Below are 57,671 nucleotides of genomic sequence, written 5' to 3'. Positions count from 1 at the left end.
GGTTTCAAGGCCATTGTTTTCCATCATCTCATTGTGCAAAACTGCAAACTGAGCCGCATTTAACATCTCCAGGGGATTGGCCACCTGCTGAACCCCGCTATAAACGTCAAAGTTAAGGGAACCTTCCCCATTGGCTCCTTTTTTGGTAGTGATGATGACTACGCCATTGGCTCCCCTTGAACCATAAATGGCTGCAGCTGAAGCATCCTTCAAGACCTGTATGGATTCCACATCATTCATATTGATTTGGTTGAGTCCTGAAGTGGTAGGCACTCCATCTATTACCAATAGTGGATTACTATTATTGATGGTTCCTGTACCCCGGATTCTAAAAGTGGCATCCGCACCTGGCTGGCCGGAAACAACCACCTGTACACCAGCCGTCCTTCCCTGGATGGCATTACTTACAGTAGGCACGGGCATGGATTTGATATCTTCTGTATCCACACTTCCAATAGCCCCGGTAATGTCCTTTTTCTTTTGGCTGCCATAACCTACTACAACCACTTCATCCAGGGATTGCATATCTGCTTGAAGCGTTATATTGATGGTTGATCTACCATTGATAACTACTTCTTGCTTTTTATAGCCCACAAAAGAAAAGACCAAAGTGCCATTTTCGTTTTCTTCAGGAATTTTCAGTTCATACCTTCCCTCCAAATCCGTAATGGTCCCAATATTGGAACTTCCTTTAAGTCTAACGGTAGCTCCGGGAATGGATTCCCCACTCGGATCATTAACTGTTCCTTTTACCAGCTGTGTATTTTGGGCCTTTGCCGAAGAAACGATAAACAGAGCAATGGCCATCCATAAAAAGATGATCAACATCTTTTTTGGAAGAGACCAGGACTGGTGTTGGTAAGACCAGCCCAAATGATTTCCCCGTTTTGGGTTAAGTAAAATTCGATTCATAAATTTTGGGTTTGATTTAATTGAAATTGATTCCAATGCTTTTTCAAGCACCATGATTCAAAATTGCCCTTAAACAAACCCGAATTCAATTTTATGATAAAAGAGGTAAAAAATAACCAACTTAATAAACTTTTAAAACTTTATAAACCAGCTACTTACAGTATTTTCAAGCTTGTAAAAAAGTAAATAAAAAGTAACCTCAATTGATATGAATAAATGGGGAATTGGGCTTAGCTCCCCTATTTTCGAATGAAGAATTGGATTATTTATTAACTGGTTTCAGTTAAAAAGGCCGGGACTATAATCATTAACTTATTTTTCAATTTATCGATGGCAAATTATTTTAGGCTGAATTAAAAAAGGGTTCCCGACTCGGGAGGCTCTGAAGAGCAAAGGTCCAAGTCACTGCTTCCTTACCTTCGGCAGGTCAGCTGAAGAGTTGGACCATTCAGGAGAAGTAATACCTTTGTTTTTGTCCTCACCTAGGTGAAGAATAAACCGTCTATGGTGACTGGGTGTAATTTGCAATTACACCCTAATATCCTAGCCAATTTCCAATTGCAAAAAAACCAAAAATCACCAATAATCTACCTCAATTAACCCTTTGAGTCCTGAGTAGTTTCTGGCGCTTGAACACAAATAATCTTCAGGTTTCTCCACTAATCCTGCTCTAACTGGATTTTCATGGATGTATTTGACTCTGCTTTCGGTCATTTCATGTCGGTAAAGTTCTATAGCATGGTTCTCATGAGTCCAGAACTGCATGCCTCCAGACCTTTTGTTGAATTTTGCATGGTAAATAAAGATCATCTTCAACCATTCTTTCCTACTTTCTTGTTGATTCTCCAGAATCATGGCAAGTAGTTTCTTGCTTGTAAACTTTTTGAAATCACGTACCCATGCTGAAAATTTCCCGTCTTTTTGCTGAACCACCAAATGAATATGGTTTGTCATGATGACATATCCAAAAAGGTAAAGTCCTTTTTCTTTTCTGAAATAGGTCAGGTTTTCCAAGACGAAGTCCCTATAGACTTTTCTTGAAAAAACATCAGCCCAACCTACCACTTGGAAGGTTAAAAAACAAGGCATTTCCTGATCTCTTGCCTGATAGGCTTCACCCATATCTAAAAGTAATTCTTGTAAACCCGAATTGCAAATTCTAATAATAGGAAGGTGTATATGCAATCTACACCTAGTCCTCCGCCAATCTTCACCCAGTGGGGGGCGAATAGCCCTATCCAAAAAAGAATATTATTAAAAATCTTTCCAAAGATCTAATAAAGGGGCGATAAAAAGGCGTAGCACAGTCTGGAGGCTCTGAAGAGCAAAGGTCCAAGTCACCGCTTCCTTTCCTTCGGCAGGTCAGTTAAAGACTTAGACCATTTGGTGCTTCCCCTAAAGGGAATAAAGGGATCCGGGTGGGGAAATTCAAATTTTCATTTTATCGATGGCATATTTCTTAAGTAAATAAAAAAGTGTTCCACAGTCTGAAGACTGTGAAGAGAAAAGGTCCAAGTCACCGATTCCCTTTCCTTCTGCAGGGTTGCTGAAAAATTAGGTTATTTCACCCGTTTTTTCCATTTTTTCGGGTGTTGGTTTGTATGGAATACCTATATGACATCAATATCATTTCCATTTACAACATACAAAACAAGGTAGGGAAACCGATCTATTACAAAAGCCCTGACTTTCTTTTTGAAACGAACCCGGTAAGTTGTAGGATTGCTTGCTATGGCCTTTCCTGCTGCATCAATTGCATCCAAAAATTCTTCCCCTAAACCTTTCTTTTGCTTTTCATACCAAAGATAGGACTCGAAAACATCCGATTCCGCCTCTTCGGACAGTTGGTAATTATAGGGCATCCTTAGCACGTTTTCTTATCCTGTCTTTCACAGTATCCCATGGGGAAAACTCCATTTCCCCATTTTCATACTTCTCAAACCTAGCCTCCAGTTCTTTTTTTTGTTCTGGACTTAATTCAATAGTACTTTCCTGTTGCTCTTTTAGCCCTTGAAGCTTTTTCAGGACAGTCTTGTCCTGAAGCTCAGTAAGCCAGTGGATAAGATCGATTTTAACAGATTTTATATCCATTTGTTCCCTTTGTAGTTCTTTCCTAAAGGTAACGATTTTTTTGAACGTTGAGATTCATTACTCTCCAACATGGAAAGTATTAACTGGAGTGGTGGGAATTAAAAAAAGGATACCACAGTCTGGAGACTGTGAAGAGTAATGGTCCAAGTCCCCGCCTCCCTTGCCTTCGGCAGGTCAGCTAAAGACTTGGACCATTCAGAAAGATTTGAGCGGGCAGGACTTCCCCTAAAGGAGATCGAGGGGCGGGTGGGGAAATCCTTCACTTTAACTATGTTATAGGGAATTGCAGAGGAAAAAAGTCAGCAGAATGACAAAAAACCCCAAGAAAAAATCCCTGGGGTTTGTTGGAAAAATTAACTTAAAAGAGGCCTTAAAGTTTCTTCAATCCTTTCAATTCCGATTTTTCCGCTGGAATTATACTTATAGCATAACCACCTCCTGGTGCGGACATTTGTTTGAGTTTGGATTTATAATCCACTGCAAACTTTTGTATGGTATAGGATTGTGGATTGGTTTTATAATGGGCATCTTTTCCATCTGCATAAATAGTGGCTATATAGGTTTTACCTTCATCCAAGAAATCAAATTCAACCTCGGAAGTCCGCTCTTCCAATCCATTGACATTTCCTACAAACCAGTTTTCACTTCCTTTTTCTTTCCTGGCTACTGTGATATAATCCCCTGGTTCTGCTTCCAGATAAATGCTTTCATCCCAATCAATGGCCACATCTTTGATAAACTGAAAGGCATCCATGAACCGGTTATAATTTTCCGGTAAATCCGCTGCCATCTGTAAAGGACTATACATGGTCACATATAGCGCCAATTGGTTGGCCAAAGTGCTGTTGACATGGGAGTCATTTTCAGGATTCACCTTGCTGAGGTCCATTTCAAAAATCCCGGGTGTATAATCCATTGGACCACCCAACAAGCGGGTAAAAGGCAAAATGGTCACATGGTTGGCTTTGGATCCACCAAAGGCCTGGTATTCCGTGCCCCTTGCAGATTCATTACCGATCAGATTGGGATAGGTTCTGCAGATTCCAGTAGGCCTTACTGCTTCGTGAGCATTCACCATAATCTGGTAGTCGGCTGCTTTCTCCAAAGCATATTGATAATGATTTACCAACCATTGGCTGTAGTGGTTTTCACCTCTGGGAAGTATATCCCCTACATAACCACTTTTTACTGCATTGTAGCCATTGTCCTTCATTAATTGATAGGCTTCATCCATATGCCTTTCATAATTCCGAACAGAACCGGAAGTCTCGTGGTGCATGATCATTTCCACCCCTTTGCTTTTGGCATAATCCCTGACTTCTTCCAAATCAAAATCGGGATAAGGAGTTACAAAATCAAATACATAATCCTTGGAATGGCCAAACCAATCTTCCCAACCAATATTCCATCCTTCTACCAAAACCCCATCAAATCCATGCTTGGCAGCAAAATCAATATACTTTTTCACATTGGAGGTAGTGGCGCCATGCTTTCCATTGGGTTCGGCTTCCTCATAATCGGTAACTCCCAATTTGACAGCAGAATAATCATCGGTATAAGCCCAGCTGCTTTTTCCGGTGATCATTTCCCACCAAACGCCCACATATTTCATAGGTTTGATCCAGGAAGTATCTTCGATTTTGTTGGGTTCATTGAGGTTAAGGGTGATTTTGGAAGCCAAAATTTCCCTGGCATCATCGCTTACCATTACCGTTCTCCAGGGAGTTTCGGCAGGTGCCAGCATAAAGGCCTTGTCACCATTTACATTTGGGGTTAGCCAGGATTCAAAAACCATGGATTTATCATCCAAATTCAAATGCATTGCTGGGAAATTGATCAAAGCTGCTTCATGAAGGTTGATATAAAGACCATCCTCAGTTTTCATCATCAAAGAAGTCTGCACTCCTGTGGGTGAAAAAGAAGTTTGGGAAACATTATCTGTAATGGCCACCTCCATATGTTTCCTTATTTCAGAAAGCTTGGATTCGGTAAAATCATATTCCTGGGTATCATAATCCCCCGGAACCCAAAAAGCGGTATGATCACCGGTCAGCGCAAACTGGGTTTTTTCATCAGAGATTACGAAATGCCCCAGATTATCTTGTTGGGGGAATTCATAGCGAAATCCAAGTCCATCATCAAATAGCCTGAATCGAAGCAGCATTTCCCTTCCGGTCTCTTCCTGAATCAGGTTAACTTCCAATTCATTATAATGGTTTTGGATTTCTTTCTCCTCTCCCCAAACAGGCACCCAGGTATTATTAAAAGTGGATGTTTGGGTATCAGCAATGGTAAATCCATCCATCAAATCCACTTCATCATTTTTCAAATCAAAACCTAATTGGCTTGATTTGATCACTTCAGCATCTTTAAAGTTTAATTGATAAGTTGGGGTTCCGTTATCTTGTAATGAAAAGGTCATCAAAAGATCACCATCAGGAGAGCTTAGGGTCTGTCCTAATCCTCTTTCAAAAATGGCGAGAAATAAAACGCCAATAAATAATATTTTCTTCATGGTTAATTTAATTTTCATTTCCAATAGGTTTAATCTTTATAGAATCGCCAATTTTTAAACTCCAAATCATGGTTTGAGATGATGATTTTGGAAGTGTGATTAAAAAAAACGGCTTATTAAATCTAATCCTCAGCCAAAATAAATTTGGCCCAGAATCAATATTCTACTCTTTGTAAAAGAGCCACTATAAAGGTTGGAAATTGATAAGTCAGCCTGCATACTTTTAGGGTTTTGTTAATTTGAATAAATATTAAAATGCTGTAGGAAGCATCTTGCCCCAAAATTGCCCTATAAAGTCAGTTGTATCAATTTATTGAATAATGAGGTAAAAAACAATTTAATTAACTCAGGACAAATCACTGATATTAAAACATATACGACATTTTTAACTTCACTAAAAAGTAAATGAAAAGTAAACAGATTAAAGACTTTTAACCTTCTTTTAACGATAATTAAAAACCATTAACTAGTGTTTTTCAATAATTAATTAAGTTTTTTTAAAGGTGGAAATATTTCTTACAGAAAGCAATTCACCCAAATATAGTTCAACTCCTACGGAGTTGGGTATAGGAGTTTACTCCATATTTTCCCCGGGATTTGTCCCGGGGTTAATTTTATTCAAGCCTTACAGGCTTGAGGAAATTTCTATTTTTCTGTCAATCTATTATTTACTCGAGAAATTGGGAAAAAATATGAGGCTGTATCATAATTCCATTTGCTCCATTAATCTCCAAATAATATTTTGAAGGTAATTTCCTTTGTCACTTTTTTTCTTCAGGTAAAAAAAAGTGACCAAAAAAACCCGCCGCTACGCCCCGGCGCACAAGTGTGCATCTTTTGGCTAAAATTTAAGGCTCCCCACACACAGCCAAACTCCTTCTTTATAAACATCATCAAAAGTTATTTGCAGCATTCCCGTCAGACATGCCTGTGCCTTTTGTTGCCCACTTCTTAAATTTCTTTACGCCAAAACCTGCAAGGCGGAAAAACAATTTCTTCGAATTAGATTAATCTTTTTTGCCCCCAATAAGTTGGTAACACCAACAATATAAAATTTTGTAACCAAATTCAGAATATGACTTATGAGACAAGCTCAACTTTAGGAAGTGCTGGGGAGGAGACCCGGCACAACGGTTCCCGTTTATTAAAAGGTTCTATCAATCTAGTTAAATTAAACAAATTTCACATTCCTCATTCTTCATTTCCAATTTATTAAACCGTCCTTATCTCCATTACCTTTTGCTCAAACTCCTCATTGGAAAGTATGGACTTACTTTTGACCTTAGTTTTATAATTGTAAATGGTGCGGACAGAATAGCCCAAAATGCTGGCAATCTGTTCATGATCAGTAATGCCTATTCGTATCAATGCAAAAATCCGGAGTTCAATTGGAAGTGACTGATTGTTTCTTATTTCAAATTGGTCTTCTTCTTTAAAGTAGGAATTGAAGGTATTAATGAAATTGGGAAATAAGCGGAGAAAAATTTCATCAAATTTAACAAATAAGGCCTCTCTTTCCTGCTTTAGGTTTATGGATTTTAGTACATGATGGAGATCATCAAATTTTTTGGACATCAGCTTTCGGTCAATATCCTTTTTGAACCTATCCAGTTTATCCAGGTATTCAGAATCTTTGGTAAAAGAATGACCAATATATTCTTCTTTAATCTTATTGGCTTCTTTTAATTTTTCATTGACTTCCAGCAGCTTGGAATTACTTTGAGTAAGGTCTTTTTTGGCTAGCTTTAATAGTCTGTATTGCCTGAAGATGATAAAAGCAAAACCTATCACCATAAGAGAAAGCAAGGTCACCGTGATCAAAAAGGTCATCAACCTTTTCCTTTGGTATTCCACACTGGCCAGTTTGGCACTTTCTATTTCCGGAAGGATCGCCGAAACCTGCAAAATACGATGCCTTGCCCCATAAAATTTAGCATCTTCGGCGGCTTGATTGATAAAATCATAAGCTAGGGATAATTCACCCAGGTCATAAAGCCTATTGGCCAAATCCATCAAAGCCACCGTTTCCTTGGTTACTGATTGGACATCCGCAATGGCAGATCGGGTAATGTATTCCAGTGACTTTTCTTCATCCCCCAAAGCCAAATGGATCCTTCCCAAGGAATAATAAGCCATGGCTGATTCATGTAAAGAGATATCAAAATTTTCAACTATTTGCTGAAATATTTCCAGAGCAGTTAAATAATCCCCAATCGCTTCCGCTTTAAGACCTCTTAATTGATAATAAACCAAACCATTTGAATCGGCCAGTGAAATCGCAGCATCCACAAACTGATTGCCCTTTTGTCCATTCAGGGTTGAATAATAGTCATCACTGTTATATGCGGCCAAATCATAGTGGGCCAGGGCTTTTTGCCGGTAAAACTCAATTTTAAGGCTATCTGTCACACCTTTTAATTGGATAGCATTCAAGGAATCGAAAGCTTCCTTATACATCCCTGAGGATCGCAGAATTGTACTTAAGGCAAGTTTAGCCTGGGTTGCTTTATCCGCGAATCCCATTTTCCTTGCTGCCTCCTGCAATTTTCGGGCATAGGTAAATGCAGAATCAAATTGGTAAGATTGATAGGCTTTGTAAAGTTTAAGGTTTATCTCAAAAACTTTCTGGTGGTTCTGATTATCAGTTGAATTTAATTGACCCTTTAAATTTTCTATATGATCCTCTTTCTCCTGGATATATTTTTCCTGAAATTCTATGGATTCACTCAAAACATGAAGAAGGCTATCTTTGGTATTTGCCCAGGCCTGAAAAAAGGAACTTGAAATCAGAATAATTAATGTAATTAGGGTTTTATTGATCATAGCTTTGAATCCAAAATCTGGGTAAACTTAAACAAATGATCGGAAAATCATCAAAAGAAAATTAAAGGAAATACGGACTGATAGGGAAATTTTGGATCAAAATTAAATGTCCGGTTATTCGGAATTTACATTTTCGGATCCCCTTTTTAAGGATTTAAAATCCTAATAAGTAATCCAGAAATTTGGAATCCTTTTTTCCTGAAATTTAGTCCTTTAGGTTTTAGGGGAAAAGAAACAGGAATAGTAAAAGTTTTGCCGCTCCAACCAAAAAACTAGGAGCTAGTTTCTCCAAGGTCCAAATCCTTGGTTGACTTATTTCGCCCTATTCAGGGCTTAGTTTGATGATAATGAATAAATTAAAAATAGACCGACTTTTAACCTTTTTACATTCTACCGGTATTTATTTTTAACGTTAAAAATTTAAAACCCTAGTTATTATTTTTCCCAAAGATTCAAGCTCCAGGCAAATTGACAGGGTCTTAATAGATATAAATCTTGGTACCAGGCTTCAGTTCTTAAATGACATTCCAACTTTTAATTCATCACCTCCAACCCATCATCCCCTTTACTTGCTGTACTGAAAGCGGAGAAATTAAATGGCTCTCCTTCTTCCTTCCCTGTAAATATTCTATAGTCGGCAATATCCAAGGCTCATTTTCCTGAACCATTGCTTTTTTTAATAATGCAATTTGATATAAGCGCGTCAAATCTTCAAATATCCCTTTAGCACTTGCTTCCAAAGAATCCTGATCCATTTCTTTGAAGTTTTCAATGGCACCCATAAGGTTCTCCAACTTATTCAATTCATCTTCAAATTTACCCGATTCATTGAATATTTTATACATTTCAGAATACAAAATAGAGAGCCCATCTGATTTTCTAATTGCTCTTAACATATCCAACACCATGATATTCCCAGCCCCTTCCCAAATTGGTAAAACCAAAGTGTCTCTCATAAATTTGGGAATCACGGTGTCTTCAATGTACCCAAGTCCACCCATCAATTCCATACTTTCCCTGATTCCATACACAGCTGTTTCTGCCGTTTTCTTTTTGACCATGGGGGTCAGTATTCGAACCAGTTCTCGACTTTTTTCATTTCCGTTGTCACCCTCATCAAGGGTCCGGATGGTTTTCCAGGTAAGATAAAAATCTGCCAAATAATTGGCTATAAGTTCTTCCAGCTTGGTTCTTACCAAAGCATGTTCCAATGCTTTTTTTCCAAAAGTTTGACGGTGGGATAAAAACTGATAAGCTTCCACCAGGCATCGTCTATAACTGGAAATAGCAATGACTGCATTCCAAAGCCTGGATAGGTTAATCATATCGGTCATGATCTTAAATCCTTCCCCCTCTTTCCCCAGCCTTTTCCCCAAGGTATCGGTCAAAAGGATTTCTGCACTGGCCATAGATCTTACCCCTAACTTTTCTTTTAGGCGGATGACATCCATCTCATTTGTTGTTCCATCAGGTTTCTGCCTTTCAACCAAAAAAATAGAAAGACCTTTTGTCCCCTCTATTTCAGGTTTGGTCCTTGCCAAAACCAAAATCAGGTCTGCATTGGCATTACTACAAAACCATTTTTCTCCATTCAGCAAATAATAATCCCCTTCTTGATGATTTGCTTCCACCAGATTAGCCCCTACATCTGACCCTCCAATTTTTTCGGTCAAAAACATGGCTCCGGTATAAAGTTCCTCAACCAAATCTGCATAAATATGAGGCAAGAGTCTTCCTTTATCCTCATCCCTGCCATACCGGTCAATCAACCTGGCTGCCCCATCTGTCATGCACAATGGACAGGGCACACTGGCATCCCCCATTCCATACAGAAAAGCCAATCCAAATCCCATTCGATGGAGATAATCACCATGGTTTTTTCTCGCTTCAATAGACCATTTAACCTTAAATAAACCTGATTCAACAGCTATTTTCAACAATTCATTGTAATAAGGATGAAAGACGATTTCATTTACCGTTTCCCCTAAGTGGTTTCTCTTTTTCAACACCGGCCCATGTTTATCTGCTGTCAGGGATAATTCATCCATGATAGTGGCTGCTGTTTTTCCAAGTTGAGAAAGGAAAGGTTGAAGGTAATTCCAAGTCTCTTCCGGAAACTCTTTTTTCAAAAAAAAGGACAATATCAGATCACTTTCCCAAAAATCCTTGCTGGGCTGATACTGATTGTCCAACACCCGATTGGACCGTTCTGTTTTTGAAGAATGGCTTGAGGCTGTATTTTTCATTGAAAGAATATCTTTGTCCTGATGAATTATAAGTTAACAATTTTTTCAGGCACATGGAATAACTAATTAAAAGGTCAGCAGCTAACAGTCCATCGTCCACTGAAAGTAAAAGAATATTACTATGCTCCTTGATAAAAAGTAAAGGCAGATGGACCTTTTGAGAAAATGATAAATTTTAGTTCCCCGCTAAATAGTTTCCAATTTGGATAGTTAGTGTGATTGTAAATCCCCCTTATTTAGGGTCGGGATTGCAAATTCCGACCAGTTTCGGACTTTTATTTTTTTAATCGACATAAAAAAACATTAACCGATATGGTAACCTACGGATTTATCCCAGGGAAACTTGTTTCCCTCCTTCCCAAAAGTGCCATCGGCACGGTTTATATTATTGCAAACTCTGGTGAATATATACCACTTCTATTTAAAGTTTGAATTGCAAATCCAAACTAGCCAAAAAACGATCAGATCCGATTCACCAAGTTTTAAAAGAAACAGCCAATTCATTAAAAAAATTTGTGCTAATTAGTGTAACAAGTCCGCAGAGGCGGATTCGTGGACACTTTATTCTATGTGAAAATCCTTAGGCATAAAAAAAGGCCCCTGAAATCCAGGGACCTTTTTAATAATATTGTTTTCACTTTTTCTCCTACAATCCAAAGAACTGAGGCAGCCAAAGGACTAATTGAGGGAACAAAGTGATAAGGATCAATCCTATGATCATGGCAAAGAAGAAAGGCATCAAGGGCCTGACGACTTTGGAAATGGAGGTCTTGGCCACCCCTACCCCAATAAAGAGCACGGAACCCACTGGAGGGGTACAAAGCCCGATACAAAGGTTCAATACCATGATAATTCCAAAGTGTACCGGATCAATTCCCAATTCGGTTACTACAGGAAGGAAAATTGGAGTAAAGATCAATACCGCTGGAGTCATATCCATAAATACCCCTACAAATAATAGGATAAGGTTGATAATGATTAGAATGACGTATTTATTTTCACTCAAGCTTAACAAAATCCTACTGATGGATTGGGGAATATCTTCACTGGACATTACCCAAGACATACTCATGGAGGTTGCAATCAACATGGCTACCACGGCGGTAGTGGCGGAAGATTTTAACAGGATAGCTGGAAGCTCCTTCAATTTTAATTCCCTATTCAAAAAGGAAAGGATCAAAGTATATATTACCGCAATGGCAGAAGCTTCAGTAGCTGTAAAGATCCCGGCAATGATACCTCCAATTACAATTACCAATAAAGTCAAACTTGGAAGTGCTTGTAAAAACACTTTCCCCAATTCGACCCAAGAGGTAGCTTCACCGGCAGGCAATTTTTTCTTTCTTACAAAATAGGCTCCCATTCCCATCAACAATAGACCTACCAGAAGTCCAGGAATATAACCCGCTACGAACAAGGCCGCAATAGACACCCCGCCACTGGCCAGGGAGTAAACGATGAGAATATTGGAAGGAGGAATGATCAAACCGGTAGTTGAAGAGGTAACATTAAGGGCTACACCCAACTCCTTTGGATAACCATCTTCTTCCATTCTTTTACCCAAAATACTTCCAATGGCTGATGCAGCTGCCACGGCAGAACCTGCAATGGCACCAAAAAGCATGGCAGCAATAACGTTTACATAAATCAACCCACCGGGAAGCCTTCCTGTCATGGCCTTGGCCAGGTTGATCAGGCGATTGGCAATTCCACCTTTGTTCATGATTTCCCCGGCAAGGATGAAGAAAGGAATGGCCAGCAAAGAGAAACTATTTAACCCCGCCCCCATCCTTTGAGCAATGGTAGTTGCCGCAGGAACCCCTGCAACGGTCACAATTAAGGTCAAAAAACTGGAAAAGCCCAAACTCCAGGCCACCGGCACCCCAACTCCCATCAGGGTCACAAAACTTAAGACTAATATTAAAATACTTAAATATTCCATTGTTGACTATTTCGGGTTTTTATGATGATGAAGAATTGATTTGATATCCAAAATCTGATATAAAAGGATCAATAATCCACTGATGGGAATAATGGTGTAGATATAAGCCAATGGAACCTGCAAAGTGGTAGATTTTTGGCCTAGAATATAAGTGATATACACCAGGTTACTTCCTCCAAAAATCATTACGGGTATGGCAAAGCAAATAATGATAAAATGAATAAAGATCATCAATTTATCCTTGGCTTTCCCTGTTAATTTTTGCGGTAAAATATCAATGGCCAAATGCTCATTATGACCAGCTACATAAGCGGCTCCCAACAAGCCTAACCAAATCAAAAGGAACCTGGCCAATTCATCTGTAAAGGAACTGGGGGACATCACCACATATCGGGACAATACCTGCCAGGTCACATTAATCACCATCAAAGCCATGATAATTATCAGCAAAACGCCTACCTTTTGGTTGATTCTAAGTTTCAGAGATGTGCTACTATTCATGGTTTCTTATTTTTTCAATGATTTCATACATTTCTGGTTTATCCTCTTCAAATTGCTCATACATACCTTCAACTGCTTTGCGGAATGGTTCTTTGTCTGGGCGGGTAACCGTTACACCCGCTTTCTTTAACTCTTCCATAGCTTCCTCCTCAGCTTCTGCCCAAATCTTATATTGGTAGGTAGCGGATTCATCAGCAGCTTCCTGCAGCCATTGCTTCTCTTGTTCGGAAAGCCTTTCCCAAACTTTAGTACTCACAATTAACATGTCAGGAACAGCGGTATGCTCATTTAAGGAATAGTACTTACAAACCTCATAATGCCTGGAACTAAGTAAACTTGGTGGGTTATTTTCCGCACCATCCACAATACCTTGCTGCAAGGCGGTATATAGTTCACCCCAGGAAACTGGGGTTGGGGAACCGCCAAAGCTATTGACCATATTGATGGCTGTATTGCTTTCCATTACCCGGATTTTCTTTCCCACCAAATCTTCAGGGGTTTCTACTGGGGCATCCTTGGTGTAAAAACTTCTGGATCCTGCATCATAATAGCACAGGCCTTTTAACCAAAATTGGGTTCCCTCATTAAGCAATGATTTTCCTATAGGACCATTCAGTACCCTTTCCCGGTGTTCATCATTTCTAAATAAATAAGGCTGACTAAGCACTTGGATTTTGGGTGCAAAACTCTCCATTACCGCAGAGGAAACTTTGGTCATCCCAAGGCTTCCGATTTGTAACAATTCTACAAGTTCCCTTTCACTACCCAGCTGGGCATTAGGATAAACCTGTACAATCATTTTTCCATTTGATTTTTCCTCTATCCGCTCGGCCATATATACCATTGCATCATGGACAGGGTGGTTAATATCTAGTCCATGTCCTAACTTAATATAACGGACACCACCGGGACCATCACATGAAACAGCTGCTGTTAAAAAACATATAATCAGCAACTTAAACAACGCAATAAAGCGGAAGGGTTTATTGAAATTTGAAAATATCATTCCATTAAGAATTTTTCTTTTTGATCGATTGAATTAGCTCCAATGTCTGGCCAATTTGTTTTTCCAATGGGGCAAAATCTTTATTTCTAATCCATTCTTTTTTGAACAACTGAGAGCCCATACCTACACAGACCACACCTGCCCCAAACCATTTAGAAAGGTTATCTTCGGTGGGTTCTACACCGCCTGTAGGCATGATTTTAAGATCGGGCATTACCGCTTTGACAGCTGATACAAAAGATGCCCCCAACACATTGCCAGGGAAAGCTTTTACTACTTCCGCTCCCATTTCTTTGGCATTATAAATTTCGGTCACAGTACCGCAACCAGGAATCCAAAGGATGCCCTTGTTGTTACAGAAAGCACCGATATTAGGAATCAAAGCTGGAGAAACAATAAAATCCGCTCCCGCTTCCAAAAATTCCTCCGCTTCGGCAGGAGTGAAAATGGTTCCAATCCCTAAAATCAAATCCTCATATTGCTTGGCGTATTCTTTTAAAGCTTTAAATACTTCCAGAGAGTTTGCCCCTCTGTTGGTAAATTCAAAAACACGGACACCTCCTTGATAAGAGCTGTCCACAACACTTTTGGCTACTTCAATGTCACTGTGGTTAAAAACCGGGATCATCCCGGTAGCTTCCATTGCGGCAGTAATTTCGCTTTTAGAAAATCTCATTTTTATGGTTTTATCTTAACAGTTTTCCTACGTTTTCTCCTTTTACTAATTGCATGACTTCATCCACGGTCACAAAATTGGCATCACCTGGGATGGAGTGCTTCAAAACAGAGGCAGCCACAGCAAATTCAAGGGCTTCCTGGTCATCCGCACCCAACAAGCCATAAATCAAACCGGCCATATAGGCATCTCCTCCGCCAACTCGATCCACAATATGGGTCATATCATAAGATTTGGACTCCAACAACTCCTTGCCATTCCAAAGCACGCCCATTAATTTATTATGGGAAGCACTGATGGATTCGCGGTAAGTTGTGGATACATATTTAATAGAGGGATATTGCTCTTGAGCTTTTTTGCAGGCAGTAACAAAGTCAGATTCATAAATGCCCATGCAATTTTCAAAATCTGTCAATCCTGCAATGATCAGATCAGTTTGCTCAATCAGCTCCGGCATAATGTCCAATGGCTGTTTTCCATATTGCCAAAGGTTCCTTCTATAATTAATGTCTCCACTGATTTTAACCCCTTGTTTTTTGGCAGCCTTTACAGCATCCTGGCACAACTTGGCAGCAGACGCAGAAATGGCCGGGGTAATTCCCGTCCAATGGAACCAATCAGCCCCTTCAAATATGGCTTTCCAATCTACCTTATCAGCATCAAAATTGGCAAAAACAGAATCAAAACGGTCATAAATAATTTTAGAAGAACGCTGCATCGCACCGTTTTCCAAAAAATAAAGACCCATTCGGCCTTCTTCAAAAAAGATATGTGAGGTATCTACTCCGGCAAAACGCAAATATTGAGTCGCTGCTTTTCCCAAATCATTACTTGGAAATGCAGTTACATGGGCAGCTGAAACGCCCCAGTTGGCCAAAGACACGGCCACATTGGCCTCAGCCCCGCCATAAACAGCATTAAAATTACTTGCATTGACAAATCGCTCATACCCCGGTGTGGAGAGCCTCATCATGATTTCTCCTAAAGTTATTACTCGTTTATTCATCTATAGCTTTGATTTTAATTCCCGAATTAAGGCCAAAATATGTTTGTTTTGAAAAAAAACCGGAAATTTATTCGGTTTAATTTTTTTTTAGCTAACTTGTGCAATCGATTGCGCAATATAAACAATTTATCCTTATGTTACATAAAATTTTAAAGATTCATCCAAAAGATAATGTCCTGGTAGCCTTGACTGATTTGAAAAAGGGAGAAAAGGTTACTTATGAAGGAAAGGACATCACCCTCACCCATGATGTTCAGGCCAAACATAAGTTTTCCGAGTCTGGCTTTGAAAAAGACCAGGATATATATATGTATGGAATCATCGTTGGAAGGGCCCTATTCCCAATTGCGGAAGGTGAAGTGTTGACAACAGAAAATGTAGCGCACAAAACTGCTGAGTTTACCGGGGTAAGGGATTTCAAGTCCTGGACCGCACCTGATGTCAGTAAATGGGCGGATAGAACCTTTATGGGTTACCACCGTGAAGATGGACAGGTGGGTACAACTAATAACTGGTTGGTGATCCCTTTGGTATTCTGTGAAAACAGAAATATCGAAATCATGAAAAACGCATTTGTGGAGGAATTGGGCTTTGCAAAACCCAACCGTTACAAATCAATGGTACAGCAAATGGGGGATCTATACACCAAGGGTCAAAAGGAAAAAATTGCCAACTTGACGGCGGAAACGATCGAATCCGATGAAGACACTCGCATTTTTAAGAATATAGATGGTGTCAAATTCTTAACCCACCAAGCAGGTTGTGGTGGAATTCGTCAGGATTCCGAAATGCTTTGCGCCCTGATTGCAGGATATATTAATAATCCTAATGTAGCAGGAGCAACCATCTTGAGCTTGGGTTGTCAAAATGCCCAGCCAGCCATTTTGCAGGAAAAACTGGATAAAATTAATCCAAATCTTAAAAAGCCGGTCATCCTATTGGAACAACAGAAAGAAGGGACAGAGGAGACCATGTTGACCAATGCCATCCAAAAAACCTTCCTTGCCCTGACCGAAGCGGATCAGATTGAAAGGAAGCCTGCTCCCTTGAGCAAATTGACCGTTGGATTGGAATGCGGTGGTTCTGATGGATTCTCTGGTATTTCTGCCAACCCATCTGTGGGACATGCTTCGGATCTTATTGTTGCTCTTGGTGGCAAAACCATCCTTTCTGAATTCCCTGAACTTTGTGGGGTTGAGCAAGAATTGATTAACAGATGTACTTCTGATGAATCTGCTGATAAATTCGTAAAAATTATGCGGGCTTATGCAGCTTCAGCAGAAGCTGTGGGATCAGGATTTGATATGAACCCAAGTCCTGGAAATATCAAAGACGGATTGATTACAGATGCCATGAAATCTGCTGGGGCAGCCAAGAAAGGCGGAACCTCCCCTATCGTGGATGTTTTAGATTATGCTGAATACGTTACCAAGCCCGGTTTAAATCTGGTTTGTACTCCAGGTAATGATGTGGAAAGTACTACGGCCATGGCGGGTTCAGGTGCCAACATCATCTTATTTACCACTGGATTGGGAACCCCAACTGGTAATCCTGTTACTCCGGTATTGAAAGTTTCTTCCAACCATAAATTGGCAGAAAAGATGTCAGATATCATCGACATCAACACTGGTGATGTAATCTCTGGTGATAGAAGCATTCCAGAAATGGGTGAAGAAATCCTTGAACATATCATTAGAGTGGCCAGCGGTGAAGAAAAAGCCAAAGCTATGACCCTTAACCAGGATGACTTCATCCCTTGGAAAAGGGGCGTATCTTTGTAAAATAGGAGATCATAGATTTTAGACTATAGATTGAAAAAGCGCCTTCGGGCGCTTTTTTTGTTAATAAGCTGGAAATGTATCCTTTTAAATATATTCCTTAATCTCCTCCTATTATTAGAAAGGCATTGAAAATGCCCATCCCCTAAAGCCCTCATTGAAAATGAAGGCTATTTTTGGATACCCACAAATCCATTTCTTTCATGTAATTTAACTTAATCTAGATGATACCTTGAAAAATAGACTCCAACCAAAATAAAATCTAGATAATAAGTGCAATTAGTGGGCCCAAACATTCCAACCTTCAACATAAAAATATAATACCCTCCTCCCTTTTTCACGGAATCGATTTCGTAATTAATCCCAGGTCTTTATTTGAATAAGCGGAATTTAATATTCATTTTAGACTTCGATTAACTCAAAAAAACCAGAATAAAACATGTTTAAGAAAATTTCTTTTCCCCTTACCCTATTGATATCAGGGATGCTTTGTTTCGCTTGTGGATCCAAGCAAGCAGAAAATAATTCAACGGAGGGACAAAATGGATGGACTTCCCTTTTTGATGGAGAATCCCTAATAGGTTGGAAACCTTTGGGGGGCGAAGCTGAATTTAAGATTGAAGATGGCGCCATTGTTGGCATTGCCACTGCCAATACCCCCAACACATTTTTATCCACTGAAAAGGAATATGGCGATTATATCCTGGAGTTGGACCTGAAAATTGAAGATGAAACGAGTAATTCAGGCATCATCATCCGTGGACAATATGATCCTGAAGGAAATGATGGACAAGGTTTGGTTTATGGTTATCAGGTAGAAGCAGATCCCACTGACAGGGCTTGGTCTGGAGGGATTTATGATGAGGCAAGAAGAGGTTGGCTGTATCCCTTGACCCTTAACCCGGAAGCAAAAGATGCCTTCAAAATGGGTGAATACAACCATTACCGCATAGAAGCTATTGGCAATGAAATCAAAACCTGGATCAATGGGCAGGAAGTGGCCTATGTGGTGGACGATATGGATGCCAAGGGAATCATTGGTCTTCAGGTACATAGCATTGGTAATCCCGAACATGCAGGAAGAAAAACCTACTTTAAAAATATCCGCATCAAAACAGAAAACCTGGAGCCAAAACCTTTTGAAAAAGATGTTTTTGTAGTGACCAATGTCGATAACCACCTCACCGATTATGAAAAAGAAAATGGCTGGAAGCTACTTTTCAATGGACAAAATTCTGAAGGCTGGGTAGGTGCATACAAGGAAACTTTCCCGGACGGAGGTTGGACCATCAATGAGGGTGTTTTGACCATAGAAGCTGCGGGAGGCGGGGAATCCACAAATGTAGGCGATATTGTCACCGAAGAAGAATACAGTGCATTTGACCTGGCTTTTCAATTTAAATTGACCGAAGGTGCCAATAGTGGTGTGAAATATTTTGTCACTTTATCAGAGGGTAATGAAGGTTCGGCCATCGGCTTGGAATACCAGATTTTGGATGATGAAAGGCATCCTGATGCAAAAAAAGGCAGAGATGGCAACCGTACCCTGGCTTCCCTATATGACCTGATTAAAGCTGATAAACCTTCGAGATTTGTAAAACCCATCGGAGAATGGAACCATGGCCGAGTGGTGGTTTATCCCAACAACCATGTGGAGCATTACTTGAATGGTGTAAAAGTTTTGGAATATGAAAGGGGATCTGAAGCTTACAAGGACTTGGTAGCAAAAAGCAAATACAAGGTTTGGGACAATTTTGGCCAAGCTGAAAAAGGTCATATTCTCCTCCAGGACCATGGAAACAAAGTAAGCTTCAAAACCATCAAACTTAAAGAACTGCAATAAAAAAACGAATCCGTGCTTACTTGTCTGCCGATGGCAGAATCGTGATAATTAGTGGAAACTTGACCGCTGAAGCGGATTCGTGGACCTCATCTCAAATTTTCAAATTGCTGATATACAGACAACCCAAAATCAACCATGAAAAAAACCAATAATAGACGGGAATTTATAAAAAAATCCGCCATGGCAACCGCGGGCTTATCCAGCCTGGGAGCCCTGAGCTTTTCTGCCAAAAGTTATGGAAATATCATAGGTGCCAATGATCGTTTAAACTTGGCCATTTGTGGGCTTGGAAGAAGATTAGGAGCATACTTTGATCCTATTGCCCGAAAAGAAAGTAATGTCAATTTGCTTTACCTCTGTGACGTGATGAAATCGCAAAGGGAAAATGCTGCTAAACAGTTTTCCAAACATATGGACCATAATGCCATCCTGGAAAACAGCATTTTTAAAGTCATTGAAGATCCCAAGGTGGATGCTATTATCAATGCCACCCCGGATCACTGGCATGCACCTGGAACCTGGATGGCCGTTGAAAAAGGAAAACATGTCTATGTAGAAAAACCCTGTAGCCATAACCCCAGAGAAGGGGAATTATTGGTGGCCTACCAGAAGAAATACCAAAAGGTCATCCAAATGGGTAACCAACAGCGGTCTTCCATGCAAAGTATTGAGATTATCAATGATATTCATAATGGAGCCATAGGCAAACCTTATAAAGCAACTGCTTTTTATTCGAATGCCCGCGGAAGAGTGGTCAATCCTACCCAGGCTCCTGTTCCTGATGGATTGGATTGGGATTTATTCCAGGGACCTTCCCCAAGGAAGGAATACATGCATGACACCTGGGATTACAATTGGCATTGGTACGGATGGGATTTTGGCACAGCAGAAACAGGCAATAATGCCACCCATGAACTGGACATTGCCCGTTGGGCATTGCAGGTGGATTTTCCTGAGGAAGTCATGGTGGATTCCGGCAAATACCATTGGGTAGATGATGGCTGGACCATGTATGACACCATGATGGCTACCTTTAAGTTCAAAGATAACAAAACCATAGAATGGGATGGCAAAAGCCGCAATAGCTATAATACTTATGGAGGTGGTAGAGGCACCATTATCTATGGAACAGAGGGTTCGGCTTTCATTGACAGGGATGGTTATAAACTGTATAACCGCAATGGCAAAATGATCAAGAAAAACATGGGATCCGGCAGTGAAGGAGGCGTCCAATTAGGTGGTGGCGGGGACATGTCCACAGCACATATGGTCAATTTCTTTCAGGCCATCCGTGGCAAGGAAGCCCAGCGGTCCCCAATCGATGAAGGAGCAAAAAGCACCCTGCTTTGCCATTATGCCAATATCTCCTCCAGAACAGGGGAAGTCCTGAAAATAGACGATAGTAATGGCCATATCACCAACAGCCGGGCTGCCCAAAAACTCTGGTCAAGAAGGTACGAAAAAGGATATGAACCAAAATTATAAACTTTTACATTTAAAATACCTTTGGAAAGGCCCTGGGAAATTCGATTTTTTTCAGGGCTTTTTTTAGAATTAAGAGAAAAGAGCAAAGAATAAAGACAGCTTCTAGGTTGAAGTCCTTTCCGGGGGGTTTGTGTCCCCTCCAACCACTTTTTAATATCAAAACAGCTCTGAATCTGGAGCTGTTTGGAATTTGCAATCCTTATTACATCTGGGTTGTCCCATCGGCTGTTCCGCGGGACCAGAAAAATTGAGTCTCAAACTCTTGTTTTACTGATGGATTATTAATCAATTTTTAACCAAAACGGTTTACCCATATTGAGCATCGACAACTTTGGGCTAATTTACTATAACTAGCTGCTAATTCCCCCCGAAGATCCTCTCACCTCCAATACTGAGGGAATCGTAATGGTCTGGTCAGCAAAGTCCGGGGTGTTTTTCTTGGTCAATTTCGTCATCAAAAGTTTGGCGGCTTCCTGACCAATTTCTAAAGCTGGTTGGGCGATGGTGGTCAAACCTGGGTTGAGAAGGTCTGCAATTTTCAGGTTCGAAAAACTGGCCAATTTGATGTCCTCAGGAATGCCTAAACAAAGGTCCCTGGAAATATAATAAGTGCTGATAGCCAATTTCTCCACACTGGACAAAATGCCTTGAGGCCTATCAGGGGCATTTAATAGTTGCCGGATGGCATCTGCATTTTCACTGTCAGTGCTGCCACATTTTAGGATCAATTTTTCTTCCACTTCCAAACCATGAAAACCCAGTGAATCTTTATACCCCCTCAACCTTTGCTTTCCAATAGATATTTCATTTGAAAGCAACAAAAAGGCAATCCGCTTACAACCTTGCTCAATAAGGTGTTCAGTAGCCTTAAACCCACTTTCGTAATCATTGGTAATGAATTTGGTTGTGGGTATATGTCTGCAAACCCTATCGAAAAAGATAAGGGGGATTCCCTGATCATAAATCTTTTGAATATGCTCATAATAACTTGTTTGATGGCTTAAGGACATCATAATTCCATCCACCCTACCATTTAATAGATGGGAAACGATTTCCCTTTCTTTTTGACAGCTTTCATGGGTATTGTACACCAGAAGGTGGTAACCATATTCTTGTACAATCTCTTCCACTCCTTCAATTACCTGTGAAAAAAAATTATTCACCAGAGCAGGAATGATCATGGCAATTGTTTTACTTCTATGCTCCCGCAAACTTCTGGCGAATGGATTGGGGCGGTAGCTCATCTTTTCAGCCATCGCCAAGACCCGTTTCTTGGTTTTCTCGCTGATCTCATAACTGTCATTCAAAGCCCGTGAGACAGTACTGGGAGCCAGCTTTAAGGCTTCTGCCAATTGTTTGATATTAACTCCACTCATGTTGAATTCAGGGAATTTTTTTCCAAATGTACATTTTTCAACCCAACCAACTGTACTGTTTCACCCTATTGCTTTCATAGGCTAATCCATAAACGAAGAAAATAATAGATCAGAAGGAGCAAATCGACTTAATAATTTCCCAAATTGTAAGCGTTGTGATTTAATGATAAAACTCGCCTACTTCATGCCAATTCATGTAATTTGCGGATCTATTTTAATCCCGAAATCGATTCCGTAATTAAAATGGCTATTTTCCTTACAAAGGAAGCTAACATTACTTAATATTACTTTTAATAGAAAAGTTAAGTCCCTTTGAACCCTGGTCAATCCGAAATCTAAACCACCATTTAGCAATCTTTATTTTCCTAAATGAAAACTCTTTGACTTTAAGTTAATAATAGATTGAAAAACCAGGAATGTGGGATGGTTTTTAATTAAGCCATAAACAAAAAATCAATTTCAATCATGACCAATACTACAACAAACCCAACAGCCTCCTTTATTACGGATGATTTTTTATTGCATTCAGGAATGGCCCAGCGCCTTTATCACGATTATGCCAGACACTTGCCCATCATTGATTACCATTGCCACCTTTCCCCTAAAGACCTGGCAGAAAATCGGCAATTTGAAAATATCAGCCAGGTATGGTTAGCCGGAGACCATTATAAGTGGCGGGCCATGCGGACATTGGGCATTGATGAAAAATTTATCACAGGTGGTGCGAGTGATCAAGAAAAATTTGAAAAATGGGCTTATACCGTTCCCTATACTTTAAGGAACCCTCTTTACCATTGGACTCACCTTGAACTTAAGCGGTATTTTGACATACATGATTTGCTATCTTCGGATAATGCAAAAGAAATTTACCAGGAAACCACCCGTCAACTTCAGCAGGAAAGCCACAGTACTCAAGGTCTCCTCAAAAGAATGAATGTGGAAACTGTTTGTACCACCGATGATCCCATAGATGACCTTGCCTACCACCAAAAAGCCCATAAGGATGGTATGGAAATCAAGCTCTTCCCCACCTTCCGGCCCGATAAGGCTTATGCGGTAGAAGACCCTAAAGCTTATTCCGAATACCTGAATAAATTAGAGCAAGCGAGTGGAGTGAGCATCAATAGCCATGAAACTTTGATAGCTGCCCTGGAAAATAGAATCGCCTACTTCCATGAAAATGGAGGGCGCCTGGCTGACCATGGATTGGAACAGCTGTATTATTTTTCAATTGGCACCTACGAAATTGAATCCTTATTTTCCAAGCTCCTAAAAGGTCAGGAATTAGACCAAAAAGAAACCCAGTATTTCAAATTCATCACGCTAATGGAATTGAGCAGGCTATACCATGCCAAAGGTTGGACCCAGCAGTTCCACTTAGGAGCTTTGAGGAATACCAATGAGCGGATGTTGAGCATTCTGGGTCCGGACACCGGTTTTGACTCCATAGGGGATTTTTCCCAGGCTAAAGCATTGGCCCAATTCCTCAATGAACTGGACAAAACAGACCAATTGAGCAAAACAATTTTATATAACCTCAACCCAAGGGACAATGAAGTATTGGCCACAATGATTGGCAACTTCAATGACGGTTCCATCCGTGGAAAAATTCAATTTGGTTCCGGCTGGTGGTTTTTGGACCAAAAGGATGGCATGGAAAAACAAATGAATGCCTTGTCTAATATGGGTTTGTTGAGCTGTTTTGTGGGGATGTTAACCGATTCCAGGAGCTTTTTATCCTTTCCTAGGCATGAATACTTCAGAAGAACCCTTTGCAACCTGATTGGACAGGATGTGGTCAATGGAGAATTGCCGGCTGATGAAAAATGGTTGGGAAAAATAGTCAAGGATATTTGTTATTACAATGCCAAGCAGCATTTTAATTTTGAACAATAATATACACTAAATCACAAAAGATAAGATTTAACTTATGTCTGAAACATTTTCAATCAAGGACAAAATTATTTTAATAAGTGGCGCCACAGGAGTTTTGGGCAGCCATATTACAGAACATTTGGCCCAAAGGGGTGCTCAAGTGATTGTTTTGGGTAGAAATCCTGAAAAAGTGGACAATTTGGTTAAGGAAATCCAAAAGGAGGGTGGAAAAGCTTTCCCTTTATTGTCCGATGTAACCAGCGAAAAAGAACTTGGTGAAGCCAAAGCCCAGGTAGAAAAAGAATTTGGCCATATTGATGTGTTGATCAATGCGGCAGGGGGTAATATGCCCGGTGCCATCGTGACTCCTGACCAAAAAATCACGGACATGCAGATTGAGGAAGTCCGAAAAGTAATGGACCTGAATTATATGGGTACGCTCTTACCTACCCAAATTTTCACACCGCTTTTATTGGCCAGCAAAAAGGCCAGTATTATCAATATTTCCTCCATGGCTGCATCCAGGCCAATGACCCGTGTAGTGGGTTATGCATCTGCCAAAGCCGCCATCGACAACCTTACCAAATGGTTGGCTACCGAATTCTGCCAAAAATATGGTCCAGAATACAGGGTAAATGCCATAGCTCCGGGATTCTTTTTGACCGACCAAAACCGGGCATTGCTCACCAAAGAAGATGGCAGCCTGACCGACCGGGGTAACCAGATCATCACCCATACCCCAATGGCCAGATTTGGAAAGCCGGAGGACTTGTTTGGCTCCGTTGATTTCCTTTGCAGTGATGCCTCCAACTTTGTCACTGGCACCATCATTCCTATTGATGGTGGATTCAGTGCTTATACTGGAGTTTAAAAAAGTTTTAAAGTTGGAATGTTGAAAGGTTAAATGCCTCAGGTTAATATAATAAAAGCTCATTCCGAGGTTTAGCGTTGGGATAAGTGAAGGAAACCGTGGGAATCTCACATTAATAGGAGATTGCCACACCCTTTCCATCCCGCTTACCCAAACCCAAAAGGGTTCGCAATGACGTTTGGAACCAACATTCGACCCTTTTTATTCGAATTCAAAGTTAAAGGTTATTATACTTCTTATTCATTTCATCTGTTGATAATGGGGATTTATCTTTCACATTGATAGGGAAAAATCCCCGAGAAGCACATTTAACCTGCTAATTCATTAACTTTATTCTAGGAAGAATTAATCATTATGAAAGCAATAAAGAAAATGGAGCAGACCATGCGTTGGTATGGTCCAAAGGATCCGGTAAGCTTGGCTGATATCCGTCAGGCCGGGGCTACGGGGGTCGTTTCTGCACTCCACCATATTCCCAATGGGGAAGTATGGACGCGGGAGGAAATCAAAAAAAGAAAAACCATCATTGAAGAAGCCGGATTAACCTGGTCGGTGGTGGAAAGTATTCCTGTCCATGAAAACATCAAAACCAGATCAGGGAATTTTCAGCAGTATATAGAAAATTACAAAACCTCCATCGAGAACTTGGCAGCAGAGGGCATCCATACTGTTTGCTATAATTTTATGCCGGTTTTGGATTGGACCCGTACTGATTTGGCTTATGAGTTACCCAATGGAGCAAAAGCACTCAGGTTTGAACTACAGGCCTTAGCAGCTTTTGACCTTTTTATCCTCAAAAGACCAGGGGCTTCCTCCTCTTATCCAGAGGAAGTGATTCAAAAGGCCAAAAAATATTTTGAGGAAGCCAGTGAGGAAACCAAACAGACCTTAGTTAATAATATTATTGCAGGCTTGCCCGGTGCGGAGGAAGGATATTCATTGGAAGATTTCCAAAAAGCGTTGGACACCTACAAAAATATTGACGAAAAGGTGCTGGCTGAAAATCTTCGGTTATTCCTGGAAGAAATCATTCCTGTAGCCGAAAAAAACAGGGTATTTATGGCCATTCACCCGGATGATCCTCCTTTTCCCTTATTGGGATTACCCAGGGTGGTCAGCACAGCCAGCGATGTCGAAAGAATCCTAACGGACAATATCAGTGAGTATAATGGACTAACTTTTTGTACTGGTTCCTATGGTGTCAGGGAGGATAATGATTTACCGCAGATCATTAGAGACTGGGGCAAACACATCCATTTTATCCATCTGCGCAGCACTCAGAGAGACAGTGAAGGCAACTTCCATGAAGCCAACCATCTGGAGGGTGATGTTCCCATTATCGATGTAATTAAGGAATTGATCCTGCTTCAGGCCAGGAGACAAAAATCCCTGCCCATGCGTCCAGACCATGGTCACCAGATGCTGGATGATCTCAATAAAACCACAAATCCAGGCTATACCGGCATCGGTAGGCTCAAAGGCCTTGCCGAGCTTCGGGGATTGGAGATGGGATTGATTTACAGTATGGAGGAAAAATAAAAAAAAAACGGGGCTTAGGCCCTGTTTTTTTTTATTTTTTGGGTTATTGAGTTAATGGGTAAATGAGGTTTGGACCAGCTTTTCAGGTAATAATATTGGATTTCAATTAAGTACTTTTTTACTATTTATTACTTGATTCTAATCAGACTACCCCCTTTTTTACACGTAATTAGCGAATAGTAATTTTTTTGGAAAGATTGTTTGGACGGCCCTTGAAGCATCCGTTTTTGGGACAATTGAGGAAGGCGTTAAAAAAATGAGTTAGCTTGCGAAGTGGGCGAGCAAGATCCACTCATTTTTAGCTTGAAACAATTGGGACAAAATCAAATTGAGAAAAAAAAATTGAAATCATAAACGAAAATGGCTCAATTTGAAGAGCTTGTACGCCTTTTGAACATTCTTAAAGACAGATTAACCCTTCTACTTTCACTCCCTTAGTTCATATCTCCAAAAAAAATTGATTACTCTCTTTCTTGTTTGAAATTACCAATATGTAATTTATTAGAAAAGACCGTTGGAGCGGCCCTTGAAGCATCTGGTTTTTGGACGATTGCGGAGGGCGTTAAAAAAATGAATTAGCTCGCGAAGTGGACGAGCGAGATCCATTCATTTTTAGGCCGTAGCAATTGGACAAAAATCAAATTGGGTAAAACTGAAGTGAAATCGAAAACAAAAATGCCCAATTTGAAAGGCGCTTCACAGGCCTTGCCCCGAAAGCTTTCGGGGTTGGACACTTTTTCATCAAGGAAAAAGTATCAAATAATAATAAAGAAAAACAATAAATTACTACATGACGTGCAAAAGCTCGTATACTCACAATAATAATCTTATTTATCTCACTCCCTTACCCACCGCTTCATTTTAGGAAACTTACTTTCTTCACATAGTCCCATCCAGGCCAAAAGGGAAAGTCCGGGATATTTGCCGGATTGGAATAATTCCATCAACCATTGGGATTCTCCATGGTAGCCCGCATCGTGAAAAACCACTTCCGGAGGCAAATCAAGATGCAGCACCGCAGCAAAGGTCCAGGCTTGCACGCCAATTTCATCATCCTGTCCTGGAGGCCTGAAATCAGCCACATTCCCTTCGATAAGCACCGCCTCCTTAGGAGTCATCAAAGCCATATGGCCCGCCTCATGCAGCAAATCTCCGGGATGCTCCAGTTTATCCGGATCATACAAAAGCCTTCCCTTGTCTATTTTAATCCCGGGGAGAAAAGTATCTTCTTTCAGGGCTGTTTCTATTACTTTTATGTCAATTTGGTTTAAAAAGGATAGGATATTGATAGTATATAAAGAATTAGACATTTTGTATAAACAAAGTTTTTCGTGGATAATAGATCACTGGAAATGGAAAATTTCAATATTTCTTATTTACATCAATTTTTTTAACAAAATTAAAAAAAACCATTGCCCCCTCCCAGCATTTGCGATTAATCCAACCATATATTAACACTTAACATATTAACCCTTAACACAGCCTCTCCTACTCCACTGCCTCTCCAAACAACCTAACCATCAGAACATTCAGATATTCCACCTCATATTCACCAATGGAAGGCTCTAGGTGATCGTTACCGATTCCGCTATGATTGGTGATAAATACATAGGTACCATTAGTAGCATTGCCCATAAAACGCATCAGGAATTCGGTTTCTTTGTCGATACCGCTGGCGGTAATGGGGATGATTTTGATGCCTTTGGCGGCTGCCAGTTGAGTAAGGTCATGCATTTCATCTACAATTTGAGTTTCATAATGAGGTGGGGCATCCAACAACAAAAAAAGTAATCTGGCCCTAGTCTGGGAGGACCATTGTAGTTCCCGGATGGCCTTGGATAGAGCGGTATGGACGGCTTCCGGAAAATCGCCTCCTCCGTTGGCTTCCTGATCTTCAATAAAGCTCAAGGTAGTCTGGATATCGGATGAAAATGGGGATTCGCGTGTCAGGTATTCATCTTCTGTATCCCGATAAAAAACGGAACCTGTTAAGAATGAAGTGCCGGGATTTTCAGATTTTGCCCTTTGGATCACATCCAGCAATTCGGTTTTCAGGTATTCCAATTCATCACTCATAGAACCTGTAGCATCCACCACAAAAGCCAATTCAGCCCGATTTTCCACTTGCCTGTTTGGGGTATAGGTCACTTGCTGGACTTCTCCTTGATAGGGCGTTGGATCCTGGATCGTCATATTTCCACCATCAATGGAAATCGTCCAGTCCTCCGATTGTAACCTTCCCATGGCAGGGGCAAAGATATTTCCCCAAAGTTCTGCCCGGCCTTTATTGTCTGTTTTGGCTTGCCAGATGGTTTCATTTCCGGCTTTCAGAGTCACCGGAACATCAATGGCAGGTTGACCATTGCTTTGTTTGATTTCCAGAGCAAAACGGTTTTGAAGGTCAAAACCCCAATATTCGGGCATTTTCTCATAATCCTTTTCATTAAAAAGGTTTTGCCAAAAATCCCAGTGGTCCAGGTCTTTCCATTCCCCAGCAGTAATCACCCCGGGCTCCGGTTCTTGGCCTTGCCCATTTCCACCCCCAGAGGAAGATCCACCTCCCCCTGCTTCACTATATAAAGTTCCATCTGTTCGGCCAACATCAACCGCACTTGGATCCGTATCCTCCAAACTGCTTTCACAGCTCCATAAGAATAAAACAGCAGCCCAAAATAAAATGAATGGTAGTAATGACTTTTTCATTGGAAAATGGGTTTTGGTCTTTTTTTGCCTAGACGAGTTGAAGGTGGATTTTGTCCCAGGCGTGGTGAAAAAATATGGGATTTTTGGGATGGTGGTAGGCAGGTTCTTGGATCTACTTGAGGGAGGTAAAAGTCTGGAGACTTTAATTATTACGGTCCAAGTCTCCCGACTTGGACCGTAATGTTTTTTAAGATTGGACTTTTACTTGTTGCCCTTCCCCGGAGGATTGATAAATCCCTAATACCACGGCCAATGCCTTTTTGGCGGTTGTTCCATCCACCAAAGGTGATCGGTCATTTCGAATAGCTTCAACCATATCCTTAAATTGGGCCAAATGCAGTTGATGGCCAATGGCCATGGGATCTGCTGAACCACTCTTTTGTTGATCTTTTTGAACTTTCTGACCGGGTTCCTGGCCTCTGATATTCCATTCTACGATTTTTCCAGCTTCCAAAATCACACTGCCTTCGGTGCCAAAAATTTCAAGCCTTTCGGGATAACCTGGATACAAGGCCGTTCCACCGGTAATATTACCCAGGGCTCCATTTTTAAAATTCACTACCGAAGTACCCAAATCCTCCCCTTCAATATCATAAAGGGTAGTTTTAACCTGACCGTACACAGCCTCAACATCTCCCATAATATCCAATAATAAATCAATGGTATGGATGCCCTGGTTGATCAGTGCACCTCCCCCGTCACCTTTAAAGGTTCCTTTCCACTGGCTGCTGGCATAATAATCCTTGTCCCGGAACCATTTGATATAGGCATTGCCCATCAATAATTTCCCCAGCTCTCCCTGTGAAACAGCTTCCTTCAAGCGAATAAAATCCTTATTAAAACGGTTTTGAAATACCACACCCAACTTTACCCCATTATCCTCACAAGCTTTTATCATCATTTCAGCCCTTTCCAAATTGATTTCAACGGGTTTTTCCACTAATATATGCTTACCCGCATGAGCAGCTTTAATGGCCGGTTCCATATGATGGCCACTGGCCGTACAGATAGAAACGGCTTCCATTCCCGGATGGGCCAAAAAGTCCTCCCAATTGGAATAGGCTTTCACCCCTAATTTTTCTTCGGCCTGGTTGGCCCTTTCAGGACTGGAACTACAAACGGCAACCAGTTCTGCTTCGGGTAATTCTTTGATTGCTGCTGCATGTTGTCCAGCGATGGCTCCAGTGCCAATGATTCCAAATTTTACGGGTTGGGTCATGATGATTTTTTTTTATGTGGAACGGGGAATTGATTTAATAAAGATGGTTAGAATTAATTAAATGGTGAAATTCAAAATATATCTATTGGGCCTCAGGCTCAATTTTATTTATCCTGCTTCTAAGCAGAAAGGACAACAAGGGTCTTTCATTAAACAAAATAAAGCCCAACCAACCTTTCCAAAGACAATAATACAGCAGCCAGTAATGCAATACCAAAGCTTAACATGGTACCTATCAGGACATATTCAGTCTTTAAAGTGTCATCATTTTTATACCTCAAGATTGATTTGGCAGCAATCAAAAAACCAACTGCTTGAAACTGGCCCAGCAAAATAAATGTCAACACCAATACCCGCTCCAAAACACCAATCAATTTCCCGGCATTGGGCAAATCATCATTATCGGGAACTGGGATTTCAAAAGCCCTAAATACTTCCTTGATAAATATATTGGCAGGCTTAAGACAAATTAAAAAGGCTAAAATAATCAATAGCCCCTTGATAGGAAGCCTTAGCGGTAAAATAGATTGGATTTCAAAATACCGTCCGAAAAAGAAAACCACCAGAATAATGACCAGAAAATGAAAACCCTGATCAATAAAGAAGGCATATTTTCCAAACAATTTACTTTGGTTAAGGTATTTTTTGAACCCATCCATCAGAAAATGGGTAATGGCAATGATCAGTGCCCCTCCTGCAAATGTCAACTGAAAGGATAAAATCCAGGATAGGAGAAAAACAATCAGGGCATGCCATTTTAAAAATGGACATTGAAAACCCAATTGGTTCTTTTCTTTGGCTAACCGGTCAGTTTGAAAGAAAAAGTCAGCCATTAAATGTGCTATTAATTGTAAAGTCAGTAAGCCTGATAGATGCATTTATTTTTCTTGAATGGTTTTATTAAAATAATCCACTGCTTTTTCTATGCCGTTCCAGCCCAGACTGGTGGAATGCTGATTGACCACGGATTGGCTAATATCCAGCCTTTCGGCAATTTCTGATTCATTTTCTCCCATCAATTTCCAGAAAAGCACTTCCGATTGCCTTGCTGTTGCTTTACTGATCAGTTCATCCAATAGGGCAAACATGGCCTGAAACTGCTCATTCAGTGCCTCAGACGAGGAAGCAAAAAATAGGGTGCTTTTGATTACCACTCTTTCTTTGTTGTGGGAATGGGCCACATTGATCAATCGACCGGAAAGATAAACGGCCTCCCCATCAATGATACCTTTGTCCGGGTCAAACCTGGACAATTCCCCCAAGCCAACTGCCAGGCGGATTCCATGGGTTTTAAACAGTTTAATTCGATTATTTATTTTGCTGTTTTTGGAAGATTGTACCTCAAAAGCCTTTACAAAACTTTTGATGGCCAAAGCCACCCTAAGGGCATTTGCTGGATTTCCTACCACGCATTCCAGGTAATCGCCTTTGATGATACGGCCAAAAACCCCAAATTTATCCTCCAAAAAACCCAATAGCCAAGCCATTCTCTTTTCAAGTTCCACTCTATCCTCTTCTACTAAACTCGTTGAAGAAATGACATCCCCTGATATTACCGCTTTTATCTCCTGGAATTGTTTTGCCATGGGATAAATATAGGCATTTAAACCAATAAATAAAATTTATAGGCTTATTTACATATAAAACAACTTTATAGGTATTTTTACCTATAAAATGATCGGGCTAAAAAAACAAAAGACAATTAAAGCCCTAACATAATTTACCGCTTAGCAAAAATTTCCTCCATCACCCAATTGGTCCTTGCGGCTGAAACTCCTGTAGAAGGACTTAAACCTTTACCCAAAATATCATCTACAACCGCCTGAATTAGTTTATGTTGTATATGCTTAGGTAAATCAAATTCTAGCACTTGTCTTCCCTCATCCTCGGTCTCCAACACCAACTTTCCATCTCCAAAAGTTTCGAAACTGATCTGTCCTTTACTTCCAAAAATAGTGGTGCAATCTTTGGTAGAAATTTCATCAATTGTAAAGCACCAGCTCCCTGAGCCCAAAGCCCCTGCTCCAAATTCCCAAGATGCAGTGACAATATCTTCAGCAGGATAAAGGCCGGCTTGATTGGCTTTTATTCCATGGGCTTTTTTGATCGGCCCTAATGCAAAATCCAAAAAATCCAATTGATGGGAAGCAAGATCATAAAAATAACCTCCTCCTGCAATATCGGGACTGACACGCCAATTATCTTTCACCTGGCTTACCACTTCGGGAGTCTTAGCTTGATTCATTTGAATGTTGACATACCGGATTTCACCAATTACCCCTTTTTCAATCAATTCTTTAACCTTAACAAAATGTGGCAGCGTTCTCCGGTAATAAGCAACATATAGAGGAACTCCGGCTTGCTCACAGGCTTTGATCATTTCCTGACATTCTTGATAGGTTTTGGCCATGGGTTTTTCCACATATACCGGCTTTCCGGCCGCAGCAACCATCAGCGCCAAATCCTTATGCGCATAGGGAGGAGTTGCAATATAAACGGCATTGACTTCAGGATCATTAATCAACTCTTCTGTTTTAGTGTACCATTTGGGCACCTGATGCCTCCGGGCGTAATCTTTGACCATTTCCTCATTTCTGCGCATCACCGCCACCAACTTACTGTTAGGGACCAAATCCATTGCTGGCGCACTTTTCACCTCACATACATCACCAACTCCTATCACTCCCCAGCGGACTTCATCCTCCTTAATTTTTTTCATGGCAATAACTTTAAAATTTCATTCCATTTTTCCTCATTTACCGGAACCCCTTTCTCCATATTTTCCTTGCGGATTTTCAGGGTATTTTCTCCAGGATAACGGACGCTCTCATAATCCCGGAATGCTTTGGACTGCACCAAATCATCAATAATTTCATCGGATTTTTCCTCCATCCAATCTTCCATACCCAATTTTTCAGGATCGAATACCAAAAATACTTGGGAAACACCAAATTCCGCTCCATTATTGCCAATCTGCCAAGTCCCATGGCCTCCTGACAATAAAGTGGCTAATAAATCCAGCATCAATGCCAAACCTGCCCCTTTCCAAAGGCCAATGGGCAGAGCAAGTTCTTCCCTGATAATTTCTGAAGGAGACCTGGACAATTTCCCTTCATTGTCAAATCCCGCATCATAGGGCATTTCTTTTCCTTCCCTTCTAAAAATATCCATTTTCCCATAGGAATATTGGGAAACTGCCATATCCAAAACCACCGGGCCTTTTTCCCGGGGAATAGCAATTACAATGGGATTATTACCCAATTTGGGTTCTTTTCCTCCCCAAGCAGGCATATTGGGTTTGGTATTGGTAAAACAAACCCCAATGCACCCGGCCTCCACTGCTTGCCAACCGTAATTACCGGCCCGCATCCAGTGATTGGTATTTTGCAATGCCACACAACCTATTCCATGGGTTTTGGCCAAATAAATGGCACGTTCCATACATTGATGGGCGTTAAGGTTTCCAGGGCCCAATTGACCATCCCATCGTTCTAAAGCACCAAAATTGCCCAGAAGCTCAGGCAGATTTTCAGGAAACACATACCCTTTTTGAATAAAGGTCAAAAAACTTAAAAACCGGTTAACTCCATGGGAAGGTACTCCATCCAGGTTGGCTTGGGCAAAGAGTTGGGCACCAAGGCCGGCCCTTTCCGGATCAAAATCGTATCGGGTAAGGACTTTTTTCAGGATGTCTTTAATTTCTGAAAAAGGAATTCTAATATCTGTCATAGATGCAAATTAAAAATCCAAAAGGCAAAAATCTAATGTTTGACCAACTTTAGGCAGGGCATATTGTTAGAAGGATAAAAGGAACCGCTATTTGCGATTTACTATCCCTTTTTTTGGCGTTTTTAAAGAAAAATTCCCCAGATAGCCCCACTATTAAGAGCTATCCGGGGAAGAGAAATGAAGTCTTTTCAAACCCCGTCTAATTTTATATGGGTTTTTGGCTATGCCCTACAAAGGCTAATCCAACAAACCATTTAAATACACTTCAACATTGGTGTATTGTTTTTCCAAATCATATCTTGAGGAATCGTCTGGATCATTTGGATTCAAATTTTGCTTTTTTTCCCATTTGTCTGGCATACCGTCTAAATCGGTATCCTTAGGGGCCTTTCCTTTTTCCAACTGAGGCCAACCACCTACATCGGATTGACTATCGATGATGCCGTTTTTATTTTTTCCGAAATAACTTTTTCCAGCATTCACTTCCCCAATAAGACGTTCATCCACCAAATCCCTGACAAAACTCGCTCCAGCACTGGCCAAAACCTTTTCAAAAGCCATATTAGCTTCTTCAGTATGGCTGATTATAAATGGGAAAGGTTCTGAAACCAACACTTTCTTTTTATCGTCCACACCTTCCATGCCTTTGGTATTATCCTGGGTCACCTCTTCATTTCCTTCCATGATATTCCCCATTAAGAAAAACTTACCGAAGGGATCATAGGGTTCAATCAATCTGTCTTTATCTTCGGTAGAAGGACCCGGCTTATAATAATTCGCAACCATATTGTGTTTTCCCTCTTCCCCACCATAAGAACTGTTGTTTTTCCAATTGTAAACCACATTGTTTCTAAAATCAACTATTTCAGTTTCAGGTTGCTTATGGTACCTTGCTCCATTAAATCTGGGCAGCCTGCTTGTATGGCTTGCCAACAGATTATGGTGAAAGGAAGCCTTTTTGCCTCCCCAAATTCCCCCATAGCCATGTGCTCCTTTTTCATGAACGGAAGCATTCAAACTTTCAGAAATAATAGACCATTGAAGGGTAAAATTTTCGTTGTCATAAAAACTTCCACATTCGTCAGTTGCCCAGCTGAGGGAACAATGGTCAATAATGATATTTTTATTGCGAATGCAGGACATGGCATCATCCTGCACCTTTTCCAAATCCCCAAGTCTACTCCGGATATACCGGACAATTATATTGTCTCCCTTGATTTTCATAGGATAGTTTTGAAGCGTAATGCCTCCGCCGGGAGCACTTTGGCCTGCGATTGTAAGATCACCATGGTTGATATCCAATGGGGATTTCAATATAATATTTCCGGAAACCCCAAATACAATGATTCTGGGTTCTTTTTTACGGACAGCTTCTCTTAAACTACCCGGCCCTTCATCATTTAAATTAGTCACCACATAAACTTTACCTCCCCGGCCTCCTGTGGTGAATTTACCAAAGCCGTCTGCTCCGGGAAAAGCCAATGCTTTATCTTCTCCTGAATTAGAAGTACCCATTTGCTGGGCATCTGCATTCAAATTTGAAAAACCCAGGATTGTACTTAGAATTAATATTTTATAGCGTTTTTTCATGGTTGCTCAAGGTCAATTTTCGAACCATTAATTTCAACATTTTCAAATTGAATGTTTTTAACATTGGAAAAACTGTAATTTTCCTTTACTTCCTCAATTTTGACATTTTTGAGCAACAAATTTTCAACCGGGCTATTTTCATAACCTTCCAGCAAAATGCCAACCTCACCCCCATTTTTTACGTCCATATTTTCCACCTGAATATTCCTTACCGTAGGCACATAGGCACCTGAATCTTCATAGAACATGTTGACCCGCACAACCTGCTGGGCCACTTGTCCAACCTGAATATTTTTTAAATAAATATTTTCGATCACACCACCACGCATGGAACTGGTTTTTATTCTTAATGCCCTGTCAAGATGTGGACTGTTCATTTCGCAATTTTCCGCAAAAACATTTTTGACCCCTCCGGATATTTCACTTCCTATTACCACTCCTCCATGGCCATCAGCCATTTTACAGTTTTGGATGATGATATTTTCACTGGGAACGTCAATTCGCCTTCCATCTGCGTTCCTTCCAGATTTGATGGCAATACAATCATCACCGGTATTGAAAAAGCAATCTTTGATCAATACGTTTTTGCAGGATTCAGGATCACAACCATCAGAATTTGGACCATGGCTCTCTACTGTAACTCCTTCGATAGTTACATTCTCACATAATACCGGGTTCAATATCCACATCGGGGAATTGACAATAGTTACCCCTTTAATAAGTACATTTTTACAACGGTATGGTTGAACAAATTGAGGCCTTAGGTAATAGCCCTCTCCAAATTTCCTTTCTTCTACAGGCACTCCATTTTCAGCCATTTCAAACAACGCAGGTCTTTTGTCAACATCTTCCTGCATCGGCATCCCTTCTTCCCAACCATATTGGCTTTTGCCTTTCCAAGGCCACCAATTGGTTGCATTGGCTTGGCCATCCAGTACACCTTCTCCTGTGACAGCAATATTTTCCGCCTCAAACGCGTATATCAAAGGGGAATAATTCATCAGTTCCACTCCTTCCCAGCGGGTATAAACCATAGGAAGATAATCTTTGGGATCCGTGCTAAATAGTAGCCTTGCCCCTTCCTCCAAATGCAGATTGATATTGCTTTTTAGGTGAATAGGCCCAGTGGCAAATTCTCCGGAGGGAACAACTACTTTTCCACCACCGGCCATGGAGCAGGCCTCAATTGCTTTTTGGATGGCTTCACTGGCATCGGTTTCCCCATCAGCTACGGCACCAAAATCTGTTATTGAAAATGTCTTATCCTGAAATTCTGGTGCTTTTATTTGTTCAAGGATTCCAGGGAGTTCATCCCATGGATCTTTGGTTTTTTCATTTTTTGAACCGGAGCATCCCCAAACCAAAATAACTAAAAGGAGCCCAAGATAAAATTGATTATTTTTAATGCTTTTCATCATGATCGTTGAATATTAATCTTCAGTGAATATTATCCTAATTGGTACAAATGGAATGAATTCCCTTTTTGTTGCCGTTATAAAAGTAAGGGAAGGATTTTCCTTAACCACTTGGAAAAGAGAAAAAATTAAGGGTTAGAAAGGGATGGTTTTCTGACATTTATTTTAAGATAAAGAATTAGAAAACCACCCTTTTTTTTATTTTAGAGCTAGAATTTACCAGGGTTTTAACATAGGATTAGCTCTTTTGCAAAGCTGAATGGCCAACCCCCATGGGTCTTTCAACATGACCAAATGAGAACCATCCTCAAGTAAATCATCACTTACCTCTTCAGCTCCAGCTGCCAAAAGCTTTTCCTTGTCCCTGGAAGGATCGTCTGAAACAAATGCCAAATGTACCACCAAGGGATGCTGCAATTCAAAGTCCAATATTGGAGCTTTTGAATTATTGTAAATCTCCAACATAATGGTTCCACTTTCATCAGCCAAAAAAGTCATATAAGGAGAATGGTCCATTTTCTTAACTACCTTTAATCCCAAATGCTTTTCATACCAATCACACATTTCGTTGGGCTGTTTTACATTAATGGCAAAATGTTCAAACTTCATATTTTTTAATATTTTGGTTATTCTATCAATTCCGATACTTGATCCAATACCTCATAGGGATCCCAATTATCCTCTACACTATTTTCTGCGTAAGTCGTCTTGAATACATTTAAGGTTTCATATTTCTCAGCCTCAGCATCTGAAAGCACATTCATCCATTCCACCCTTTGGCTTAGGTTGGATCCAGGCCCAGTATTTTTATATTCAGCAAACCGGGCTGTTGCTTCATTATCAGCATTACCCCAGTTGTTCCAGCCTTCTGGTTTAACAAAATCGGCCATCTCCGTTTCTAGGTAAGCTACTGCAGCATATGGCCGCCATGGTCTTCCCAGATCAGTTTTTACTCCACTTTCAGCGGTTAATTTACAATTGCGGAAAACAAAGCCAAAATTAACATAAGGTTCGGTGGAGGCAGCTGTTATGGAGGTGCCTCCATATCCATGAATTTCACAATCTTCAAAAACGGCAGTCGCAGGACCGAAAATAAAGTCCACAGTTCCCTCAATATAACAGTTCTTCAGGTACATCCTTTTCCTGTTACCATAAAAGGTATCCTGTCTACCCAAAAAACGGCAATTGTAAAATACAGATTGATCACTGTTGACATATATGGCCAATGCAGGGCCATAATCTCTGCCTGCACTGTTTTCAAAGGTGATATTAAGGGCAACAAAGCCTTTACCATGGATAAAGGTACTTGAGGAGCCACTAGTGCCATAGGTTTGGTTGGTCTCAGGGTCTACTTTTTCAGCTGCATTGTCATAAGTGAGAATCACGTTTTCCACGCTTTCCCCCACTAATACCAAATTATCTTTTCCTTTGGGAACAGTGATTTCCTCCTTGTAAGTCCCATTTTTGATCAAGACATAGGTGGGTACAAATAAATGATCCGGTGCAGCATCTATAGCTTCCTGTACGGAAGTAAAATCTCCAGAGCCATTAATATCCACTACATATTTGAATTCAATGGGCTCATTATCCTCATCTTCCTGCTGAGGAGTGGTATCCTCCTCACTATTACAGGCAAACAGCAAACCGGTAATCAGAAAACTACTGATTACCCACAAAATTATTTTTTTCATTTCAGAATATTGAATTAAGGGTTTATTTATTAATGGCAATTAATATTTTATTCAAGTGGAAAGTCCTTGATCAAACTATTTAAATAAACTTCCAAATAAGTATAATGACTGCCTGATTTCACTTTTGAAGCATCATCAGCATTGTTGGGGTCAAGGTCATTGTTATCTTCCCAGGTATCTGGAATACCGTCTTTATCAGTATCGGTAACCGGTTCTCCGGAATCCAATTCTGGCCAGCCACCTACATCACTTTGCGTATCGATGATCCCATTGGTGCTGCCATTAGATCCTTCGTGGGAATAATTACCATTCATTACATTATTTAATATTCTTTCATCAATAGCATCTCTTTTTAATGAAGCCCCGGCATAGGCCAATACCAAATCATAGGCCTTTTCTGCAGTATGGGTGGAGACATTATCTTCAATATCATGTGGCTCTTCCTGTTTGATGGCGTCTTTTTCTTCCTGGCTTACTTCACCATAACTGTGGTGGAATTGATTAAACACGCCATAAGTCCAATTATCCTCAGAAGTTTGTGCACTTCCATCCACTGTATTTCCATCAATAAAAAATTTGCCCCAAATATCATACACTTCCGTGCCTTCATTTTTATTTTTATCTATGGACATAATTCGGTTTCGTTTACTTCCGCTTGGGCTGGCTGGTCCTGGCTTATAGTAACAATTGACAATATTGACATTCATGGCCTCTCCACCATAAGCACTGTTATTTCCCCAATTGTAAATGACATTATTTCTAAGATCCACAAGATCCGTCAAAGCAAAAGCTTTTCCAGCTTCCTCTCCTAACCTGGGGTTCCGGCTATCATGATGTGCCAAAAGATTGTGATGGAAGGATGCGTATTTCCCTCCCCAGATACCACCATAACCATGGGCTCCCTTGTCATGGACGGAGTTTCTAAGGCTTTCAGCAATAATACACCATTGGAGGGTAAAATTTTCATTGGCATAAAAAGAAACACATTCATCTGTAGACCAGCTCATTGAACAATGGTCAACAATAATATTCTTATGAAACCTACCACCCAGAGCATCACCTTCCTGTTGGGCAGTATCTCCCATTCTAAATCGTAAATAGCGGATAATAATATTGTCTGCATCAACGGTTACAGGATAATTTCTGAGGGTAATCCCTCCCCCGGGAGCACTTTGACCTGCTATGGTCAAATCTCCATTGGAAATATTTAATTTTGATTGGAGCTCAATGGTTCCCCCCACATTGAAGACGATGGTCCTGGCCCCAAATTTTTCCACCCCATATCTAAGGGTCCCTTGGCTGCCGTCATCCGTCAATTTGGTGACATAATAAACTTTTCCTCCTCTACCTCCAGAGGCAAATTGGCCAAAACCTTCTGCACCAGGAAAAGCATACAAGGGGCCATCATAAGGTTCTTCCTCATCATCATTATCATCGACAGGATCAGGATCCGTGGAACTGCATCCCAAAAAGTTAAATGTCCCAAACAGACACAAGAGAAAGATAAATTTCAAAATATTGGGTTTCATATTAATTGGGTTTTATTAAAAAGGTGTGGCCATAATATGACCACACCTTATTTATTGGATTAAAGAAAATTCACAAGATATGCCTAGATTATAATACGATTCTCCAACGTGGATCTCCTGTATCAAATCTACCCGCAAAGTTTCTATCCGAGAAGTTGAAATCGTTATTGGCTGGATCTACCCACAGGTCCTCCTGAGCACCAGTATAGTTTCCAATTGGCAACCCTGGTATTTCATAACCGCTATTAGGAGTATAATCGTTTGTAGAATACACATTGACTATATCGAAATTGGTATTTTCAAGACCATCATAAACGGGATAATATCCATAACTTCCAGATTCACTTTCATCCCAGGCATGACCAAAGATACTGTTGTGGATAACAATTCCATTGGTTACATTATTATTACCATCTCCTCCTCTGTAGCGGAAGAAACCGCCACCAGGCCGAACAAAGTTGGCGAAAGTACAGCTTTCGATTACAAAAGATTCGGACTGACTTCTGGAAGTGACACCCCATTGAATTTTGTTGAATGTGGAATTTTCAAAGCGGATATTTTTGATTTGAGCTGTTGCTTCGGTATCAACGGTAAACAACCCATATCCACCAATACTATCCACTACAGAGTTTTTGATGATGTAATTATCAACTACTGTAGAGGTTCTTACCCTTAGGATTCCCCTGAAAGTACCGATTTCGCACTTATCAAAGCTCAATTCTCCAACGTGAACATTTTCACGGTTAGGATTGAATACATAATCCCCACCATAATCTTCACCTCTTAATTCAAGGTCAATGAATCTAATATGGTCTATATCAGAGCCATCATCAATGTCCCAGTTTCCTGTGGTGAAAAGCTTGGCTTTTTGTTCTCCAAAACCATAAGCAGCTCTAATGGTAATTGATTTGTTCAAATTATCATTAGGGAAATCATAGGTCACCCCTCTTTTCACTAAGATAATTGCTCCGTCAGGGGCAGCTGCTACCGCATCAGATACAGCACTCGGGCTTTCATTGTTACGGATATCTATTACTCCTGCAGCATTTGGATCAATATCCGGCTCAAGGGTAGTATAATTTACCCAACCTCTTAATTGATCTTCACTGTACATGGCAATCTGGTAACTTGTTGAGGGTTCTAAACCTTCAACTATTAACTCTTCATTTTCACGTTCTTCCTCGGTAATAGGTCTTGGTTCGTCCAAAAGAGGGTTTTGCAACCTAAGATCCTCGGGACCATACAATTGAATACTGGTAACAGGAGCACCGGCAGAAGTCCAACTTACCCTGGCAGCAACATCAATGACATCATAACTTTCAGGAATATTCAGGATAGTAGGAAACCGTTGGGTCCTTACATTTCCCAAATCAGAAACCTTACTATCATATTCATCCATATCAGCATGGGCAGTTGCCCTTACCTGGTATAGAGCATTCCAAAACAACTCTTCTCCTACCAGCTCTTCATCAATCTCAACATAACTGGTGTCTGTTTCGATTACGTATTCCACCGTTTTAAAGGTGTCCCGGCTTACCTCAAGGGTATAAGAAACCGCTTCTTTCAAATTGCCCATATTGACAATAATGGTATTGGCTTCAGAATACAAAGCCTCATTCAGTACAGGCCTGAATAGCCTGGTTCTTTCAAACATCTCCTCATCTTCCTTACAGGCACTGAATGCTACAATGCCTAAAAGTAAGATGACCAAGCTGATCGGTATATTGAATTTATTTTTATTCATTTTAATCATTTTTTTAGCATGCTACATCAATATTTAAAATCCATAGCCATCATTGGACAGCGTTCCCTGGCTAGAAGCAACGGCAGAAGCCGGAATCGGGAAAATATAACGAACAACACCTGGTTGAGGTCCATTGATGTAATTGGCCCAGTCCCTGGTGATCCATTGATCGTATCCATATTCATCGCTGTGCAAGTCCAATAGGAATGGTTCTTGGTTCCATGTATCATCTGGTGGAGCGACTACCCTTCTGTTTGGATTTAAAATAGTGAAATTACCGCTTTCATCCAGCTTCCAATACATATAGTCTGGAAGGTTGGTCGTTCCATTAAAGGCAGCATCAGCTAATTCTTTCAATCCTTCAACGGTTTCTTCTACCTTTTCAGAGTAAATTCCCCAGCGGATCAATTCATATTTCCGTATCATTTCTCCGCCAAATTCCCAGGCTCTTTCGTCCACAATAGCTTCAAAGAATGTATCCTTGCTTCCTGCAACCTCAGCCACATAACCATCCACTCTTGAAGGCCACAAGGCAGGATCAAAAGCCCTTCTTCTTACTCTTTTCAGGGCCTCCTGAGCTTCGGCAGTTGGTCCGTTCAATTCATTTTCAGCTTCGGCATACATCAAAATCACATCAGAATATCTCATCATAGGCCAGTTGATACCGGTACCTTTGGCAGTGGATGCACCTGGAGGGTTATCCAGGAAGTGACGGCTCCATTTCCCTTGGGAAATATTGGTATTTCCTTCGATAAACTCCTGTTCAAACTCCTGATTTATTTTGTACAACCCGCAAGTCACATCTCTTCTGAGATCTGCGGTATCAAAGGACAAATAATACGTAGGTGGCATGGACATATAATTGTTACCAGAGCCATAATCATGATTGGCAGTGGTTCCACCTTCTACTGTAATACCAATATTCCATCCCACATCCCCATTACCTATGGCAAAAGGAACTTCAAACAAAATATCAGAATTTGCAGGAGAAATAAATTTACACTGGTTCAGGAATATCTGTCTGAAATCAGTAGGCAATTCCCTGTCCTTAAGATCTATCAACTTTTTGGTATAATCCTTGGCAATTTGATAGTAATCCAGGTAATCAGGTTCCCTTTGCTTGGTCAATTCAGGAGTTAAATAATAACCACCTCTTTGCAAAGATAACCGGGCAATCATTCCCAAGGTATATTCACGGTTTACCTGCTCAATACCATAAGGTACCTGATCTGCCCAAAGCATATTTTCCTCTACATCGATCAAGTTTTGTATTTCCTGGGAAAGAATTTCATTCCTGTCGGATTTTGGCAAGTTAAATTCGATACCAGCTTTAGGAGCCTCAACGATATATGGCACATCCCCAAAGTAATAAGTTAACATGCTGTACCAATAAGCCCTCAAAGTATAGGCTTCTCCCAATAATTGGTTCATGGTTCGGGCTTCAGCCACATCATTGGATTCCAATTTTCCACTGGCCATCAAGCCTTCAATGGCAATATTAGCATCACGAATGGCCTGATAAGCAAAAGTCCAAACAATTTCAAGGTCCCTGTTACTTGGAAGGGCTTCAAGGTTCCAAATTTGGTACCGGTCACCATTACTGGTCCAACCACTCTGACGTTCTATGTCTGTGTTACCCGTCATATTATTGGATAACCTGGATCGGAAAGCATCTTGTCCAAAGTGTGAATAAATCGCATTCACTCCTTTTCTGGCATCATCTACATTGGAGAACACATAATTGGTATCGAAAGTCGAAAGGGATTCCGGCTCCAGAAAGTCATCACATGAACTCAACAAGAGGGATGCTGCAAATATTAAATATCTCAATTTCATATCTCTAGCATTAATATTCTTTTACTTATTAAAATGTTACGTTCAAGCCTACTGTATAAGACCTGCTTCGTGGGAAAGAAGAATAATCCACCCCTGGCGTTAAGGCCTGGTAACTGCTGCTTCTGGAGGTACTCACCTCTGGGTCATATCCGGAATAATCTGTCCAGATATGCAAGTTGCTTCCAGTGGCATAAACTCTGAATTGAGACAAGCCAATTCTGGAAATCAACTCCCTTGGCAAGCTGTAACCTACAGTAAGGTTGTTCAGCCTGATAAATGAGCCGTCTTCAACAGCCCAATCATGAATCACGGCACCGGCTATACCATGACTGTTATGAGACCAAATGTTTTTATCAGCATTCAATTCAGCCAATTGATCCAAATCAGTTACGATCTCACCGGGAGTTCCGGTATAAGAACCATCAACATCTAAATAAGTATATCGATTATCGGAATGCATGGTAGTCAACAAGTTACCAAATGTAACCCTTCTAAATTGGTTATATTGGATTTTACCCGTGTTGTACACATCATTTCCGTATTGGTAATTAAAGAAAATGGCAGCATCAAATCCTTTCCATCGGGCATTAATACCCAAACCACCTTGGTTTTTAGGAAGGGCATTACCGATTACTTTTCGGTCCTGTGCATCAATTACACCATCTTCATTCAAATCTTTTAATTTTAAGAAACCAGGTCTGATATTAGTGTTACCCACCACGGAGCTGGAGTTTGGAACACCTTCTGCTAAAATGTATTCACCTGCTCCGGCATCATAGCCTTGGAAATCGTCTGTGGTATAAAATCCATCAGTTACATAGCCATAGATGTTACCTATTCTACCGCCTACCTCCAAGTGGAAGTCATTGATATTGTTCAAGTCGGTGCTGGCCCAGTTGGATCGGAAGAATCTTTCATCGGTACCATCAAGCTCTACAATTTCGGCTACATTGACTCCGGTATTGAAGTTAACGGACAAAGAAAAGTCTGGTCTATCAATGATAAAGGCATTAATACCCAATTCCACCCCTTGATTGGAAGTACTACCGATGTTGTCCCATTGGGTATCAAATCCAGTATTGGAAGGGATAGCAGATTGCAACAACAGATCACGGGTAGTATTTTTATAAAAATCCAAACTACCTTCCACCTTTGCTTTAAACAAAGTAAAGTCCAAACCTAAGTTTCTGTTAATGGTAGTTTCCCAAACCAAGTCAGGGTTATAAAGGGTATTACTACTTGGAGTGTAGTACACATTATCCACATTATTGAAACCAGGTCCACGGTTAGTAGATCCTTGGAACAAGAACTGGGTAGCTGTAGCTTCAATTCGGTCATTACCGGTTTCACCGATACTGGCTCTAAATTTCAATTCATCCACTACAGATGAACCCTCCAAGAAACCCTCTTCTGAAATTTTCCATCCCAAAGCAACAGCAGGGAATATCCCTACCCTGTTTTCCTTGGAGAATTTACTGGAAGCATCAGAACGAACCGTTGCAGTAAACAGGTATTTTTCCATAAACTGATAGTTGGCACGCCCAAATAAAGAGAAGCGGGTCTGATCCGTATTTTCTCTTGTTTCATGTCGATCCGTTCTACCAAATGTCATATTGGCAAAAAGTTCTTCAGGAGTAATAGAAAGCCTAAAATCCTCAGCCCTTACAAAATCACTCTTTCCACCACTTCTGTAAATTTCCTGGCCTACCAAAAGGTCCAATTTATGATCACCCAAATTGGTAAAGTCATATTTGGCACTGTTCAACCATCTATAAGAAAAAGTGGTGCTTTCATTTTTTTGGCCCAATGGCATACTGCCACCATTATTAAAGGATTCCCCAGTCAGCGGACCATAAAAACGAAGGTTTTCCCTAAAATCTCTTGAACCATTAAAGGTGGATTTCAAATTCAAATTATCAATTGGGGTCCAAGTTAAGCCGGCATTGAAAACATAATCATTTTCTGTACGCTTTCTCCAATCCTGCTCAGCCAATTCAACAGGGCTGATCAAGCTCAACAAGAAAGATTGAAAATCATCTTCAGAATTCAATTGGGTCAAATCGATATCCAATTCATCAGCAATACCGTTAACAGGACGGGTCTGAACTGCATCCTTGATATTGATCTGCGCATTTCCAGAAGTACCCGCACCATCAATCACCGTATTGGTAATCCTTGCACCTGCGTCAAAGGTAAGACCATCAAAAATAGTTTGATTCAACTTAAAGTTGATCACATTTCTTTGGTATCCTGAGTTAAGCATCAACCCTTCATCAGTATTATTGGTCAAACTCAACATTAACTTGGTGTTTTCAGTACCCCCTGATAAGGTAATGTTATGATATTGTGAAAGTTTGGGGTCACCAAACAATTCTTCTTGCCAGTCTGTGCCTGGTTTTTGTTTATACAATTCCAAGTCATCATACACGCCAAAGAACCTTTCAAATCTTCTTACATCAGCTTCTGAACGAAGTTTGGCATATTCATAGTTAGCCAAAACATACTCATAAGGGTCTAACACTTCATACCTACGGTCATCAGGTAGGTTTTTCCACTGGAAGAAATTGTTATAAGAAACTGAGGTTTTTCCAGCAACTGGTGTTTTGGTAGTTACTACAATTACCCCATTGGATGCCTGGGCACCATAGATTGCAGTTGCTGCAGCATCCTTTAACACGGTAATGGATTCAATATCTGTAGGTGGAATATCACGGATACTTCCCACAATAAATCCATCCACCACATAAAGAGGAGAATTATCCTGGGTAACCGATCCCCCACCCCTAACACGAATTACAACATCCGCATCTGGAGATCCATCAGTGGTCAATACATTCACACCAGGAAGTCGGCCTGTAATGGCCTGAGCGGCACTGGCAACTGGGATTTTCGCCAATTCCTTTCCGGAAATGGAAGCAACTGATCCAGTCATATCGGTTCTTTTAACGGAACCATAACCATAATCGACTACTTCCACCAAATCTAATTGAGCCACATCCATTTCCATAGTCACATCGATGGTAGACCGGTTTTGGATAGGAATCTCTTGTTTGACCATTCCTATGGAGGAAAAAATCAAAGTCCCGTTGGGATCATTAACAGTGAGCTTATAAGCTCCGTCCAAATCAGTACTAGTACCAGTACTGGTTCCTTTTAGCAATACGGTGACACCCGGAACGGTTTCACCCTCAGCTGATCTTACTTCCCCGGTAATTTGAAGACCTTGAGCCCTCAGCTCAAATGTCGTCCATACCATGAGAAGCAAAAACATTGAATAGAATCGGAAATTACCCGATAGTTTTCTGGTAAACTTCATTTCAATATTAATTGGGTTAGGTTAATAATTTAGATGGGAATTGCACAGTAAAAGAATTTCCACTATGCTGATTTACTGCCACGACACAAAAGTGACAGTTACTTCGCCCCTTAGGGGGGGACATAATTCGAGGGAATCTCATGTTAAGTTTAATTAAGGGTCTACAAATCGATTGACAAATATTATTGCGTAATTTCCATAGCCATTGCGCAATCGATTGCATATTACAAATTTATAATATTTCAAGCAAACAAATTTTATAATTTTTATATGAAACCATATTTAAATTTAATGTGAGCCAATTTTAACCAATTATTATTTCTGTAAATCCTGAAAACATGATAATTATCAGAAATTTTATTTAGAAATTGCGCAATCGATTACCCCAAACGTTTGCATTTTGATAATTAGGGCATTTACTAGGCTAAATATTTTTTGAAGTAAATTACTTAAATACCCTGTCTAAAAACTTGTCTACCTGTTTTACGGTGGGCTTAAACCAGGGTTCAAATAACCAAAAAGGATGTGGGGTTCCCGGAAATGTGTGAACTTCTGAATAAATACCCATGGCATCCAATTTATCAATCATATCATCCCTTCCAGCATGAAAACGGGGATATTGACTATTAATATATAAAATAGGAACTGCATTGGGACTTACCTGATGTAAAGCAGATGCCTCGTCCCAAATTTCTGGAATTTCTTCATAGGTACCGCCCAACCATTGGGAGGCTACCTCACCTTCAGCGGATTCAGGATGATGAAAAGCCAATACGCCATCCATATCTATTACAGCTTGAACATCACTACTGGGCCCTTCCTTCGAGGACTCATACATTTCTTTTCCATTGGTAAAACCTACCAAGGCTGCCAATTGACCTCCTGCTGAACTTCCGGAAACAGCTACCTTTGCGGTGTCTAAATTAAATTCAGCTGCATGTGCTTTCAACCACTTAATAGCATCCTTTACATCCTGCACACCTGCCGGATAAGGTGCCTCAAGGGAAAGCCGATATTCCACAGCGGCGGTTACATATCCTTCTCCCGCCAATGCTTTAGCCATAGGGACCTGCATAATTTTATTTCCAGATCTCCAACCACCACCATGTACCATGACTATTCCAGGTTTTGGTTTTTTAGGTTTGGAAGTAGGGTAAAAAACATCTATTTTCAATTCCCTATAACCTAAATCCTTATAGGCAAGCTCCCTCTTTTCTCCAATACCTTTCATCGAAATAGAAGATGGATGAACAGGTTTGATATGTGGAAAATCTTTTTTGTTATGCTGGTATGCACTCTCCAGATTGAAGGAAGAATCTTTTTCATATCCATACCATGGGAATCCATAACCATTTACCGGATTGGTTTCACCTTTAAAAATTTTTTGAACGGTATAGTCTTTAGCTTCTTCTTCAGTCAATTGATGGGACCATTCCACCCTTTCTGCAGCGTTGGCACCAGGTCCCTGACTTTGGTATTCGGCATAAAAGGTGGTTTCGTGCGTTTGGGGTCTTCCCCAATCATTCCAACCTTCTGAGACAATATGGTCTCCCATTTCACAATTGATAAAAACAGTTTGGGCATAATCTCTCCACGGCCTACCAAGGAAAACCTGGTCAACTCCTTCTGCAGCAGTTAATTTGCAATCCTTAAACACATATCCATGCTCCACCCAGTTTGGAGTGGAAGCTGCGGTGATATAGGAATTGGATTTTGAATGGATCTGACAATTCTCAAACAAGGCAGTAGCGGATCCAAAAATAAAATCGGTGGTTCCTTCTATATAGCAGTTTTTATAATATTGTCGGCTATTTTCCCCGGAGGCAAACATGGTATCCTGATCACCTTTGAAATGACAATTTTCAAAAACCAACCTGTCCCCTTCTGCATGCAAGGCCACTGCCTGTCCTTCACTTCCGGCGGTGTTTTGAATGGTCATATCTTTAAAAGTCAAACTGTTTCCCCAGACCATCAATGTATGGGAATCAAAGGTATCCATATAGTTTTTACCTGTATGGTCATCAAAAGTAATGATGGTTTTTTCCGGCCCATCTCCCTTAAATGTCACATTGGTAATGGTACCAGGTATTTCTAATTTTTCTTTATATACCCCTTCTTTAATATATACCGTAATTGGCTTTGGTAAGTAAACACGAATTGCCTCCAAAGCATCTTGGATATACAAAAAATCCCCACTTCCATCTTTGGCCACCACAATATCCTGCTGAACTTTTCCCTTGAGGTCTTTGATTTTTCCATCCTGGGGATAGGAATGAACATGCTGGGCTATAGCACTTCCAGCCAAAATCATTAAAGTAAATAAGGTAAATCCGGTTTTAATAATTTTCATAAATGCAATATTGTGATTAGCCTAATTACAAAAAGTCACACATGGAAAAAGTTGTATTCTGGTCTTCAATCAGGGAGAACTAATCCATACGGACTTTAATTTATTTTAATTTTTTAATTCGACCATGGCTTTATAGACCAAACTAGCCACCGCTTTGGCTCCTTCAGGCTGGAAATGGGTATTATCATTACTTCCTTCCGGATAGGCTTCATAGATCCCAGGACCAAAATTCATAAAGTAATTCTTTGTTACATATTCTTTTCCTTTTGCTGAAAAGTGATCCATGGAAAGTTGTGTAAGGTCTATTAAAAGTGCTTCCAATTCATTGGCTACATCAACAGCAGCATTGTAATATTCACCATGGACATTTTGCAGTTGCCCATCCTCCCAAGGATAATTTCTGTTGACTGGTGTAATAACGATGGGCGTGACTCCCTTTTCTCTGGATTGGTTAACAAAAAGCCTGATATACTCCTTATACCCTTCGATATTCACATACCTCTCTGGTTTGCTTTCAGCTGCATCATTATGACCAAACTGCATCAGGACCAAATCTCCGGGTTTGAGATTCTCATATACAGCCCTCCAACGGCCTTCTTCAAAAAATGTACGAGTACTTCTTCCTCCTCTTGCCCGGTCATCAACCAATACTGAATCTCCCTTTATCAAGTGTGACAAGGAAGATAGATTTTCCTTTTTCATAAAAGGCTGAAAAACCTGGCCCCAACCTGTGACTGGATACCTGGTTTTCATATAATCTTTTCCGGGATCATAATTGCCGGAATAATCCGCCATGGTCGAATCCCCGATGAGGTAAACAGTGGTAATTTTTCCCCTTGTATGAAAAGCCATGTTGACCCAGCAAAGCAAGGTCAACATGGAAATTTTGGATATTAATTTCATTATTTAATTAGGGGTTTGTTAATGAGCTATTATCCTTCAAATGTTTATTCCTTTAAGAAAATCGCCAATTCTGGAACCTTCTTCTCCAATTCCTGCACTACAAGATCACAAACTTTGAAAGCACCGGTTGGAGAAAGGTGGGTATCATCTTCTTGCCCTTCTGGGAACCTAGCATAATCTCCAGGTCGATAATGAAGGAACAATTCCTTAGATTTCTCCACACCAAATTGCTTCAGCAAATCAACTGTCTCCTTGTGCATATCAAATAACGGCACATTGTAGTCTTCGGCCACCTCTCTCACTACTTCTGAATATCTGCCATGAGTATCGACCAAAACCCCATCTTCATTAAAGCTCCTTCTGGAAATAGGGGTAGCCAAAATTGGTTTACCACCTTTTTCATAAGTTTCCTGAATGTAGCGAATTAAGTTTTGGCGGTAATCGGTATCGGCTTTGGCGTAACGTTCCGGTGATTTTTCCTTCTGATCATTATGACCGAATTCTATGATGACATAATCACCTGGTTTGATACTTTCATAAACTTTATCCCAGTGACCTTCATCTCGGAAACTTTTGCTGCTTCTTCCATTCAGGGCATGGTTTTCTACCCTAATTCCTTCTTTGAAATAAAGGGGAAAAACCTGTCCCCAACCCTTTTCTGGATTGCTGACTTCATAAGGCTTGTTGGCCATAGTGGAATCCCCTATCAGAAAGATCGTGATGTCCCGATCCTTCTGAGTAGAGGCTATAATCAAACCTAAAAAAACTATGAACGTAGTAAATACTCCTATTTTTTTTAGCATAACTTATTTTAATTTTATGGCATTTTCAGGTAATCCTTGGCCGGTTTCATGTTGCTCTTCCCAAGCTTCAAAATCAGCCCTATCGAATGCAATATTATTGGTGAGTTCACCTAAAACTCTCACAGGTGTTTTACCATTTTCACCAAATGCAAATCCTTTCACTTCTACATCCTTGCTGTTATAAATGGTCAAGGCAGAAGTTTTGGAAGAAAGCACTTTTACATTGGTAAGGGATAATCCATCCGCATCAATTATGGTAATTCCTTGCTCTGCCTCCAATAATGCATTTTCCAAATGCACATTTTTTAGGTTCATCTCAGGAAGTCCCATAAAAAAGGCCGCTTTTCCAGAACCAGTAGCGGTGATGTTTTTCATGAAAATATTCCGGAATGAAGGAGTCTCCTCGGAGACAGGAACAATCTCCTCATCTCTTGCTTCATCCTCAGCATCTTGGTCATCCTCAAGAATTGGGGAATTACCACCATAAAATAAGTTGAAACGGATAGCTTCGGTAGGAATATTGATCATATCAATATTGGAGATATAGATATTCTCTACGACTCCTCCTCTACCACGGGTACTTTTAAAGCGAAGCCCCACATCAGTTCCGATAAAAGTACAGCCAGAAACATGCACATTTTTCACACCCCCAGACATTTCACTTCCAACTACAAAACCTCCATGTCCATGATAAACAATATTGTTTTTCACAATTACATTTTCAGTAGCCATGCCTCGCTCTCTTCCGTCTTCATTCTTTCCGGATTTGAAACAAATGGCATCATCTCCCACATCAAAAGTATTGTTGTAGATCAATACATTTTTGCAGGATTCAAGATCCAGCCCATCTCCATTTTGGCTATACCAAGGGTTCCTGACATTTAAATTCCTGATGATAACTTCTTCACTCATCAATGGGTGAATGTTCCAAGCAGGAGAATTTTGGAAGGTAGGGCCATCCAAAAGTACTTTTTTACATTTCAGGATACTGACCATTACAGGCCTAAGGAAATCTTTCACAGATGCCAACTCCTCCTCCTCAATCAGGTCAGGGACATTAAAGTTGGTACTACTTTCATACCCTTTTTTGTAGCCTTCAGAAGGAAACCAAATTTTTCCATCATCAGAAAGTACACCTCCGGATTCTACCAATTCCTCCCATTGTCTTTCGGTCATTTTACCCTTTTTGACCAATCTCCAGGCATCTCCATTACCATCAATCACACCAGTACCGGTAATGGCAATATTTTCAGCTTCCCGGGCATTGATCGGGGAAGTACATCTTACGGTATTCAATCCTTCAAAACTGGTTTTCACCAATGGATAATCATCTTTGTCCTTGGAGAACAGCAATAGGGCACCAGCTTCCAAATGAAGGTTGATATTGCTTTTCAGGGTAACCGGGCCGGTTAGCCAAATTCCTCTTGGAATGGTTACTCTTCCCCCACCCTTTCCATGAGCATTTTCGATAGCTTTAGCAATGGCTTCGGTATTTTTCACCATACCATCACCTACAGCACCAAAATCCTTGATGTTCACCTCATAATCCGGGAATTCAGGTTCCTGAACACGAGGCATGTCAAACTCAATTCCATCATAGATGGAAAAACCATCTATTTTATCATCGGAAAACTGGGCACTTACTGTAAAACTCATTCCCATTAGAATGGCCAAAAGTAAAGCCCTAAACTTATAGGTATTTTTCATTATTGGTTTAAGTTAATTGGATAAATGGTTGGCATTACTTGGTGAACCTGAACCAGTCCACATCCGCATAGCCAGAATCGTTGATCTTGTCTTTTCTCAATGCAAACAAACCGACTTTTGCACCAATCCATTTGCCAGGTACAGCAGTAAAGGTGTCATCAATTTCTTTAAACCTTCTTCCGTTTTCACTATAGCTAAACTGGCAAACAGCTCCTTTGCTCACTACTACACGAAGTTGTATGGTATTGTCCTCTAATTTCTTAATGATGGTTTCCTTTTCAGGTTTACTGTGCTCAGCATCATAGCATTCCACGTATTTCAGGTAAATCCCATCTTCTTTACTTTCCAGGGCCAAATAAGCATAGCTCATTCCCATCACTACAAATCCAACTTGTTCATTGGTCAAGTCTTCATTGGGATGGAAAGTCAGTTTTGTGGTTGTGGTAAATTCCTCTGCTGTCCATTTCTGCAACAACAAGTTAGGCACTGGCCAAAGGTTATTGGCTCCTTCTGGCATTTGTTCGGTATAAAGTCTCAGTTTTCCTTTTGCAGGATTTGCAAAAGCCCAGGTAGATTCTGGGTTGGCATGCCATTGCCATTGAACACCAATTTCATTTCCATCAAATTCATCAGTGTCAGGAGGAGTGGCAATTGGGTACCTCTGATCAACATCCGGCTTCTTGTATGCCATTACGGGTTGTCCAGTGCCATCTCCATCGGGATCTACGCCCATAGTAGGCCAGCCATTTTCCCAAACCATGGGTTGCAAGTGGACAATTCGGCCATAAGCTTCTTTATCCTGAAAGTGGATAAACCAATCTTCTCCGCTTTCCAAAGAAACCCATCCACCTTGGTGAGGGCCATTAATATCTGTTTCACCTTGTGCTAGAGATACATGCTCCTCATAAGGTCCATATGGACTTTTTGATCTTAGGATTAATTGCCAACCGGTAGAAACACCACCAGCAGGGGCAAAAATATAATAGTAGCCATCGCGCTTGTAAAATTTAGATCCTTCTACCGTTGGGTGATCCTCATGGCCATCGAATACCAATTTCCCTGGCCCAAGAATTTTGGTGCCATCAGCACTGAGTGGTTTTACTACCAAGACACTTTTGATTCCAGCACGGCTGCCTGCAAAAGCATGAGAAAGATAAGCTTTGCCATCCTCATCCCATAATGGGCAAGGGTCTATTAAACCTTTTCCTTCTTCCACCAAAACTGGCTCTTCCCATTCTCCAGCAGGGTCATCAGTTTTGACCATATAAATTCCAAAATCAGGATCTCCCCAATAAATGTAAAATTCTCCTTCATGGTACCTGATCGCCGGAGCCCAGACACCATCCCCATGTTGAGGTTTATCAAAATGGTCAAAAGGAGGTTGACGGTCCAATGCATGACCTATCAATTCCCAATTAACCAAATCTTTGGAATGCAAAATTGGAAGTCCAGGTACAGCATTAAAACTAGATGAAGTCATGTAAAAATCATCCCCTACCCTGCATACATCTGGATCTGAATAATCTGCATGCAAAATGGGGTTAATATAAGTTCCATCGCCTTGATCGGCGACCCAAACTTTTGAAGTTTCGGTATTCTGGGCTCCTGCATACAATGAAGTTGCAAGACCCAGTACCAAACTTGAAATTAGGGGCTTATAAAATTTCATTTTTAACTTTTAGGTTAAATAGTTACGATTTAATGTTGAAAATTTAGTTCCTATTTATTTAGCGGGACTCCAACCATCTTCACCTTTAAGGATATTATTTACGGTATAGGCGGCTGCAATATCCGGAGTCAATTGCCAAGACCACAAAACCCGGTCATCTGGAGCAGCACCTGGCCCGTAGGATTGGAATTCTGCATAAAAGGCAGTTTCCTCAGCTTCAGGTTTTCCCCAATTGTGCCATCCTTCAGGTTTGATATGATCACCCATTTCACATTTGATAAAAACGGTTTGAGCATAGTTTCTCCATGGCCTTCCCAGGTAAACACTGTTTTCAGGAGCATCACCGGTTAGGTGGCAATTAATAAATACAAAGCCATGGTGGGTACCTTTTTCTGTAGAAGCAGCCGTGATATAACTACCTCCATCTTTAGAATAGATTTCACAATCTTCAAATACAGCCGTGGACCAACCAAATATAAAATCTACGGTCCCTTCGATATAACAATCTTTGTAATATTGTCTGCTACCCCTTCCGTGAGGATATAAGGTATCCTGGAAACCCAGAAACCTGCAATTTTCAAAAATCACCTTATCTCCATCCACTCTTACGGCTACAGCTTGTCCAACAGGTCCTGAAGAGTTTTCAAATGTGATATTCTTGGCTTCAAATCCATCTCCAAAAACAAAAAAGCTGGAAGAACCTGTTGTTCCCATTTCTTCTCCAAACTTATTTTTTTTGGATGCATAATCGTCATGGGTTATCAAGGTCTCCATCTTGTCCTCTCCTATTAGGTGGACATTGGTCTTGGAGGCAGGCAGCACCAATTTCTCTTTATAGCTACCCTTTTTCAAATAAATAGTTGTTGGATTTTTTCGGAAATCCGGTACGCTGTAAAAAGCTTCCTGAAGGGTTGTAAAATCACCACTACCATCTTTGGCCACAACAATGTCATACTCCTGACCAAAACTTTGGACAGAAGTAAGACAAAAAACCAAAAAGTAGATCAGGGCTCCCCTTAAATAAATTTTACTCATTGCTTTAAGGATTCATATTTCAAAGAAGCCATGATAAATGGTCCTACACCTTTAGGGTCATTGGCTCTGATAGGTTCGTTAATATAATATTCATAGGAACCATCCCTGTATGGGTTTCCCCCAAGTCCTGCTACTGCACAAACATTGGTTATGCTGATGGTACCATCTTCATTTTCTTCAATAAACTCATTCAAAATACCTTCATATGCTTTGATTCCAGCTTCTTGGTATTTATGGTCCAGATACCCCTTTTCAACACCCTTTAGCAAGAAATAAGCAAACATGCTGCTGCAAGAAGATTCCAAATAATTACCTTCTCTATCACCTTGGTCAACAACCTGGTACCAAACTCCGGTTTCATCTTGATATTTTACGATTCCAGCAGCTATTTTCTGAGCCACTTCAATCACCATATCCCTTTGAGGATGATCTTCAGGCAAATAATCCAGCACATCAACCACTGCCATGCTGAACCACCCAATACTTCTTCCCCAATAATTTTTGGAAAGACCTGTTTCCGGATCGGCCCATTTTTGTTCTTTGCTTTCATCCCAGGCATGGTGATACAAGCCTGTTTCTTCACTATAAGCATATTTGTCAATCAAATAAATCTGATTGGCAACATCATCAAATAATTCTGGTTCATTAAAATTGGCTGCATACTTGGCCAAAAATGGAGACCCCATATAAAGTCCGTCCAACCACATTTGATGAGGATATACTTTTTTGTGCCAAAAGCCACCTTCAGAGGTCCTTGGATGTTCCCTCATCTGGTCACGAAGCTCCTCTATGGCTTTCTTATATTTTTCTGTTCCGGTTTCATTATAAAGACCAATAAGGAATTTACCTCCATTGACGCGATCAATATTGTAATCCGATTTTTTGTACGTTTTGATTTCACCTTCCTCATTTACCATAAAGTCGGCAAAGTTCTTGATATAGTCTAAGTACTTTTCATCGCCTGTGGCTTCATAAAGTTTTTCCATGGATGTCATAACCAAACCATGAGTATATTCCCACTTTGGTTTTTCATTGAAGTCCAAGGTCCATCCTTCCGGGTTTCTTTTTATCTCAGAATCAGCCATCCAAGTAGAATACTTCTTGGCAGCTTCAGCATTTGAGGCTTCTGATTCTTGTTGATCTGAATTTTTTCCACTACAAGAAAAAACTGACAATCCAGCGGCAATCACAGCAACCGGAAGCATTTTTTGTAAATTCCTTACAATCATTATTCTTTATTTTATAAATATGATATAAACATTCATTTAGATCCTATCAAGGTAAAGAATTGAGGGTTTATTATTTCTTATTTCCCATTGATATGGAAAATAATGAGGAATATTATCTTGATGAAATGATTTCAATCAAAATAGGATATATTCTTTATAGAATTTGATAGATCAATGGAATTTGAACTAGGTTTTCCATATCCAATCACCACCTTTAAAGCAAATAATTGGCTTTAATGAAGCCATTGTGATTAGGGTGAATCACTTGGTGACGAAATATAAAGGGGGTATTTAATTAAAACTAAAGGAATTTGAACTAACATTTTATTAGGGGTTATGGGTTTAATAGACTTTATAATCATTATGCAATAGTTTGAGTTTTTTTTTGCTGAAAGGTCCCCCTCAAACGAGGGGGACATTTCACATCATTAACCCTAAACTAATTAAATACAATAAGCTTTTATAAAATCACCTCTATAGGCTGGGACAATTCATCAACCATTCGTTCCAAATATTTTTTGAAAGTGGTTTTATCCTTAATGCCATTAGGTTCTTGCTCCCAGGCTGCCAAGAAATAATAAGTTATATTTTTTCCCTTTTCAGGTGATAAAACAGCCACATGACTATTTTCATCATTTGTTACCTCTTTTAATTGATCCGTAGGAACAAGAACAGCAATCCCCAAATTATCTCCTGCCAAACTTTGCTTTCCATATGT

The 57,671-nt window shown here is 40.4% G+C and carries 42 protein-coding genes (2 of these 42 running past the window's edge); 6 read left to right on the top strand and 36 right to left on the bottom strand.

All coding sequences use genetic code 11. The features are described 5' to 3' along the window. The 12 genes from QWY93_RS15180 to QWY93_RS15125 all read right to left on the bottom strand — a co-directional run. Nucleotides 1-912, bottom strand: partial view of a SusC/RagA family TonB-linked outer membrane protein gene (locus QWY93_RS15180; protein WP_290249241.1) — the 5' portion only. Its footprint begins 2,178 nt before the window's first position; the window shows 912 of its 3,090 coding nt (coding positions 1-912); it begins with the start codon at nucleotides 910-912; its stop codon lies beyond the left edge, outside the window. A gap of 576 nt (nucleotides 913-1,488) precedes the next feature. Then, a complete protein-coding gene (locus tag QWY93_RS15175; protein ID WP_290249239.1) occupies nucleotides 1,489-2,034 on the bottom strand; it encodes an REP-associated tyrosine transposase in 546 nt (181 codons plus the stop codon). Between the two features lie 488 nt (nucleotides 2,035-2,522). Next, the gene (locus tag QWY93_RS15170; protein ID WP_290249238.1) at nucleotides 2,523-2,774 is read right to left on the bottom strand and encodes a type II toxin-antitoxin system RelE/ParE family toxin; all 252 of its coding nucleotides are present in this window, start codon (nucleotides 2,772-2,774) and stop codon (nucleotides 2,523-2,525) included. After that, nucleotides 2,764-3,003: an addiction module protein gene (locus QWY93_RS15165; RefSeq protein WP_290249237.1), complete on the bottom strand. Its 240-nt coding sequence runs from the start codon at nucleotides 3,001-3,003 to the stop codon at nucleotides 2,764-2,766. Before QWY93_RS15165 ends, QWY93_RS15170 begins: the two co-directional genes overlap by 11 nt. 370 nt (nucleotides 3,004-3,373) lie before the next feature. After that, nucleotides 3,374-5,518 carry a glycoside hydrolase family 97 protein gene (locus QWY93_RS15160; protein WP_290249796.1) on the bottom strand — a complete coding sequence of 715 codons (2,145 nt, stop codon included), beginning with the start codon at nucleotides 5,516-5,518 and terminating at the stop codon, nucleotides 3,374-3,376. Between the two features lie 1,212 nt (nucleotides 5,519-6,730). After that, nucleotides 6,731-8,341, bottom strand: coding sequence for a SusR family glycan utilization regulator (gene susR / locus QWY93_RS15155; RefSeq protein WP_290249235.1), 1,611 nt, complete (start codon nucleotides 8,339-8,341; stop codon nucleotides 6,731-6,733). Between the two features lie 542 nt (nucleotides 8,342-8,883). Next, the gene (locus tag QWY93_RS15150; protein ID WP_290249234.1) at nucleotides 8,884-10,587 is read right to left on the bottom strand and encodes an acyl-CoA dehydrogenase family protein; all 1,704 of its coding nucleotides are present in this window, start codon (nucleotides 10,585-10,587) and stop codon (nucleotides 8,884-8,886) included. Nucleotides 10,588-11,233: 646 nt separating this feature from the next. Next, the gene (locus tag QWY93_RS15145) at nucleotides 11,234-12,529 is read right to left on the bottom strand and encodes a TRAP transporter large permease (protein ID WP_290249233.1); all 1,296 of its coding nucleotides are present in this window, start codon (nucleotides 12,527-12,529) and stop codon (nucleotides 11,234-11,236) included. A 6-nt stretch (nucleotides 12,530-12,535) separates the two neighbouring features. Beyond that, nucleotides 12,536-13,030 carry a TRAP transporter small permease gene (locus tag QWY93_RS15140; protein ID WP_290249232.1) on the bottom strand — a complete coding sequence of 165 codons (495 nt, stop codon included), beginning with the start codon at nucleotides 13,028-13,030 and terminating at the stop codon, nucleotides 12,536-12,538. Beyond that, nucleotides 13,023-14,036, bottom strand: coding sequence for a TRAP transporter substrate-binding protein (locus QWY93_RS15135; RefSeq protein WP_290249231.1), 1,014 nt, complete (start codon nucleotides 14,034-14,036; stop codon nucleotides 13,023-13,025). Before QWY93_RS15135 ends, QWY93_RS15140 begins: the two co-directional genes overlap by 8 nt. A gap of 4 nt (nucleotides 14,037-14,040) precedes the next feature. Continuing rightward, on the bottom strand, nucleotides 14,041-14,712 hold the full coding sequence (locus tag QWY93_RS15130; protein WP_290249230.1) for a bifunctional 4-hydroxy-2-oxoglutarate aldolase/2-dehydro-3-deoxy-phosphogluconate aldolase: 672 nt from the start codon (nucleotides 14,710-14,712) through the stop codon (nucleotides 14,041-14,043). Between the two features lie 10 nt (nucleotides 14,713-14,722). Further along, a complete protein-coding gene (locus tag QWY93_RS15125; protein WP_290249228.1) occupies nucleotides 14,723-15,718 on the bottom strand; it encodes a sugar kinase in 996 nt (331 codons plus the stop codon). A gap of 134 nt (nucleotides 15,719-15,852) precedes the next feature. On the opposite strand from QWY93_RS15125, the gene QWY93_RS15120 reads away from it, so the two are divergent. From QWY93_RS15120 to QWY93_RS15110, 3 genes are all read left to right on the top strand, one after another. Further along, nucleotides 15,853-17,499, top strand: a complete 1,647-nt coding sequence (locus QWY93_RS15120) for a UxaA family hydrolase (protein WP_290249227.1) — start codon at nucleotides 15,853-15,855, stop codon at nucleotides 17,497-17,499. A gap of 436 nt (nucleotides 17,500-17,935) precedes the next feature. Then, nucleotides 17,936-19,339, top strand: a complete 1,404-nt coding sequence (locus tag QWY93_RS15115) for a 3-keto-disaccharide hydrolase (RefSeq protein WP_290249226.1) — start codon at nucleotides 17,936-17,938, stop codon at nucleotides 19,337-19,339. A gap of 135 nt (nucleotides 19,340-19,474) precedes the next feature. After that, nucleotides 19,475-20,824 (top strand): Gfo/Idh/MocA family protein, encoded by a 1,350-nt coding sequence (locus tag QWY93_RS15110; RefSeq protein ID WP_290249225.1) that lies wholly within the window; start codon nucleotides 19,475-19,477, stop codon nucleotides 20,822-20,824. A gap of 350 nt (nucleotides 20,825-21,174) precedes the next feature. Here QWY93_RS15110 and QWY93_RS15105 read toward each other — a convergent pair whose 3' ends face one another. Continuing rightward, nucleotides 21,175-22,200 carry a LacI family DNA-binding transcriptional regulator gene (locus QWY93_RS15105; protein WP_290249224.1) on the bottom strand — a complete coding sequence of 342 codons (1,026 nt, stop codon included), beginning with the start codon at nucleotides 22,198-22,200 and terminating at the stop codon, nucleotides 21,175-21,177. Between the two features lie 465 nt (nucleotides 22,201-22,665). Between QWY93_RS15105 and uxaC the strand changes: the two genes are divergently transcribed. The 3 genes from uxaC to uxuA all read left to right on the top strand — a co-directional run bounded on the left by uxaC (nucleotide 22,666) and on the right by uxuA (nucleotide 26,485). Next, a complete protein-coding gene (uxaC, locus tag QWY93_RS15100; protein ID WP_290249223.1) occupies nucleotides 22,666-24,096 on the top strand; it encodes a glucuronate isomerase in 1,431 nt (476 codons plus the stop codon). A 34-nt stretch (nucleotides 24,097-24,130) separates the two neighbouring features. Continuing rightward, complete coding sequence (locus tag QWY93_RS15095; protein ID WP_290249222.1) at nucleotides 24,131-24,946, top strand: SDR family oxidoreductase; 816 nt, start codon at nucleotides 24,131-24,133, stop codon at nucleotides 24,944-24,946. Between the two features lie 354 nt (nucleotides 24,947-25,300). Then, a complete protein-coding gene (uxuA, locus tag QWY93_RS15090) occupies nucleotides 25,301-26,485 on the top strand; it encodes a mannonate dehydratase (RefSeq protein WP_290249221.1) in 1,185 nt (394 codons plus the stop codon). A gap of 836 nt (nucleotides 26,486-27,321) precedes the next feature. On the opposite strand, the gene QWY93_RS15085 is transcribed toward uxuA, so the two are convergent. The 23 genes from QWY93_RS15085 to QWY93_RS14975 form a co-directional block, all read right to left on the bottom strand. Further along, the gene (locus tag QWY93_RS15085) at nucleotides 27,322-27,795 is read right to left on the bottom strand and encodes a hypothetical protein (RefSeq protein WP_290249220.1); all 474 of its coding nucleotides are present in this window, start codon (nucleotides 27,793-27,795) and stop codon (nucleotides 27,322-27,324) included. A 178-nt stretch (nucleotides 27,796-27,973) separates the two neighbouring features. After that, nucleotides 27,974-29,188 carry a vWA domain-containing protein gene (locus QWY93_RS15080; RefSeq protein WP_290249219.1) on the bottom strand — a complete coding sequence of 405 codons (1,215 nt, stop codon included), beginning with the start codon at nucleotides 29,186-29,188 and terminating at the stop codon, nucleotides 27,974-27,976. Nucleotides 29,189-29,375: 187 nt separating this feature from the next. Beyond that, nucleotides 29,376-30,407, bottom strand: coding sequence for a Gfo/Idh/MocA family protein (locus tag QWY93_RS15075; RefSeq protein WP_290249218.1), 1,032 nt, complete (start codon nucleotides 30,405-30,407; stop codon nucleotides 29,376-29,378). Nucleotides 30,408-30,556: 149 nt separating this feature from the next. Beyond that, nucleotides 30,557-31,285 (bottom strand): DUF3307 domain-containing protein, encoded by a 729-nt coding sequence (locus QWY93_RS15070; RefSeq protein ID WP_290249217.1) that lies wholly within the window; start codon nucleotides 31,283-31,285, stop codon nucleotides 30,557-30,559. Further along, nucleotides 31,286-31,993, bottom strand: a complete 708-nt coding sequence (locus QWY93_RS15065; RefSeq protein WP_290249216.1) for a helix-turn-helix transcriptional regulator — start codon at nucleotides 31,991-31,993, stop codon at nucleotides 31,286-31,288. Between the two features lie 134 nt (nucleotides 31,994-32,127). Further along, on the bottom strand, nucleotides 32,128-33,126 hold the full coding sequence (locus QWY93_RS15060) for a Gfo/Idh/MocA family protein (protein WP_290249214.1): 999 nt from the start codon (nucleotides 33,124-33,126) through the stop codon (nucleotides 32,128-32,130). Then, nucleotides 33,123-34,136 carry a 3-dehydro-L-gulonate 2-dehydrogenase gene (yiaK, locus tag QWY93_RS15055; protein ID WP_290249213.1) on the bottom strand — a complete coding sequence of 338 codons (1,014 nt, stop codon included), beginning with the start codon at nucleotides 34,134-34,136 and terminating at the stop codon, nucleotides 33,123-33,125. The genes QWY93_RS15060 and yiaK overlap by 4 nt, the downstream gene beginning before the upstream one ends. Nucleotides 34,137-34,373: 237 nt before the next feature. Beyond that, the gene (locus tag QWY93_RS15050) at nucleotides 34,374-35,726 is read right to left on the bottom strand and encodes a pectate lyase family protein (RefSeq protein ID WP_379945386.1); all 1,353 of its coding nucleotides are present in this window, start codon (nucleotides 35,724-35,726) and stop codon (nucleotides 34,374-34,376) included. Next, nucleotides 35,723-37,144 (bottom strand): glycoside hydrolase family 28 protein, encoded by a 1,422-nt coding sequence (locus QWY93_RS15045; protein ID WP_290249212.1) that lies wholly within the window; start codon nucleotides 37,142-37,144, stop codon nucleotides 35,723-35,725. Before QWY93_RS15045 ends, QWY93_RS15050 begins: the two co-directional genes overlap by 4 nt. A 213-nt stretch (nucleotides 37,145-37,357) precedes the next feature. Continuing rightward, complete coding sequence (locus QWY93_RS15040; RefSeq protein ID WP_290249211.1) at nucleotides 37,358-37,750, bottom strand: VOC family protein; 393 nt, start codon at nucleotides 37,748-37,750, stop codon at nucleotides 37,358-37,360. A 17-nt stretch (nucleotides 37,751-37,767) separates the two neighbouring features. After that, on the bottom strand, nucleotides 37,768-38,832 hold the full coding sequence (locus tag QWY93_RS15035; protein WP_290249209.1) for a pectinesterase family protein: 1,065 nt from the start codon (nucleotides 38,830-38,832) through the stop codon (nucleotides 37,768-37,770). Nucleotides 38,833-38,879: 47 nt separating this feature from the next. Next, nucleotides 38,880-40,361: a pectate lyase family protein gene (locus QWY93_RS15030; RefSeq protein WP_290249207.1), complete on the bottom strand. Its 1,482-nt coding sequence runs from the start codon at nucleotides 40,359-40,361 to the stop codon at nucleotides 38,880-38,882. Nucleotides 40,362-40,449: 88 nt separating this feature from the next. Then, nucleotides 40,450-42,105: a DUF4957 domain-containing protein gene (locus tag QWY93_RS15025; RefSeq protein ID WP_290249206.1), complete on the bottom strand. Its 1,656-nt coding sequence runs from the start codon at nucleotides 42,103-42,105 to the stop codon at nucleotides 40,450-40,452. A gap of 33 nt (nucleotides 42,106-42,138) precedes the next feature. Next, a complete protein-coding gene (locus QWY93_RS15020; RefSeq protein WP_290249205.1) occupies nucleotides 42,139-43,941 on the bottom strand; it encodes a RagB/SusD family nutrient uptake outer membrane protein in 1,803 nt (600 codons plus the stop codon). 28 nt (nucleotides 43,942-43,969) lie between these two features. Further along, nucleotides 43,970-47,257 carry a SusC/RagA family TonB-linked outer membrane protein gene (locus QWY93_RS15015; protein ID WP_290249204.1) on the bottom strand — a complete coding sequence of 1,096 codons (3,288 nt, stop codon included), beginning with the start codon at nucleotides 47,255-47,257 and terminating at the stop codon, nucleotides 43,970-43,972. Between the two features lie 445 nt (nucleotides 47,258-47,702). After that, nucleotides 47,703-49,607, bottom strand: coding sequence for a pectinesterase family protein (locus QWY93_RS15010; RefSeq protein WP_290249202.1), 1,905 nt, complete (start codon nucleotides 49,605-49,607; stop codon nucleotides 47,703-47,705). A 105-nt stretch (nucleotides 49,608-49,712) separates the two neighbouring features. Then, nucleotides 49,713-50,510, bottom strand: coding sequence for a rhamnogalacturonan acetylesterase (locus QWY93_RS15005; protein ID WP_290249200.1), 798 nt, complete (start codon nucleotides 50,508-50,510; stop codon nucleotides 49,713-49,715). 44 nt (nucleotides 50,511-50,554) lie between these two features. Beyond that, on the bottom strand, nucleotides 50,555-51,313 hold the full coding sequence (locus tag QWY93_RS15000; RefSeq protein WP_290249199.1) for a rhamnogalacturonan acetylesterase: 759 nt from the start codon (nucleotides 51,311-51,313) through the stop codon (nucleotides 50,555-50,557). A gap of 3 nt (nucleotides 51,314-51,316) precedes the next feature. After that, nucleotides 51,317-53,020 carry a glycoside hydrolase family 28 protein gene (locus QWY93_RS14995; protein ID WP_379945387.1) on the bottom strand — a complete coding sequence of 568 codons (1,704 nt, stop codon included), beginning with the start codon at nucleotides 53,018-53,020 and terminating at the stop codon, nucleotides 51,317-51,319. Between the two features lie 34 nt (nucleotides 53,021-53,054). Continuing rightward, nucleotides 53,055-54,689 (bottom strand): glycoside hydrolase family 43 protein, encoded by a 1,635-nt coding sequence (locus tag QWY93_RS14990; protein ID WP_290249198.1) that lies wholly within the window; start codon nucleotides 54,687-54,689, stop codon nucleotides 53,055-53,057. 54 nt (nucleotides 54,690-54,743) lie between these two features. Further along, entirely contained in the window at nucleotides 54,744-55,724 is a 981-nt protein-coding gene (locus tag QWY93_RS14985) for a pectinesterase family protein (protein WP_290249197.1), read from the bottom strand. Then, nucleotides 55,721-56,953, bottom strand: coding sequence for a glycoside hydrolase family 88/105 protein (locus QWY93_RS14980; RefSeq protein WP_290249196.1), 1,233 nt, complete (start codon nucleotides 56,951-56,953; stop codon nucleotides 55,721-55,723). Before QWY93_RS14980 ends, QWY93_RS14985 begins: the two co-directional genes overlap by 4 nt. Before the next feature lie 460 nt (nucleotides 56,954-57,413). Further along, nucleotides 57,414-57,671: the 3' portion of a DUF4861 domain-containing protein gene (locus QWY93_RS14975; protein WP_290249195.1), read on the bottom strand. 1,008 nt of this gene lie beyond the right edge of the window; 258 of the gene's 1,266 nt are visible here — the last part of the coding sequence; the start codon falls outside the window, past its right edge; the stop codon is at nucleotides 57,414-57,416.

The sequence above is a fragment of the Echinicola jeungdonensis genome (assembly GCF_030409905.1).
Classification (GTDB): Bacteria; Bacteroidota; Bacteroidia; order Cytophagales; family Cyclobacteriaceae; genus Echinicola; species Echinicola jeungdonensis.
This window is presented reverse-complemented; position numbering and strand designations above follow the sequence as displayed.

Coding starts and splice junctions, on each gene's coding strand:
- QWY93_RS15175 (WP_290249239.1), bottom strand. CDS start 2,034: ATGGGTGAAGCCTATCAGGCAAGAGATCAGGAAATGCCTTGTTTTTTA.
- QWY93_RS15170 (WP_290249238.1), bottom strand. CDS start 2,774: ATGCCCTATAATTACCAACTGTCCGAAGAGGCGGAATCGGATGTTTTC.
- QWY93_RS15165 (WP_290249237.1), bottom strand. CDS start 3,003: ATGGATATAAAATCTGTTAAAATCGATCTTATCCACTGGCTTACTGAG.
- QWY93_RS15160 (WP_290249796.1), bottom strand. CDS start 5,518: ATGAAGAAAATATTATTTATTGGCGTTTTATTTCTCGCCATTTTTGAA.
- susR (WP_290249235.1), bottom strand. CDS start 8,341: ATGATCAATAAAACCCTAATTACATTAATTATTCTGATTTCAAGTTCC.
- QWY93_RS15150 (WP_290249234.1), bottom strand. CDS start 10,587: ATGAAAAATACAGCCTCAAGCCATTCTTCAAAAACAGAACGGTCCAAT.
- QWY93_RS15145 (WP_290249233.1), bottom strand. CDS start 12,529: ATGGAATATTTAAGTATTTTAATATTAGTCTTAAGTTTTGTGACCCTG.
- QWY93_RS15140 (WP_290249232.1), bottom strand. CDS start 13,030: ATGAATAGTAGCACATCTCTGAAACTTAGAATCAACCAAAAGGTAGGC.
- QWY93_RS15135 (WP_290249231.1), bottom strand. CDS start 14,036: ATGATATTTTCAAATTTCAATAAACCCTTCCGCTTTATTGCGTTGTTT.
- QWY93_RS15130 (WP_290249230.1), bottom strand. CDS start 14,712: ATGAGATTTTCTAAAAGCGAAATTACTGCCGCAATGGAAGCTACCGGG.
- QWY93_RS15125 (WP_290249228.1), bottom strand. CDS start 15,718: ATGAATAAACGAGTAATAACTTTAGGAGAAATCATGATGAGGCTCTCC.
- QWY93_RS15120 (WP_290249227.1), top strand. CDS start 15,853: ATGTTACATAAAATTTTAAAGATTCATCCAAAAGATAATGTCCTGGTA.
- QWY93_RS15115 (WP_290249226.1), top strand. CDS start 17,936: ATGTTTAAGAAAATTTCTTTTCCCCTTACCCTATTGATATCAGGGATG.
- QWY93_RS15110 (WP_290249225.1), top strand. CDS start 19,475: ATGAAAAAAACCAATAATAGACGGGAATTTATAAAAAAATCCGCCATG.
- QWY93_RS15105 (WP_290249224.1), bottom strand. CDS start 22,200: ATGAGTGGAGTTAATATCAAACAATTGGCAGAAGCCTTAAAGCTGGCT.
- uxaC (WP_290249223.1), top strand. CDS start 22,666: ATGACCAATACTACAACAAACCCAACAGCCTCCTTTATTACGGATGAT.
- QWY93_RS15095 (WP_290249222.1), top strand. CDS start 24,131: ATGTCTGAAACATTTTCAATCAAGGACAAAATTATTTTAATAAGTGGC.
- uxuA (WP_290249221.1), top strand. CDS start 25,301: ATGAAAGCAATAAAGAAAATGGAGCAGACCATGCGTTGGTATGGTCCA.
- QWY93_RS15085 (WP_290249220.1), bottom strand. CDS start 27,795: ATGTCTAATTCTTTATATACTATCAATATCCTATCCTTTTTAAACCAA.
- QWY93_RS15080 (WP_290249219.1), bottom strand. CDS start 29,188: ATGAAAAAGTCATTACTACCATTCATTTTATTTTGGGCTGCTGTTTTA.
- QWY93_RS15075 (WP_290249218.1), bottom strand. CDS start 30,407: ATGACCCAACCCGTAAAATTTGGAATCATTGGCACTGGAGCCATCGCT.
- QWY93_RS15070 (WP_290249217.1), bottom strand. CDS start 31,285: ATGCATCTATCAGGCTTACTGACTTTACAATTAATAGCACATTTAATG.
- QWY93_RS15065 (WP_290249216.1), bottom strand. CDS start 31,993: ATGGCAAAACAATTCCAGGAGATAAAAGCGGTAATATCAGGGGATGTC.
- QWY93_RS15060 (WP_290249214.1), bottom strand. CDS start 33,126: ATGAAAAAAATTAAGGAGGATGAAGTCCGCTGGGGAGTGATAGGAGTT.
- yiaK (WP_290249213.1), bottom strand. CDS start 34,136: ATGACAGATATTAGAATTCCTTTTTCAGAAATTAAAGACATCCTGAAA.
- QWY93_RS15050 (WP_379945386.1), bottom strand. CDS start 35,726: ATGAAAAAACGCTATAAAATATTAATTCTAAGTACAATCCTGGGTTTT.
- QWY93_RS15045 (WP_290249212.1), bottom strand. CDS start 37,144: ATGATGAAAAGCATTAAAAATAATCAATTTTATCTTGGGCTCCTTTTA.
- QWY93_RS15040 (WP_290249211.1), bottom strand. CDS start 37,750: ATGAAGTTTGAACATTTTGCCATTAATGTAAAACAGCCCAACGAAATG.
- QWY93_RS15035 (WP_290249209.1), bottom strand. CDS start 38,832: ATGAAAAAAATAATTTTGTGGGTAATCAGTAGTTTTCTGATTACCGGT.
- QWY93_RS15030 (WP_290249207.1), bottom strand. CDS start 40,361: ATGAAACCCAATATTTTGAAATTTATCTTTCTCTTGTGTCTGTTTGGG.
- QWY93_RS15025 (WP_290249206.1), bottom strand. CDS start 42,105: ATGAATAAAAATAAATTCAATATACCGATCAGCTTGGTCATCTTACTT.
- QWY93_RS15020 (WP_290249205.1), bottom strand. CDS start 43,941: ATGAAATTGAGATATTTAATATTTGCAGCATCCCTCTTGTTGAGTTCA.
- QWY93_RS15015 (WP_290249204.1), bottom strand. CDS start 47,257: ATGAAGTTTACCAGAAAACTATCGGGTAATTTCCGATTCTATTCAATG.
- QWY93_RS15010 (WP_290249202.1), bottom strand. CDS start 49,607: ATGAAAATTATTAAAACCGGATTTACCTTATTTACTTTAATGATTTTG.
- QWY93_RS15005 (WP_290249200.1), bottom strand. CDS start 50,510: ATGAAATTAATATCCAAAATTTCCATGTTGACCTTGCTTTGCTGGGTC.
- QWY93_RS15000 (WP_290249199.1), bottom strand. CDS start 51,313: ATGCTAAAAAAAATAGGAGTATTTACTACGTTCATAGTTTTTTTAGGT.
- QWY93_RS14995 (WP_379945387.1), bottom strand. CDS start 53,020: ATGAAAAATACCTATAAGTTTAGGGCTTTACTTTTGGCCATTCTAATG.
- QWY93_RS14990 (WP_290249198.1), bottom strand. CDS start 54,689: ATGAAATTTTATAAGCCCCTAATTTCAAGTTTGGTACTGGGTCTTGCA.
- QWY93_RS14985 (WP_290249197.1), bottom strand. CDS start 55,724: ATGAGTAAAATTTATTTAAGGGGAGCCCTGATCTACTTTTTGGTTTTT.
- QWY93_RS14980 (WP_290249196.1), bottom strand. CDS start 56,953: ATGATTGTAAGGAATTTACAAAAAATGCTTCCGGTTGCTGTGATTGCC.